The following is a 54619-nucleotide window of genomic DNA, read 5'->3' as shown; positions in this document are numbered from 1 at the left end:
GCGTCGGACAACCTCCGGTGTCGCAGTCCCCCGATCGACCTGCGGCTCCGTCCTGCCCGGTCCGGCCGGAGCGGGCTCAGATCACGTCGAGCACCAGCAGGACGAGCAGGGTGAGCACCGCGGACACCAGCAGGCTGCCCAGGCAGCCGAGCCGGCTGGAGAAGAGGAAGAACACCCGTCACCCCTGCCCGGAGGCCGGTGTCGGGAACCACGTCAGCCGCACACGTCCTCGACCAGCGCCAGCAGCGCGTCCCGCTGCGCCTGGTCCACGGGCAGGTCGACCAGCGCCGGTTCCCCGTCGTCCAGCACGACGGTGAGCGGGAAGACGAACGGCTTCTTCGCCTCCGCGAGGACGTGCGGGGCGCAGCTGGCCACCCGGAAGGACACCGGCATCCGCAGCTCCCCGGCGTCCGGGAGCGCCACGGGCAGGGACCCGTCCAGCTCGGGCGCCAGCAGGACGCTGCTGCCCAGGTCGGTCACCTGCACCGCCGCGTCGGGCACCCGGCGGGAGAGGACCACCACGCCCAGCAGGCGGTCACCCTCCGGGCCCGGGGTGAGGCCCTCCAGCACGACGTCCATGACCTCCCCGACCGCGGCGACGGCGCACTCCAGCTTGTGCACCCGGGCCAGCGTGCTGCCCGTCGCCGGCACCCGCAGCTCCTCCACCGCACCGTCCGGGCTGACGACGGTCAGCCGGGCCACGGCCGGCTCGGGCGACGACGCGCACCGCACGGCGCCGAAGGGGACCGGCAGCGCGATCGTCCGCCCGGGGGTGAAGTCGGCCGACACCGGTGTGGCCGGCAGCCGTTCGAACCCCGGCGACTCCAGCGCCACCCCGGTGACAGAGAACGGCACGTCCCCGGTGTCGGTGAGCAGCACCTGCACCCGGCCACCGGCGGCCTCGTCGGTGCGGTACCGGATGACCTCAGCGGCCATGCCGGGCACCGTGGCCGGCGCCTGCTCCGCGGACGGCTGGGCCGCGGACGGCTGGGCCGCGGACGGCGGGGCCGCGGACGGCGAGCTCGACCCGGGAGCGGACACCGGCGCACGCTCGGCGGCGCAGCCGGACACCAGCAGACAGACCGCGGCCAACGTCGCCGGCGCCGCGCTCCGCATGGCAGCGCAGCGTAGGAGCTCAGCCCTCGATGTGACGGCCCGGCAGGCGCGCGAGGACGCGCCCGCTCTCGTAGCGGACCTCGAGCTTCTCCTGCGGGTTGGCGGCCGGTCCCCGGCGCGGCTGGCCGTTGGACAGGTCGAAGGCCGAGCCGTGCCACGGGCAGACCAGGCAGTCCGAGCCCCGCACCTCCTCGACCGTCCCCTCGGCCAGCGGGCCGGCCAGGTGCGAGCAGGCGCTGAGGAAGGCGTCCACCCGGGGCCCGCGCCGGACGACGGCCAGCGGGACCGGCGGGCCCTGTCCCTCGGAGTCCGCCGTCCGCAGGGTGGGCCGGCCGTCGGCCAGGTCGTCCAGCGGCCCGAGGTCCACCCATTCGCGGGTCATCGCCTGCGCCGCCGGCGCGGCGTGCGAGGCGCCGGAGGACTGCGCGTAGGACATGTGGCCGCCCAGTGCCGCCGAGCCGGTGGCCACGCCCAGGCCGCTGTAGGACAGCACCCGGCCCAGCGTGGCCGCGCCCCGCGCCCGCGCGACCAGCGAGCCGATGTAGAGGCCCAGCGCCAGGGTGTTCCCGACCGCGTGCACCGCGCCGAGCCGCCGGACGCCGATGCCCTGCTCGGACCAGTCCGCGGCTCCGGCCAGCGCGGTGGGGACGGCGGCCGCCACCCCCGTGCCGATCAGCAGGGTGGCCGCGGGGCGGGCGCCCGGGACCAGGTCGAGGAGGCCGGCGGACGTCCACGTGCCCACCGGGACCTGGGCCAGGATCGGGTGCAGCGGGTGCCCGAGCCAGGTGCCGTGCAGGGCGTCCTTGAGCGCCTGCGGCCGCAGCAGGGCGTTGACCGCCTTGTGCGCCGGCTCGATGGCGCCGTCGAGGGTGGGCTTGTCGGCGAGGCGGTCCAGGAAACCCAGCAGGCTCATGCGCCTGCCCCTACCCGCTGGGACGTCGGGGAACCGGCCCCGCCGTGACCGAGGACCAGCGCCGCGGCACCCCCGGCGACGACGGCACCGAGCACGTTGAGGATTGCGTCGACCGGGGAGACGACCCGGCCCAGCGGGAGCAGCCACTGCAGGGTCTCGATCCCCACCGCCACGGTGAGCGACGCGGCCGCCAGCCGGCCCGCCGAGCGAAGTCCCGGCCACCGCGCCACGGCCAGCACGGCGACCGGCGCCAGCAGCGCCAGGTTGCCGACCAGCTGCCCGGCGGTGGCCGGGTCGCCGAGGCCGGTGAGGTACCAGCGCAGCTCGGTCCCGGGGTCGCCCCACGCCCAGCCGCCGGGCCCGGCCGGGGTGAGGGTGAGGACGGCGACCAGCAGGGTCAGGGCGGCCAGCCCCGAGTCCAAGCCGCGACGGACGGCGGGGGTCACCGGGACGCCGCCCAGTCGGTGCTCTCGACCAGGACGGCGAGGGCGGCGGCCCCGAGCGCGTCGACGTCGGCCGCGAGCTCCCGGACCGGTGTCCGGTCCCCAGGTGTCGCCAGCCGGTCGGCCAGCCGCTCCGCCGACCGCTGCAGTCCCCGCCGGGCCGGACCGGTGGTCGTCCGCGCGTCCGGCGCCGTCCAGGGCTCCCCCAGCTCGTCGCACAGCGACGGCAGCCGTCGCAGCAGCGCGGCGGCCGCGGCCGCGGTCCGCCAGGCCGCGCCGGCCCGCAGGTCGTCCGCGCAGACCGACGTCGCCCGCGCCCAGCGGACCAGGGACAGCACGTCGCCCCAGAGGACGTCGGACACCACGCAGGTGGCCGCGCCGCTGGCGGAGGGACGGTGTGCCCGCACCGCCTGCGCACTGCGCACGGGGTCGTACAGCCAGGTGTGCGGTGCCGGGGCGTCCATGACCCCACCGTTCCCCGCACGGCCGGGAGCCGGCTGGACACCGGCTGTGAGCTACCCGGGTGCCGACCCGGATGCCGGGTGAAATCCCGTGGCGCTGGGAACACCTCGGCATGGACACTGGTTGCCCCGATCATCGATCGGTCGACCCTGCTCGTGTCCGACCGCCCCACCCCGATCGTCAGGAGGGCCCCGGTGACCTGCCCCTCCGTGCTCCGCCGCGGCCAGCCGGCGGGCGCCACCGGGGCGCAGGTGGCTGACCTGGCATCACCGTTCGTCCTGCACCGGCTCACCGACGCGCTGTCCCACGCCCGCGAACACCTGCGCGGCGACGACACGATCGGCCAGTTCGCCCGGTTCGTCCTGGTCGGTGGGCTGTCCACCCTGCTCTACGGGCTGGTGTTCCTCGCCGCCCAGGGCCTCGGCGACCAACTGGCCAACGTCATCGGGGCGGTCTGCTCGACCGTGCTGGCCAACGAGCTGCACCGCCGGCTGACCTTCCACGCCGGGGAACGCGTCTCCTGGTTCACGGCCCAGTGGGAGGGCGGCGGCCTGGCCGTGGTCGGGCTGGTCGCGACCTCGCTCGCCCTGGCCGGCTGCGCCGCCCTTTTCGGCGAGGTGCCGGCCCTCGCGCAGATCGCGCTGGTCACCTCGGTCACCGGCGCGATCGGCGCGCTCCGCTTCGTGGCGCTCCGCGCCTGGGTGTTCTCCACCGGGACCCTCACCCGGGAGTGAGACCGGCCCGGCCCGGGTAGCAGGACTCCGTCCGATGGTTGAACGAACAACTGCCGGCGGTGCCCGGCGATCCGGTGCACTGCGGCCAGTGAGTCCCATGACGAAGATCGCTGTCATCTACTACTCGTCCACCGGCAACGTCCACGAGCTGGCCGGCGCGCTGGCCGAGGGTGCCGAGGAGGCAGGCGCGGAGGTCCGGCTGCGCCGGGTCCCCGAGCTGGCCCCGGCGGAGGCCATCGCCTCCAACCCGCTGTGGCAGGCGCACGTCGACGCGACGGCCGACGAGGTCCAGGAGGCCACCCCGGAGGACCTCGAGTGGGCCGACGGGTACGCCTTCGGCACCCCGACCCGCTTCGGCACGCCGGCCGCCCAGATGAAGCAGTTCATCGACACCCTCGGCGGCCTGTGGTTCACCGGCAAGCTGGCGGACAAGGGCGCGACGGCCTTCACCAGCGCGCAGAACGTGCACGGCGGCAACGAGACGACGATCCTCACGATGTTCAACGTGTTCAGCCACTTCGGGGCGGTCATCGTCCCGCCCGGCTACACCGACCCGCTGCTCTTCGAGGCCGGCGGCAACCCCTACGGCGTCTCGAACGCCTCCGGCGGCAAGTCGGCCACGGTCACCGAGGCCGAGCGCGCGGCCGCCCGCTACCAGGGACGCCGGCTGGCCGAGGTCAGCAGCAAGCTCGCCGCCTGAGCACCGCCGCGGCGGCCGGGCTCACTACCCTGACCCGGTGACCGACCCAGCGCCCTCCCCGGTCGACGCCGGGGACCGGCCGCTGCCCCCGGACGCCGACGACCGGACCGGTGGCGCCCCGCTGTGGCGGGGTGCCACTGGCCGGCGCCGGCTCCTGCGCTGGGGAACACGGCTGCTGGTCGCCACGGTCGGAGCGGTGCTCGGGGTGCTCCTGCTGGCCGAGGTCGACGCCCCGATCGGGCCGTTCGACGCCACGGTGGCCTTCCGGCCGGTCGGCGGCGGGGCACAGCTGGAGATCCCCCCGCTCGGCGCACTGGCGGTGGACGCCTACGACGGCCCACTGCGCCTGGAGGTCGAGCTCCGCCGGGTCGACGAGGTCCGCGCCCTGGACCTGGCCCGGGACCCGGCCCAGCTGGACGGCGTGGTCGACACCGTCAGCGCCGACCTCCGCGCCGCCGTCGAGCGGCTGGCCTGGACGACCGGTGCCGCCGCGCTCGGTGGGGCGGCCCTCGCCTCGCTGCTCGTGCTGCGGCGCTGGCGGGAACCGCTGATCGCCCTCGGCGTCGCCACCGGCCTGGTCGCCGGCAGCGCCGGCCTCGGCGCGCTCACCTGGCGCCCCCAGGCCCTGTCCCAGCCGACCTACACCGGGCTGCTGGTCAACGCCAACAGCCTGATCGGCAGCGCCCAGGACATCGTGGCCCGCTTCGACGCCTACCGGGCGTCCCTCGAGGACCTCGTCGTCAACGTCAGCACGCTCTACTCGGCGGTGTCCGCCCTGCCGGTCCCCGCGGGCTCGGGGGACACCGTGGCCCTGCTGCACGTCTCCGACCTGCACCTGTCACCGTCGGGCTTCGACCTGATGGCCCAGGTCGCCGAGCAGTTCGAGGTGGACGCGGTGCTCGACACCGGCGACATCACCGACTGGGGCAGCGTGCCGGAGACCAACCTGCTCTCCGCCGTCGGCGCCCTCGGCGTCCCCTACGTCTACATCCGCGGCAACCACGACTCGGCCGTCACGTCCGCGGCCGTCGCCGCCCAGCCGAACACCACCGTCCTCGACGACTCGGCGGTCACGGTCGCCGGGATCACCGTCGTCGGGGCGGCCGACCCCCGCTTCACCCCGGACAAGGACGCCGAGGGGACCGGGGAGACGCTCGAGGAGAACGGCGAGGAACTGGCCGAGGTGGCCGGCGCGCTGGCCGACCCCCCGGCGGTGGCGCTCGTCCACGACCCGAAGGCCGCCCCGCCACTGGACGGCGTCGTCCCGCTGGTGCTCGCCGGCCACACCCATTCCCGGGACGTCTCGGCGCTCGAGGAGGGCACGCTGCTGATGGTGCAGGGGTCCACCGGCGGCGCCGGGCTGCGGGGCCTGCAGGGCGAGGACCCCACCCCGCTGACCTGCACCCTGCTCTACCTGGACCGGACCACCGGCGAGCTCACCGCCTACGACGACATCACCCTGGGCGGGCTGGGCGAGTCGGAGGTCACCATCGAGCGCAGCTACGTCCGCCCCCTCACCGAGGACGCCGCGGAGCAGACCCGGGACGACGGCACCGGGGAGCCGGGCACGGCGGACGACGGCGGGACCTCGGGCACCCCGGAGCCCCCGCGGGACGGCGTCGCCACGCCCCCCGCGCCCTCGGCCACCCCCACCGGCTGAGCACCTACGCTGGCCGCATGGCCTCCCGTACCGCCCGCCTGACCACCGCCGCCGCCCTCCTGGTCCTGCCGCTGACGGCGTGCAGCGTGAGCTCGGACAACGTGGACTGCTCGGGCAGCCAGTGCACGGCGACGCTGAGCGGCAACGGCGCGGAGGCCAGCATCCTCGGTCAGTCCCTCGCCTTCGGCGGGGTGCAGGACGGCCGGGCCACCCTCTCGGTGGGGGACGCCAGCGTGTCCTGCGCCCAGGGCGAGAGCGTGACCGCCGGACCGCTGTCGCTGACCTGCACCACGGTGACCGAGGACTCGGTGGAGGTCACCGCCAGCCTCGGCTGACCCTCAGCCGGTGGCCACCTCGATCACGACGCGGGTCGGGTCGCTGAGCGCGTAGACCCGGAACGGCTGCTCCCCCGTCGTCCCGACGTAGGCCAGCGCCTGCCCCTCGAAGGTGCCGTCGTACCAGGCGCCGGTGACGGCGGACGTCCCCGGCGCGGCCACCGTCCCCCGGCCGCGTTCCTGCTGACCGGACTCGTACGGGTAGCTGACCCCGGTCAGGGTCACCCGGAGGTAGGCCGGGCCGGCCAGGTCGACCGGGTCCCCGGTCCCCTCGGCGGTCGCGGAGTCGACGTACTGCACGTCCCAGCCCGGGGTGCCCTGCCCGGCCACGTCGAGCACCACCTGGTCGTAGCCCTCGTGCGCGCCGATCCGGACGTTGGTCACCGTGAGCCCCTCGGCCCCCACCGGGTCGGAGGTGTCGGCCGAGGTGTCCCCCGGGAAGGGCTGCCCGTCGCCGGCCGCGTCCTCGGACGCGGCCGGGGACCCCGAGGCGTCGGCCGGGGCGGTGGCGGACGAGGACGCCGGCGCGCTGCTGGGGGCGGTGGACGACGGCGCGGACCCGCTGGCGGCGGCCTCGTCGGTGCCGGTCGGCTGGGCGCACCCGGCGAGGGCTCCGGTCGTGGACAGCAGCAGGGCGCCGGCGAACAGCGCGGCGGCGGGGCGACGACGGTGCATGCCGACAGCGTCGCAGCCGACCGGCCGTCGTCCCGGGCGCGACACGAGGCGGGGCCGTGTCGACGGGGGGTGCGTCGTCGGGGCCGCCGGCGGCCATGTATGGTTCTCCCTGCCTCCGGCGACCACGAGCCCCCATCGTCTAGCGGTCCAGGACGCCGCCCTTTCAAGGCGGTAGCACGGGTTCGAACCCCGTTGGGGGCACGCACCACCCGGACCGGGTCAGACCGGTCCGGCACAGCACCACACGCAAGGCCCTGTAGCGCAGTTGGTTAGCGCGCCGCCCTGTCACGGCGGAGGTCGCGGGTTCGAGTCCCGTCAGGGTCGCCGCCCGGTGTCCGAGGTACCTCGGCTCCGGGAAGGGGCAGGTAGCTCAGTCGGTACGAGCGCTCGCCTGAAAAGCGAGAGGTCGGCGGTTCGACCCCGCCCCTGCCCACTCGAACTCCCCCGCCGCAGCGCGGGCGCCCAGCGCCGGACCACGGCGGCGCCGTCCCACGTGCACGACCCGAGGGTCCGTGGACACGTCGTCCCCCCGGCACCTCGCCCCGGACGCCTCACTCCGGGCACCTGGCCCCCGACACCTGGCCCCCGACATGGTCGGTCCCGGCCGGTGGGCACCGGCCGGGACCGGCCACGACGGATGACACCGCCGGCAGCCGGAGGACCCGGCTGCCGGCGGTGCGGTCACCGGCGCTCGGCGAGCACCCGCTCGTGCTCGACGGTGTCGAGGTCGGTCAGGGACGCGCCCTTGGTCTCCCGGTAGAGCAGGGCGCCGACGACACTGACGGCACCCATGATCGAGACGTAGATCGCGACCTTGGTCCAGTCGTAGTCCGGCTCCGTGCCCAGCAGCGCCACGCCGATGAGCGGGGCCACCGACCCGGTAGCCACGCTGGTCAGCTGGGCGCCGATCGACACCCCCGTGTAGCGCACCGACGTCGGGAACAGCTCGGCGAACATCGCCGGCTGCAGGGCGTACATCAGCCCGTGCACGATCAGTCCGGCGGTGATGGCCAGCACGGTCAGGAAGACGTTCACCTGGCCGCCCATGTTCTCGTCCCACAGCGAGAAGGCGAAGAACGGGTACCCCACCATGAGCAGCGCCCCGGTCAGGTAGATCGGCCGGCGGCCGAACCGGTCGCCCCAGGCACCGACCAGCGGGATCCAGAACATGTGCACGAAGTGCCCGATGAGCACGTAGGCGAGGATCCGGAGCGTGTCGACGCCGATCGTCTTCAGGTAGGTGATCGAGAAGGTGACGACGATGTAGTAGAGGACGTTCTCGCCGGCCCGCAGCATCATCGCGGTCAGCACCTGGCGCGGGTACGCCTTGACGACGGTGACGAGGGCGAGCTTCTCCGGCGGGTCGGTGTCGGCCCGCTCCCGGGCCTGCACGAACACCGGGGCGTCCTCGACGCTGCGCCGGATGTAGTAGCCGACGAACACGATGACCGCGGACAGCCAGAAGGCGACCCGCCAGCCCCAGGACAGGAACGCCTCGTCGTCGAGCAAGGCGTACAGGCTCAGCAGGACGATGGTGGCGATGAAGTTCCCCAGCGGGACGCCGGACTGCGGCCAGGACGACCAGAAGGCGCGCTTGCTGTTCGGGGAGTGCTCGGCGACCAGCAGGACGGCGCCGCCCCACTCACCACCGACGGCGAAGCCCTGGATGAACCGCAGGATGACCAGCAGCAGCGGCGCCATGAACCCGATCTGGGCGTAGCTGGGCAGGCAGCCCATCAGGAAGGTGGCGACGCCGACCAGCAGGATCGACAGCTGCAGCAGCTTCTTGCGGCCGTACTTGTCGCCGAAGTGGCCGAACACCAGGCCGCCCAGCGGCCGGGCGGCGAAGCCGACGGCGTAGGTGGTGAAGGCGTAGATCAGGCCGGTCCGGGCCGTCTCACCCGGGAAGAACACCGCCGGGAAGACCAGCGTCGCCGCCGTCCCATAGATGAAGAACTCGTACCACTCGACCACCGTGCCGGCCATCGAGGCGGTGACGACCTTGCGGAGCTGCGTGTTGTTGCTGGCCTCGTCGGCCTGGGGGTTCGTGACAGCGCCCATCGTGTGCGTCCAATCGTCCAGTGATGGGGTGGGGGCGGAGCGGTCCGCCACGGCTCGGCGGACCGCCTCCGGTCAGTCCTTGCCGGTGCTGTCCAGCGTGCCGTCGACCTTCTTGACCAGCACGCTGCAGTCCTTGTCCGCCAGCCCTGCGTCGATCAGCGCGGACATGGCGTCGCGCGCCTGCACCACGAAGGGCAGCGGCGTGTCGGTCGACTCCCCGGCGTTGACGGCCAGGCCGAGGTCCTTGTGCAGCAGGGCGACGGCGAACCCGCCCTCGAAGTCGCGGTTGACCCCGGCGCTGGGGACGACACCCGCCTCCGGGTACCAGGTGCGCAGCACCCAGGAGTCACCGGAGGAGGTCGACGCGATCGAGTGGAACGTCGCCGGGTCCAGGCCGAGCCGCTTGGACAGCACGGCCGCCTCGCAGGTCACCCCCAGGATGACGCCGCACATCATGTTGTTGACGATCTTGGCGGCCTGACCGTTGCCGGCGGCGCCCGCGTGGACGACCTTCCCGCCGAGCACCTCCAGGAGCGGCCGGGCCTCCTCGAGGTCCTCCTCCTTGCCGCCCACCATGATCGTCAGCGTCCCGGCGGCGGCTCCGGAGACCCCGCCGGACACCGGGGCGTCCAGGAAGCGGGCCCCGGCGGCGGCGACGGTCTCGTGCAGCTCGCGGGCCACCTCGATGTCGATGGTCGACTCGTCGACGATCAGGGTGCCGGGCCGGACGTTCGCCAGCACGCCGTCCGGGGAGGTCAGCACCTCGCGGACGTGCTCGCCCTTGGGGAGCATGGTGAAGACGACGTCGGCGTCGCGGACCGCCTCGGCGACGCTGCCCACGATCTCGACCTTCTTCTCCGCGGCCGCCGCGGTGGCCTTCTCGCTGAGGTCGAACCCCCGCACCGACGACCCCGCAGCCACCAGGTTGCCCGCCATCGGGCCGCCCATGTTGCCCAGGCCGATCCATGCCACGTTCATCCGGACTCCTCGCCTCGTCGCGATCCGTGTGCCACCGAGGTGACCGCTCCCGGTCGCCCGGGGAGGCGGGGAACAGGAGCTCCGCCTCGGTGGAGTACTCGTGCTGTGCGCTGTGGCCGGACTCACTCGTCTCCGGCTGTCGCAGGATTACACAGGCCGGCCGGGTCCGCCGGGTCAGTTCCGGACGGATTCGATCCGCCCGGTACGGGCAGCCTGCGGCGGGCACGCCGCGACGCCGGTGCGGACCGCGCGTCCGCACCGGCGTCGCAGGGACCTCAGGGCGTCGCAGTCGGCTTCTGGGTGGCCGGACCCGAGTTGATCTTCACGTTGACCTGCTTGATGTGGGTGAAGGACTCCAGCATGCCCTCGAGGGAGAACTCCCGGCCGATGCCGGACTCCTTGACCCCGCCGTAGGACTGCCCGACCATCTGGCCGCCCCCCTGGTTGACCTGGATCCAGCCGGACTCGATCCTGTGCGCGGCGTTCAGCGCCCGGCTGAGGTCGTTGCACCACACGTAGGCGGCCAGCCCGTAGTGGCTGTCGTTGGCCATCGCGAGCACCTGCTCCTCGTCCCGCCACGGGATCGCCACCATGACCGGCCCGAAGATCTCCTCGCGGGCCAGCCGCCAGTCGTTGTCGGCGCGGGAGAACACCGTGGGCCCGAGGTAGAGGCCGTCCAGGCCGGAGGGCACCTGGGCGTCGCCGTCGAGGGCGACGGTGACGTCCTCGCGGCCCTTGCCCTCGGCGACGTAGCCGGTGACCCGGTCGAACTGGTCCTGGTTGATCAGCGCGCCCATGTCGGTGGCCTCGTCCAGCGGGTCGCCGACGACCAGCTTCTTCAGCTTGGCCACCGTGCGGTCGAGGAACTCGTCGTAGATGTCCTCGTGCAGGAACAGCCGCGAGCCGGCGGTGCAGCTCTGTCCCTGCCGGGTGAAGCGCATGGCGGTGAGGACGCCGTCGACGGTGGCGTCGTCCAGCGAGTCCGGCCACACGATGCTCGGGCTCTTGCCGCCCAGCTCCAGGGAGACCGGCGCCAGCCGCTGCCCGGCCACGCCGCCGACGATCCGGCCGACCTCGGTCGAGCCGGTGAAGGACACCTTGTCCACCTGCGGGTGGGCGGTCAACGCCGCGCCGCAGTCCTCGCCGTAGCCGGTGAGCACGTTGAGCACGCCCGGCGGGAGGTGCGGCGCGCACAGCTCGGCCAGCCGGAGGATGGTCAGCGGGGCGTCCTCCGCCGCCTTCACCACGATCGTGTTGCCGGCCGCGAGCGACGCCGGGATCTTCATGCCGGCGATCATCAGCGGGGAGTTCCACGGCAGGATCGCGCCGACCACGCCGATGGGCTCGCGGATGCTGTACTGCAACTGCCCCTCGCCGGCGGGCAGCACCACGCCCTTGACCTCGGTCGCCACCCCGCCGAAGTAGCGGAACAGGTTGGCCAGGGTCTGACTCTCCGGCCGGGCCTGGGTGCGCAGCGCGTTGCCGGTGTCGTTGGCGGTGAGCAGCGCCAGCTCCTCGGCGTGGGCGTACAGGTCGTCGGCGATGGCCAGCAGGGCCTTCTGCCGCGCCGTCGCGGGGAGCGCGGCCCAGGCGGGGAAGGCGGCGCGGGCGGCCTTGACGGCACGGTCGACGTCGGCCGCGTCGGCGCGCGGCACCCGGCCCAGGACCTTGCCCCGGCGGGACGGCGACATCACCTCGCTCGTCCGGCCGTCCAGCGCCCCGACCCATTCACCGCCGATGTACATGCCCCAGTCGCGCCCGGCCTCGGGGGCCTGGGCCTGCTGCGTGGTGGGGGGTGCGTCGACCGACATGGAGTCCCTCTCCGTTGGGGGTGTGACCTCGGAAGGGGCGAGAGCCGCCAGGGCGGTCGCCCCCGCGTCCCAGCATGCTCGGGTCCGGCGCCTCCTGCCTCCCGAACTCTCCCGCGAGCGGGCACGTGAGGGCTGGCAGGATGCGGAGCGCCCGGCCCCGGCCGGCGGCGCCGGGCGCACAGCAGGTTCCCGGACAGCACCCAGGGAACGCGGAGGAACGGAGTCCACAGTCGACGTCATGACGACGACGGCCTCCGCCTCCGGCTCCCGCGCCCAGCTCACCCGCCCCGACGGCAGCGCGCTGCGGGTGCTGGTGGTCGACGACGAGCCCTCGATCTGCGAGCTGCTGTCGATGGCGCTGCGCTACGAGGGCTGGGACGTGCGCACGGCCCCCGACGGGACCGAGGCACTCCGGGTCGCCCGCGACTTCCGCCCGGACGCCGTCGTCCTGGACGTGATGCTGCCGGACATGGACGGCCTCGAGGTCCTCCGCCGGCTGCGCGCGGACTCGCCGCTGGTCCCGGTCGTGTTCCTCACCGCCAAGGACGCGCTGGAGGACCGGATCGCCGGGCTCACCGCCGGCGGTGACGACTACGTCACCAAGCCCTTCAGCCTCGAGGAGGTCGCGGCCCGGCTGCGCGGGCTGCTGCGGCGCACCAGCCGGGTGGTCGCCGACGACGGGCTGCTCGTGGTCGGCGACCTCACGCTGGACGAGGAGAGCCACGAGGTGACCCGCGGCGGCACGGACGTCCGGCTCACCGCGACGGAGTTCGAGCTGCTCCGCTACCTGATGCGCAACCCGAGGCGGGTGCTCTCCAAGGCACAGATCCTGGACCGGGTGTGGCAGTACGACTTCGGCGGTCAGGGCAACATCGTCGAGCTCTACATCTCCTACCTGCGCCGGAAGATCGACGCCGGCCGCTCCCCCATGATCCACACGCTGCGCGGCGCCGGGTACGTGATCAAGCCCGCGGCATGACACCGACCCGCGCGCGGTGAGCGCCCGCCCGACCGGCACCCGCCGGCCCGCCCTCCGCGGGCTGCGCCGGCCCTCGCTGCGCACCCGGCTGCTGGTGGCGTTCGTCGTCCCGCTGGTGGTCGTGCTCGCCGTCGTGGGGGTCGCGTCCGTCACGGCCCTGCGGCACGAACTGGTCGGACAGGTCGACTCCCGGCTGGAGGACGTCGCCTTCCGCTCCGCCAACTACGACCCCCGGGCCGCACCAGGGGACGTGGCACCGGCCGGCGGCCCGGAGGACGGCGGGCGCGGCGACGGGCCGGGCGACGGACGCGGTGCCGGGCCGCCCGGTCAGCCGGACTTCCTGTCCGCCCGCGGCCAGGGCGAGGGCACCCTCGGCGCCCGCGTCGTCGACGGGGTGGCCACCGAGGCCGCCGTCCTCGGGGCGCGGTTCCAGGTGGTGGAGCTCGGCGACCGGCAGCGTGCCCGGCTGGCCGCCGTGCCCGCCGACGGCCGGGTCCGCACCGTGGACCTCGGCGGCGACCTCGGGGAGTACCGCGTGGTCGCGGACCGGGCGGACGACGGCGAGGTGCTGGTCAACGGGCTGCCGCTGACCAGCACCCGGGCCGCGGTCGCCAACCTGGTGGTCGTGGAGCTGCTCGTCGGCCTGCTGTCGCTGCTGGCCGCGGGCCTGGTGGCCGCGCTGCTGGTCCGTCGCACGCTGCGGCCGCTCGCCCGGGTGGCGACCACCGCGACCCGGGTGTCGGAGCTGCCGCTGGCCAGCGGCGAGGTGCGGCTGGCCGAGCGCGTGCCGCCGCAGGACACCGACCCGCGCACCGAGGTCGGTCAGGTGGGCACCGCGCTGAACCGGCTGCTCGACCACGTCGAGGGCTCACTGGCCGCCCGCCAGGCCTCGGAGACGCAGGTCCGCCAGTTCGTCGCCGACGCCAGCCACGAGCTGCGCACCCCGCTGTCCTCGATCCGCGGCTACACCGAGCTGGTGCGCCGGCAGGGCGGTGGGCTGCCCGAGCACGTCCGGCACGCGCTGGGCCGGGTGGAGTCCGAGTCGCTGCGGATGAGCGCGCTGGTCGAGGAGCTGCTGCTGCTCGCGCGGCTGGACGCCGGCCGGGAGCTGTCCGTCGCGGAGGTCGACCTGACCGCCCTGGTGGTGGACGCGGTCAGCGACGCGCACGTCGCCGGCCCCGAGCACCGCTGGCAGCTGGAGCTGCCCGACACCCCGGTGCTGGTCAGCGGTGACGCGGACCGGCTGCACCAGGCGCTGGTGAACCTGCTGGCCAACGCCCGAGCGCACACCCCGCCCGGGACGACGGCGACCACCCGGCTGTCCGTCGACGGCGGCAGCGCGCGGCTCGAGGTGGTCGACGACGGCCCCGGCATCCCCGCCGGGCTGCTCGACCACGTCTTCGAGCGGTTCGCGCGGGGCGACTCGTCGCGGTCCCGCGCCGCGGGCAGCACCGGGCTCGGCCTGGCGATCGTGCACGCCGTCGTCACCGCGCACGGCGGCGCCGTGTCGGTGGAGAGCCGGCCGGGCCGCACCGCGTTCACCGTCCGGCTGCCGCACGCCTCGCCGGCCGCCGCCGACCGACCCGCGGCCGACCGACCCGCCGCCGAGTGACCCGCCGCCGCGGGGACCGGCCGCCCGGGGGTCAGGCGGACACGCGGTCGCCGGCCACCTGGGCGTACACCTCGGCGTGCACCCGCCGGACGGCGGCCCGCTGCTGGGCCCGCCACGCCGGGTCGGCCCGGCCCGGCGCCGGGCGGGTGAGCGCGGCGACCACCGCGGAGGACAGCGAGGTCGCGTCCAGCCCGGTCCTCGTGTCGTTGTCGTAGGCGATGACGTCGGACCACTGCTGGTCCAGGTGCCCGCCGCGCGGGACCACCACCCGGGTGCCGGCGTCCCGGCACAGCTCCACCCAGCTGGAGTGGGTGCACGCCCGGTGCGGCAGCACCGAGACGTGCAGCTCCTGCAGGCTGCGCACCCAGGCGGTCGGGTGGTGCGGCCGGCTGCGGCGCAGCTCCAGCTCCCCCGCCTCGGCCAGGGCGGCGAGGTCGGGCAGGACGGCGGGCAGCTCGAGGTCGGGGTGGACGTCGACCCGCAGCCGGCCGCCACCGGAGACCGCCCCGGAGAGGGCGCCGCGGACCAGCTCGGCCGGTTCGGCCACCTCCGGGCCCAGCCGCCCCAGGTAGAGACCGACCAGCCGGGTCTCCCGGCCGACGCCCGGCGTGGGCGCCGCCAGCGACGGGTGGGCGACGACGATGGCCGTGCGGCCGTACCGGTCGGCGATCTCGTCGGCGGCCCCTGGGGTCAGCGTGAGGACGACCTCGGCGGTGTCCATCAGGGTGGCCAGCCGGGCGCGGTGCCGGGCGAGGGAGGCGCCCTCCACCGGCCGCAGCTGGTGCACGGTGACCACCAGCGGCACCCCGGTGCGCCGGACCGCCGCCGTCCACCGGTCCAGGTCCGGGGAGCTCATGCCCTCGAAACCGGAGTGCAGGTGCAGCACGTCGACGTCCGCGGCGGCGGCGGCCAGGTGGTCGGGGTCCAGCCACGGGCTGGTCGGCCCCGCCGGCCCGACCCGCACGGTCGCCGGGGGCAGGACGGCGTCGAGGTACGCGCCGCCGGCGGGCACGCTGGCCACCCGGAGCAGGGGCCGGTCCGGTGGGGCGTCGGTCACGCGGTGGTCAGCCTCCTGGGCGGCCCCCACGACCGGGCGCCCTCCTCGACGGGCGGTGCACAACCAGGTCGGCTGGCACCGGAGCGGTGGTCTACCCGGCGTAGCCGGATCCCAACCCGGCGGAGCCAGAGTCCTCGTCCGACCGGGCCGTCAGGACCCGGCGCGCAGCTCGTCGAGGATCGGCCGGGCCACCGCCAGGGCGTGGTTCGCCGCCGGCACCCCGGCGTAGACCGCGGTGTGCAGGCAGACCTCGGCGATCTCCTCGTCGGTCAGGCCGTTGTGCACCGCCGCCTTCACGTGCAGCGCGAACTCGTCCCAGTGCCGCAGCGCGGCGGTGATCGCCAGGGTCAGCATGCTGCGCTCCCGGCGGGTCAGCCCCGGCCGCTGCCACAGGTCGCCCCAGGCGACCCGGGTGATGAAGTCCTGGAAGTCGGCGGTGAGCGGGGTGACCGCGGCGACCGCCCGGTCGACGTGGGCGTCGCCGAGCACCTCCCGGCGGACCCGCATCCCCGCCGCGCGGCGCTGCTCGTCGGTCTCCAGGGGCTCGGTCACCGGGCGCCTCCCCCGGCGTGCTCGACCAGGGCCTCGGTGACCTGCGCGGCCTGCTCGACGTTGGCCAGGTGGGCCGCGGGGCTCAGCGTGAGCAGGCGGGCGCCGGGGATGCCGTCGGCGAGCTGCTGCTGGTGCGCCGGGGGCAGCGCCGGGTCGTCCGCGCCGGAGACGACGAGCGTCGGTGCGCTGATCCGGGACAGGTCGCCGCGCAGGTCCAGGCCCGCGAGGACGGCGCAGCAGCCGGCGTACCCCTCGTCGGAGGTGGCCGCGATGGTGTCCCGCATCCGGGCCACCAGGTCGGGGTGGGCCGCGGCGAAGCCGGGGGTGAACCAGCGGCCGACGACGGCCTCGGCGAGCGCGCCGGTGCCCTCGGTGCGCGCGGTGTGCGCCCGCTCCCGCCAGCTCGGCTCGTTGCCGGGGTACGCCGAGCTGCACAGCACCGCCAGCGTGGCGACCCGCTGCGGCTCCCGTGCGGCCAGGCGCACGCCGGTCATGCCGCCGATGGACAGCCCCACCACGTGCGCCGTCCCGACGCCCAGCCGGTCGAGCAGCGCGACGACGTCGTCGACGAGGTCGTCGATGGTGGAGTCCCCGTCGGGGACCGGCGACCGGCCGTGCCCCCGGGTGTCGTAGCGGACCACCCGGAAGCGCTCGGCGAGCACGGGGACCTGCGGGTCCCACATGGCCAGGTCCGCGCCCAGGGAGTTGGACAGCAGCAGGACCGGCGCGTCGTCCGGGCCCTCCACCACGGCGTGCACCTCGACGGTGCTCATGGCTCGACTCCCAACTCGTTCCGCTCCTCGGTCGCTGGCGCTCCCTGCGATGCTCGCTCGTCCGTCGTCATCGCGGCGCTCATCGGTTCCCCTCGGTCGGTGGGAGCGGGGTGTTGCCCTGGACGGCGACCAGGTGGCTGGCGAGTGCGGCGTCCACCTGGGCGCCGGCCTCGCCGACGTCCGGAGCGGTCGCGGCCAGCACGGCCGCGGCGTCCGCTCCGGGGTGCGCGGCCAGCACCTCCGGGACGACGTCGGCCAGCCGGCGCCCGGAGGACGCCGCGGCGCGGACCGCGTCGGCGGCGGCCTCGTGCGCGGGGCCGGCACCCAGCGAGGGCACGAGCGCCTCGGCCAGCGCGCCGGCCAGACGCGGGTCCGCGGCGGCGGCGACGGTGGCGGCCATCCGCGCGGTGTCCCAGCGCAGCACCGCGAGCGACTCGGCCAGCCAGGACACCGCCGAGCCGACCGTGGACATCAAGGCCGTGAGGGTGGGCCACTCGGTGTGCCAGGTGCCCGCGCCGCGCTCGTGCTCCTGCTCCATGGCCGCCAGCAGCGTGCCGGCCAGCCCCGGCGCGCGGCGCGCGCAGGCGCGGGCGGAGACGGCCGCCACCGGGTTGACCTTGTGCGGCATCGCCGAGGAGCCGCCCCGGCCCGGGGCCACCTCGGCGACCTCGGCCACCTCGGTCTGCGCCAGCAGCACGACATCCAGGGCGATGGTGGCGACCACGCCGGCGGTCGTCCCGAGCAGCCCGGCGAGATCGGCGACGGGCAGCCGCATGGTGAACCAGGGGACGTCGGTCCGGGCCAGCCCCAGCTCCTCGGCGAGCGCGCGGCGCAGGTCGACCCCGGAGCCGCGGCTGGCCGCCAGCGTCCCGACGGCACCGCCGTACTGGACCGGCAGCGCCGCGGACACCGCGGCCAGCCGCGCCCGGACGCCGTCCAGGCCGGCCAGCCAGGTGGCGACCTTGAGCCCGAGGGTGAGCGGCAGGGCCTGCTGCATCAGCGTCCGGCCGATCAGCACGTCGTCCCGGTGGCCGGCGGCGAGCGCGGCGCAGGACGCGGCGGCGGCGGCCAGGTCGGCGTCCAGCAGCGCCAGCGCCCGCCGGGCCAGCAGCATCGCCGCGGTGTCCACGACGTCCTGGCTGGTCGCGCCGACGTGCACCGCCCGGGCGGCGTGCGGACCCACCGCGTCCTGCAGCGCGCGCACCAGCGGCGGCACCGGGTTCCCGGCGTCGGCGGCCCTCCGGTGCACGGTCGCGAGGTCCAGCCGGGCCGGGTCCGCGCAGACCTCGGTCACCTCCGCCGCCGCCGTCTCGGCCACCAGGCCGGTGCGGGCGGCGGCGCGGGCCAGCGCCGCCTCGACGTCGAGCAGCGCGCGCAGCCAGGCGTCGCCGGAGACGGCCGCCGCGGCGTCCCCGCGCGCGAAGGTGCCGTCGAACAGGCCGGTCATGGCTGCAGTCTGTCCTGTCCGGTCAGACAGCGAAGAACACCGTCTCGCGGTCGCCCTGCAGGTGGACGTCCAGGACGTAGCCGTCCGCCGACGGCTGGGCGATCAGGGTCTGCCGCGACGCGTCGTCGGGGAGGCCCTGCAGCACGTCGTCCGAGGCGTTGGCCTCGGCCTCGTCGGCGAAGTAAATCCGCGTGACGACCCGGTCCAGGATGCCCCGGGCGAACACCGAGACGTCGACGTGCGGCGCCTGCAGCCCGCCCTTGCCGTCGTCCACCCGGCCGGGCTTCAGGGTGAGGATGCCGTACTCACCGGGCGGCTCGACGGTCTGCGAGCGGCCGAACCCGCGGAAGCCCGGGTGGCGGCGCTCGCCGGCCGGGGCGTCGGGGTGGTCGAAGCGGCCGTCGGGGTCGGCCTGCCAGGTCTCGACCATCGCGTCGGGCACCAGGTCCCCGGCGCCGTCGAACACCCGGCCGCGCAGCCAGATCGCGCCCTCGGTGCCCTCGGCCACGGCGTACGGGCCGTCGTCCCAGGTCAGGCCGATCGCCAGGTAGGGCCCGACCGTGGCGCTGGGCGTGAGGCCCAGCCGCAGGGGCTCGGTGAGGAAGCCGGTGCCGCGCCTGCTCATGCGCTCGTTCACGCGATGTCCCCGTCGTCGTCGGTCTCGAAGGGCGTCTGGTCCCGTCCGCGGAGCACGATGTCCCACCGGTAGGCCAGCGCCCAGTCCGGCTGGGTGCGCTCCAGGTCGAACGCGCTGATCGCCCGGTGCCGGGCCGACGGCGGGATGGCGTTGAAGATCGGGTCCTGGCCGAACAGCGGGTCGTCCGGGAAGTACATCTGGGTGACCAGCCGCTGGGTGAAGGCCTGGCCGAAGAGGCTGAAGTGGATGTGCGCCGGCCGCCAGGCGTTGTGGTGGTTGCCCCACGGGTAGGCGCCGGGCTTGATCGTGGTGAACTCGTAGCGGCCCAGGCCGTCGGTCACCACCCGGCCGAGCCCGTCGAAGTGCGGGTCCAGCGGCGCCGGCCAGTTGTCGACCACGTGCCGGTACCGGCCGCCCGCGTTGGCCTGCCAGACCTCCACCAGCGCGTGCGGCACCGGCCGGCCGTCGCTGTCGAGCACCCGGCCGAAGACGATGATCCGCTGCCCCTGCGCCTCCCCGCCCAGCCGCAGGGTGAGGTCGGCGTCCGCGGCGGTCACCCGGTCCTCGCCCAGCACCGGCCCGGTGACCTCGGTGAGCCGCTGGGGCAGGTCGACCGGGGTGCGCAGCGGCGCCCGCAGGGCGGTGCTGCGGTACCCGGGAGAGCCCAGCGGCGTCCGCCGGTCCTCGTCCTCGCGCAGGTAGCGCGGCAGGACGAGCGCGCTGTCCGATGAGGGGCGCTGTTCCCGCGATGCAGTCCCGGTCATGCCCGGACCGTACGGCCCGTAGCCTGGCCGCGACCAGCACCCACTTCCACTGGGCAGAAGGGGCTCGCGTGGCCGGCGGATCCGACGCGACCGGGAGGTCGGTGACCTCCCGGGCACTGGGCGTGCTCGACGCGTTCGACGGTGACCATCCCCGGCTGACCCTCTCCGAGGTCGCCGCCCGCTCCGGGACGCCGCTGACCACCACGCACCGGCTGCTGGCCGAGCTGGTCGCGTGGGGAGCGCTGTCCCGCCGCCCGGACGGCCGCTACGAGATCGGCCGCAAGCTGTGGGACCTCGGGCTGCTGGCGCCGGTGCAGCTCGAGCTGCGCCAGGTCGCCGCGCCGTTCCTGCTCGACGTGCACACCGCCACCCGCGACACCGTCCACCTCGCGGTCCGCGACGGGCTGAAGGCGCTCTACGTGGAGCGCATCTCCGGCCGGCACTCCGCGCCGGTGGTCAGCCAGGTCGGCAGCCGGCTGCCACTGCACGCCACCGGGGTGGGCAAGGTGCTGCTGGCCGCCGCACCCGACGACGTGGTCGAGCAGGCGCTCCGCTCGCTGACCCGGGAGACCCGGCACAGCGTGGTGGACCCCCGGCGGCTCACCCGGGAGCTCACGGAGGTCCGGCGACGCGGATCGGCGCGGACGTCGGAGGAGATGTCGCTGGGCGCGGCGTCGGTGGCCGTCCCGGTGACGGTGGAACGCCCCGGCGGCCCGGTGGTCGTCGCCGCGCTCGGCATCGTCGTCCCGTCGACCCGCCGGGACACCGCCCGCTCGGTCCCGGCCCTGCAGGTCGCCGCCCGCGGCATCGGCCGCGCGCTGTCCCGGACGGCGGAGTTCCGCTGACGGCACGCTTCCGTCCAGCGGGAGGAAGGTCTCGCTTCCACGGGTAGCCCGGGTCACACTCGGGCCGTGCGCACTCAGGTCGGGATCATCGGCGCGGGACCCGCGGGACTGCTTCTCTCCCGGTTGCTCCAGCTGCAGGGCATCGACACCGTGGTGCTGGAGAACCGCTCGCGGGACTACGTCGAGGCACGCATCCGGGCCGGCATCCTCGAGGAGCACACGGTGCGGACGCTGCGCGACGCCGGGGTGGGCCAGCGGCTGGACCGGCAGGGCCTGCCACACGACGGCGTCTACCTGCAGTACCCCGGCGTCCGGCACCACCTGGACTTCCCGGCGCTGTGCGGCCGCCGGGTGTGGGTCTACGGGCAGACCGAGGTCACCAAGGACCTGATCGCCGCCCAGCTCGACGGCGGGCCGCCGCTGCTGTTCGGGGTCTCCGACGTCTCCCCCGAGGACGTCGACGGCGACTCGCCGCGGATCAGGTTCACCGACGCCGACGGGGTCCCGCAGGTGCTCGAGTGCGACGTCGTCGCCGGCACCGACGGCTTCCACGGCGTCTCCCGGCCGCTGGTCACCGCCGGCACGTCCGGGCGGGTGTGGGAGCGCACCTATCCCTTCGCCTGGCTGGGCATCCTGGCCGACGTCGCCCCCTCGGCCGACGAGCTGGTCTACGCCTGGCACCCCGACGGCTTCGCGCTGCTGTCGATGCGCTCCCCGTCGGTGTCCCGGCTCTACGTCCAGGTCGACCCCACCGAGAAGATCGAGGACTGGTCCGACGACCGGATCTGGGACGCCCTGTCCACCCGGCTCGCCCTGGACGGCTGGTCGTTGCGGACCGGCCCGGTGACGGAGAAGTCCATCCTGCCGATGCGGTCCTTCGTCAGCGCGCCGATGCGCCGCGGCCGGCTGTTCCTGGCCGGCGACGCCGCCCACATCGTGCCGCCGACCGGCGCCAAGGGCCTCAACCTGGCCGTCGCCGACGTCACCCTGCTCGCCCGGGCCCTGGTCCGGCTGCTCGCGGAGAAGCAGACCGACCTGGTCGACGCCTACTCCGACTCGGCGCTGGCCCGGGTCTGGCGGTGCACCCACTTCTCGTGGTGGATGACCTCGATGCTGCACCGCTCCGGGGACGACTTCGACGCCGAGCTCCAGCTCTCCCAGCTGCGCCGGGTCTGCTCGTCGGAGACCGCCGCCCGCGAGCTGGCGGAGAACTACACCGGCCTGCCGGTGGACTCCTGACCGACGGACGGTTCCCCGGAGCGGCGTCAACTGGCAAACTGGCCCCAGTCCGTCCCCGAAGTCGGGCCAGTTCTGCCCGCTGGCGTCGCTGACACGGACCGGTCCTCCCCGTTAGCTTGGCTGTCATGTTGTCGACGTTCCTGGTCATCGCTGGTGTGCTCGTCGGGCTCTTCGTGCTCCTCGCCCTGATCGTGAGCCTCAGCGCCCGACCGACGGAGCGCGGCGCCACCACGGCCACCCGGACGCCGTCGTGGGTGGTGGACGCCGGTCAGGCCCATCCGGACGCCTGGTCACCGCTGTCGCAGACCAGCACCCAGATCCGCGCCCTCCGTTGACGAAGGACCCTCCTGCCCCCCACCCCTCGCAAGCTCGGGGCGGGCCCCTGCAGGAGGGCCGACCACGGGGCCTAACGGGCCCCGGTCAAGTGTCGGTCATGAGCTCGGCGGCGCGTTCGCCGATCATCACCGCGGTGGCCGCCGGCCCGCGTGAGGTGACCCGGGGCATCACCGAGGTGTCCACCACCCGCAGGCCCTCGACGCCGCGCACCCGCAGCTCCTGGTCCACGACCGCCCCGGGGTCGCCGTCGGGGCCCATCCGCGCGGTGCCGGCCAGGTGGATCGCGGTGGCCAGGTGCCGGCGGGTCCAGCGGTCCAGCTCCCGGTCGTCGGCGAGCACGTCGTCGGGCAGGCCGGTGCGCTCGGCGACCAGCGGCTCGAACGCCGCCGTCCGCAGCAGCTCCGCGGCCAGCCGCACCACCTGCCGCATCCGCCGGCGGTCGGACTCCACCGACAGGTAGCGGTAGTCCAGCCGCGGCTGGACGGACGGGTCGGCGCTGGTCAGGGTGAGGCTGCCGCGGCTGTCCTCCTGCTGCAGCGCCACCGCCAGGTACAGGTCGTCGCGGCGCCGGGCCTGGTCCAGCAGCCGGTGCAGCGAGGCGCCGCGCAGCGCGCGCAGCGTGGCCGCCGGCCGGCGGAGCACCTCGGCCGCCCCGGCGAGCGCGGACCTGCCGGGGTCGAGCAGCACCGAGCTGAACGGCTTGAGCCACGGCATGACCTCCAGGTCGCCGTGCGCCGGCGACCCCTCGGCCGTGGTGTTGAGGGCGGTGGCCAGCGGGGGCATGCCCCGGGGTGCGGGCAGCCGGCGGCTGGGCTGCCAGGTGACGTAGATGTCGGGGTGGTCGCTGAACTCGGCGCCGACCCCGGGGAGGTCGACCAGCACCGGCACGCCGGCGGCCCGCAGCTGCCTGGCCGGCCCGATCCCCGACAGCAGCAGCAGGTGCGGCGAGGCCACCGCGCCGGCGGCGAGCACCACCTCGTCGGCACGCACCACCCCGCCCGATGTCTGCACGCCCACCGCGCGGCCGCCCTCGACGACCACCTGGGTGACCCGGATGTCGCCCCGCACCGTCAGCCCGGGGGCGTCCCGGCGCGGGGAGAGGTAGGCGATCGCGGTGTTGACCCGGACGCCGTCCCGGGTGTTGGCCGGGATCGGGCCGTGCCCGGGCTCCCCGTCGGCGTTCTTGTCCGGCTCGGGAGGGAACCCCAGCTCGGCACAGGCCGCCGCGAAGGCGTCCACCACCGGGTGGTCGGGCACCGACCGGTTGACCGGCATCGGCCCGCCGGTCCCGTGCCCGGGCCGGTCGCCGAAGTCGGCGTCGGTCTCCGACCGCCGGAACGCGGGGAGCACGGCGTCGTAGGACCACAGCGGGTTGCCCTCGGCCGCCCAGCCGTCGAAGTCGGCCCGGGTGCCGCGGACGAAGTAGGTGCCGTTGATCGCGCTGGAGCCGCCGACCCCGCGCCCGCGGACCACTGGGTAGCGGACGTCCTCGGCGAGCAGGCCGGTGTAGGTCCAGTTGGCCGGGTGCCCGGGGACGGCGGCGCCCAGCGTCGCCGCGTCGCGGAGGACGGCGGGGAAGTCGGCCTCGGCGCGGTGGTCGGCGCCGGCCTCCAGCAGCAGCACGCGGCGGCCGGCGTCCACCAGCCGGGCAGCCAGCGCGCACCCGGCCGAGCCCGCGCCGACCACGACGACGTCCCAGTGCTCCACGGCCCCGACGCTAGGCGCCGGTCCGGTCCCGCCGCCGCCCGGCGGTCAGGCCGGCCGGAAGGACCCGTCCGGGCCCGGCAGCACGCGCTCCTCCGCGACCAGCTTGTCCAGCGTCGCGCGGGTCGACTGGGCCGCCGCGGGCCACACCTGCCGGGGGACGTCGGCGTACACCGCGGCCACCAGCTCGTCGACGGTGCGCGGGCCGCCGGACAGCAGGTCCAGCAGCTGGGCCTCGCGGTGGGCGCGGTGGGCCAGGTAGAAGTCCAGCACCGCCAGCGGGTCCTCGGTCAGCTCCGGTCCGTGCCCGCAGTACAGCGCCGACGGCCCGAGGTCGTGCACCCGGCGCAGCGACTCCAGGTAGGCGAGCACGTCCCCCTCGGGGTGGGTGACCACCGAGGTGCCCCGGCCCAGCACGTGGTCGCCGACCAGGACGGCGCCGGACTCCAGCCGGAAGGCGACGTGGTCGGCGGTGTGCCCGGGGGTGGGGACGACGCCCAGCGCGGTGCCGGCCAGCGCCAGGCGCTCCCCGGGCTCCAGCACCCGGCCGCCGGGGCCGGCCACCGACGGGTCCGCGGCGGCGACCGGAGCGCCGAAGCGGCGGCTCCACGGCGCGGCCGCCTCCGCGTGGTCCCCGTGGTGGTGGGTGACCAGCAGGGCCACCACCTCCGCGTCGCGGGCGGACAGCGCCGCCTCGACCGCCGCCAGGTGGGCCTCGTCGGCCGGGCCCGGGTCCACGACCACCGCCTGCCCGCTGCCCGGCGCCCCCACCAGGTAGGTGTTGGTGCCGTCCAGCGTCATGCCGGACGGGTTGGGCGCCAGCACCCGGGTGACCAGGGGCTCCAGCTCGGCGGTGCGCGGCAGGGTGCCCAGCGCGGGCAGGGCCCAGCCGCTGCGCGGGTCCACGGGAGCGCTCACCCCCGCACGCTAGCCGCTCCGGCCGTGGGCGCTCCGGCCAGCCGATAGCGTGGGTCCATGCGCCTTCCCGCCTCCGTCCTGAGGGGCGGCCTGTCGGCGGCCGCCGCCGTCCTCCTGCTGACCGCCTGCGGCGGCTCCGAGGAGCCGGAGGCCGGGACGACGGGCGGGACGGCGACCGGCTCGGCGCCGGCCGAGGCGACGGCGACCACCTCCGAGGAGGACGTGCAGGCGTTCTGCACCGAGGCGGAGACGGTGTTCACCGAGCTGACCGCGGCCTTCGGCTCGGTCACCGACCCGGCCAACTACACCGCCGTCCTCGACCAGAGCGTCGCGGCCTTCGACCAGGTCCAGCCGCCGGCGGAGATCAGCGCGGACTGGTCGGCCCTGCAGGACGGCCTGGTCGGGCTGCGCGACGCCGTCGCCGGCACGGACGTGGGGACGCCGGAGGGGCAGGCGGCGCTGCAGGACGCCGTCACCACCTTCCAGACCGACGTCGCCGAGCCGCAGCAGAACCTGGAGGGCTTCGTCACGGCCAACTGCGCCAACGCCGCCGATGGGGCCCCGAGCTCGACGCCGACCGGCTGACCTCCCGGGGTCAGCCGCAGCGGTCCATGGGCACCCCGCGGGACCGCAGCCACGGCACCGGGTTGACCTGGCCGCTGTACATCTGACCGCCGGGGTGCACCTCGAAGTGCAGGTGCGGGCCGGTCGACTGGCCACGGTTGCCGACCTCGGCGATCTGCTCCCCCGCCGACACCCGCTCGCCAGGGGACACGTAGTACTCGTTGACGTGCCCGTAGACGGTGATCGCGCCGTCGTCGCCCCGGACGTAGACCGCCAGACCGAACCCGGTGGCCGCGCCGGCACGTGCCACGACCCCGGAGGTCGCCGCGTACACGGGGGTGCCGATCGGCGCGGCGATGTCCACCCCGAAGTGCGTGACCCCCCAGCGGGCGCCGAAGCAGCTGGTGATCGTGCCGCTAGTCGGCCGGACGTAGCCCGCCGACGAGGCCGCCACCGAGCCGCCGCCGCCCGCGACCGCCCGCCCGGCCGCCGCGGCCGCCTCGGCGTCCGCCCGGCGCTGCCGCTCGGCCGCCGCCGCCTCCTCGGCCCGCTTCTGCGCCAGCCACTGCTCGTAGGCGTTGCGGGCCCCCTGCAGCTCGAGCAGCCGCACCTGGGCGTCCTGCAGCTGCTGGTCGTAGGCCGCCTTCTGCTCGGCCACCTGGGCGACCGCCACCTGCTGGGCGGCCAGCTGGGCGTCGGCGGCCTGGCGGGCGGCAGCGGCCCGCTCCTCGGCGGCCGCCTTCTCGTCGCGGGTGGCCCGGGCGGTCGCCTCCGCCTCGGCCTGCCGCTGCTGCGCGGCCTCGAGCTGGCCCAGCACGTCGAGCTGGTGCGCGGCGACGTACTCGAGCATCGCGGCCTTCCGCACCAGCTCGGCGGGCCCGTCGGCGTCCAGCAGGGCCAGCTCGCTGGTCAGCTCGCCGCCGTTCATGTAGCTGTCGCGGGAGAAGTCCCGGATCCGGGCGTGCGAGGCGGTGACCGCCTCGACCGCGAGCCGCAGCTCCTCGGCCGCGGCGGCGGCCGCCGCGTCGGCGAGCTGCCGCTCCTCCTCGGCCGCCAGGTAGGCGGTGCCCGCTGCCTCGGCCAGCACCTGGGCCTGCTCCAGCCGGGACTCCGCGTCGGCGACCAGGGCGGCGATCCGGCCCACCTCAGCCTCCGCGGCCTGCTTGGCGGTGGCGGCCTGGTCCAGCTCGCCGTCCGTGGGGTTCACCGGGTCCGGCTCGGCCGACGCGGGGCCGGCGCCCACGGTCAGCACCGCCGCCGTCATCAGCGTCGCGAGGACGCCGGCGAGGCGGCGGGCGGGTCGCCGACCGCGGGCCGGCGGTGCCGGGGACAGGCGCAGCGGGCGCTGCGACATGGTCGCTCCCTGGGGAAGAGGGGCGGACGGATGAGCCCGTCGACTCTCGCATTCTCACCTTCAGTCACAAAGGCAACACGCGGCGCATTCCCCGACGTCCTCAGCTGTCCGGCTCGCGCTCCAGCTCGCGGGTCAGCTCGGCCAGCTCCCGGCCGCCGGCCATCATGGTGGTGAGCTCGTCCCGGCTGACCTCGCCCTTTGCGAAGTCGCCCATGCTGCGGCCACGGTTCAGCAGCAGGAAGCGGTCGCCCACCGGATGGGCGTGGTGCGGGTTGTGCGTGATGAAGACGACGCCCAGCCCGCGGTCCCGCGCCTGGGTGATGTAGCGCAGCACGACGCCGGCCTGCCGGACGCCCAGGGCCGACGTCGGCTCGTCCAGGATCAGCACCCGCGCCCCCAGGTGCACGGCGCGGGCGATGGCCACCGACTGGCGCTCGCCGCCGGACAGGGTCCCGACCGGCTGGTCCGGGTCGCGGATGTCGATCCCCATCGCGGCCAGCTCCCGGCGGGTGACCTCCTTGGCCGTGGCGCTGTCGAACCGGCGGAACGGTCCCCAGCCGGTGGTCGGCTCCGAGCCGAGGAAGAAGTTCCGCCAGATCGCCATCAGCGGGATCATCGCCAGGTCCTGGTAGACCGTCGCGATGCCGGCGTCGAGCGCGTCCCGGGGCGCCGCGAAGTCCACCGGCTGGCCGTCGAGCAGCAGCTGCCCGGAGGTCGGGCGGTGCACCCCGGCCAGCACCTTGATCAGCGTGGACTTCCCGGCTCCGTTGTCGCCCAGCACGCAGGTGACCTCGCCGGCCCGGACGCTGGTGGAGATGCCGTCCAGGGCGATGACCGAGCCGTAGGTCTTGCCGATGCCGCGCAGCTCGAGCAGTGGCGTCGCGGCCGCGCTCACCGCCGGGCCGCCTCGGCGTAGCGCCGCACCAGCCGGTTGGCCAGCACCGCGAGCAGCAGCATCGCGCCGAGGAAGAAGTAGAACCAGTCGGCGTCCCAGTCCAGGTACGGGATGCCCAGCTGGGTCATGCCGAAGATCAGCGCCCCCAGGGAGGCGCCGATCGCCGAGCCGAAGCCACCGGTGAGCAGGCACCCGCCGATCACCGCGGCGACGATGTAGATCAGCTCGTTGCCGGTCCCGGTGTTCGCCTGCACCGACGTCAGCCGGACGGCGAGGATGGTGCCCACCAGCCAGGCCGCCCCGGCCGTGGTCATGAACAGCACGATCGTCGTCCGCCGGGCCGGCACGCCGACGTTCCGGCTGGCCACCGGGTCGCCCCCGGTGGCGAAGACCCAGTTGCCGAAGCGGGTCCGCAGCAGCACGTACGTGGCCACCACGGTGGCCAGCACCCACCACAGCACCGCGATGCGGAACTGCGCGCCGGCGATGGTGAACCGGGAGGCGAAGACGGCCTCCGCGGCCTCGTAGCCGGGCGCCGAGGCGATCCCGCCGGCGACGACCGTGCCGGTGAAGGCCTTCGTCAGCCCCAGGTTGAGGCCCTGCAGCATGAGGAAGGTGCCCAGCGTGATGATGAAGCTGGGCAGGCCGGTGCGGGTGACCAGCCAGCCGTTCAGGAAGCCGATCGCCAGGGCCAGCGCCAGGGCGGCCGCGATCGCCGTCCAGACGTCGGTGCCCAGCTCGCCGGTCAGGATGCCCACGGTCAGCGCCGCCGTCCCGGTCAGCACCCCGGCGGACAGGTCGAAGTGCCCGCCGATCATCAGCAGCGCCACCGCGACCGCCATGATGCCCAGCGTCGAGGCCGGGTCCAGCCAGTTCGCCACCCCGCCCGGGGACCGGAAGTCCTCGGACAGCACGGCGAAGAACGCGAAGACGACGACGGCGCCGATCAGCGAGCCGAGCTCGGGCTTGACCAGCAGCCGCCGTCCCAGCCCGGTGGCCGCCAGCCGCTCGTCGGGCCGGGGCGGCGCCTCGGCGGCGGCGCTCAGCGGGTACCCGCCGAGGACAGTTCGGCGATCTCGTCGACGTTGTCCGCGTCCACGATGCCCGGGCCGGTGAGCACCGGACGGCCGCCGCCCACGGTGTTCAGGTTCTCCGCGTAGAGCTTGAGCATCACGATCGGCAGGTAGCCCTGCTCGTACTGCTGCTGGTCCACGGCGAAGGAGATCGTGCCGTCCTGGATGCCGGCGATCACGTCGTTGTTGAGGTCGAAGGTGGCCACCGCGGCGTCGGAGCCGGCGTCCGAGACCGCCGCGGCCGCCACCGTGGCCACCGCGGAGTTCAGCGTCAGCACGGCGTCGACCTGGGCGTCGCCCTGCAGTTGCGAGGTGATCGTCGACTGCGCGCCCGGCAGGTCGTTGACGTCCACCTGCACCAGCCGGACGTCGGCGCCCAGGCCCTGCGAGGCGCCGTCGCAGCGCTGCTCCAGCCCGATGTTGCCGGCCTCGTGCACCACGCACAGCACGGTCCGCGCGCCGTCGGCGGCCAGCCGCTGGCCGGCTCCCTGGCCGGCGACGGCCTCGTCCTGGCCGACGTGGCCGATGGCCCCGAACTCCGCCGAGCGCTCACCGCCGGAGTTGATCGTGACCACCGGGATGCCCGCCGACACCGCCGCGGCGATCGAGTCCTGCACCGCGTCGGGGTTGGCCATGGACACCACCAGGCCGTCGACCTGCTCGTTGACCGCGGCGTCGATGAGCTGCGACTGCCGCTGCGGGTCCCCGTCGCTCTGGTAGTCCACCTCGATGCCGAGGTCCTCGCCCGCGGCCTCGGCGCCGTTCTGGACGACGTCCCAGAACGCGTCGCCGGCCGACCCGTGCGTGACCACCGCGAAGCTGAGGTCGCCTCCGCTGCCGCCGCCGGCACCGTCGCCGTCGGCGGTCTGCTCGCTGCCGGAGCAGGCGGAGAGCAGCAGCGGCGCGGCGAGCGCCAGCGCGAGCAGTCGCTGGGTTGCAGCCATCGTGTGGTGTCCTCCTGTGTCGGCGGCCCGAGCCGCCTCTGCTCCCCCCGGGAACCGCCGTCTTCGGCCCCAGGAGAGTGTGCGGCACCGGCTCCCGCCGGGCAGCGTGCGTCCGCCCGATCATGCCCGCCCCGCCCGGCGGCACCGGCAGCCGGGACCTGGTCGCGCGACAGCCGCGGCCCCCGCCGCACGCCCGCCGTGAGCCGCCCGGGCCGGGCGCCCGCCTAGGCTCGGGCTGTGGACGTGATGGGCTCCGGGCACGAACAGGTCGTCTTCTGCTCCGATCCGGCCTCCGGGTTGCGGGCGGTGATCGCGGTCTACTCGACCGCGCTGGGCCCGGCGCTGGGCGGGACGCGGTTCTTCCCCTACCCCTCGGAGGAGGCCGCGGTCGCCGATGCGCTGGCCCTCTCCACGGCGATGGCCTACAAGAACAGCCTCGCCGGCCTCGACCTCGGCGGCGGCAAGGCCGTCATCATCGGCGACCCGCGGACGGACAAGACCGAGGCCCTGCTGCGCGCCTACGGCCGCTTCGTGGAGGCCCTCGGCGGCCGGTACCTCACCGCCTGCGACGTGGGCACCTACAACGCCGACCTGGACGTGGTCGCCCGGGAGACCCGGTTCGCGCACGGCCGGTCGGAGGCGTTCGGGGGCTGCGGGGACTCCTCGGTGCTCACCGCCTTCGGCGTGTTCCAGGGCATGCGCGCCGCGGCCCAGCACCGCTGGGGGGAGCCGACCCTGGCCGGGCGCACGGTGGCCGTGGCCGGGGTGGGCAAGGTGGGCAGCTGGCTGGTCGACCGGCTGGTCGCCGACGGCGCGTCGGTCGTGGTGACCGACGTCGACCCGGCAGCTGTCGCCCGGGTCCGCTCCCGGCACCCCGGCGTGGCGGCGGTGGCCGACACCGCGACGCTGGTCCGGACGCCGCACGACGTCTACGCGCCGTGCGCGCTCGGGGGCGCCCTGGACGACGAGACGGTGGCGGTGCTGCCGGCCGAGATCGTGTGCGGCGGCGCCAACAACCAGCTCGCGCACGCCGGCACCGCGGCCGCGCTCGCCGGCCGCGGGATCCTCTACGCACCCGACTACCTGGTCAACGCGGGCGGGGTGATCCAGGTGGAGGACGAGCGGCACGGCTTCTCCTTCGCCCGGGCGGAGTCCAAGGCGACGACGATCTTCGACGTCGCGCTGCGGGTGTTCGCCGCCGCGGACGCCGACGGGGTGTCCCCGGCCGTGGCCGCCGACCGCCTCGCCGAGGAACGGATGAGCTCGGTGGGCCGGCTGGCCACCATCCGACTGCCCCGCTGAGCACCGGTCCGGCGCCCGCGGAGCGGGCCCGGGGTGAGACCCAGGTCACCCTCGTCACTCCTGACGGGGGACCGCGCGCCGGGACGCGTGCTCGTGACCGATACGTGTCGTAAGCTCGCCCCAGGACACAGTCACTCAGTCGGGGTCGCCGCACGGGCCGTCCAGCCCGGAGCTGGGCGCCCTACTCCGGTCACCGAGGGGGTCGAGCCGATGGGGCGCGGCCGAGCGAAGGCCAAGCAGACACGCGTGGCCCGTGAGCTCAAGTACAGCTCACCCAACACCGACCTCACGGCTCTGCAGCGTGAGCTCGCTGGTCAGCCGTCGTCGTTCCCCGCTCGCGGGGGCACCACCGACGACGACGATGACGACGCGATCGACGACCGGTGGTCGTCGGACGACGACGCGGACGACGACTGGGCAGCCAGTCGCTGAACCGCTGAGCCCCCGGGCCCAGCTCGAGGACACCGCCGCTCCCCTGGGGGCGGCGGTGTCCTCGTGCATCCCGACCCCTCCGGCCGAGCTCAAAGGCTCACTCGAACTCGTGAGCGGCCCCCCTGCAGGGTCCCGCCGCGAGCTTGCGAGCGGTGGGGGGGCAGGGGGGTCCTTAACGGTAGGAGCCGACCAGCGAGGCGCCGGACCGCCCGTCCGCCGCGGCCTCGACCGTGCCGGCGACCCAGGCCGGCACGCCGCGGGCGGTGAGCAGCTCCACCGTGCGGTCGGCGACCTCCGGGGCCACGGCGGCGACCATGCCCACGCCGCAGTTGAACGCCCGCTCGGACTCCGCCCGGGGCACCCCGTGCTCCTCGAGCAGGCGCACCACCGCGGGCAGCTCCCAGGTCTCCCGGTCGAGCACCGCGGAGAGCTCCGGCGGGACCACCCGGGCGGTGTTGCCGGCCAGTCCACCGCCGGTGATGTGCGCGTAGGCGTGCACCTGGTCGACGCCGAGCTCCGCGACGAGCGCCAGGCAGTGCAGCGCGTAGACCCGCGTGGGCTCCAGCAGCTCCTCCCCCAGCGGCCGGGCCAGCCCGGCGGGGGTGGCGGTCAGGTCCAGGCCGGCCCGGTCGACGACCCGGCGCACCAGCGAGTAGCCGTTGGAGTGCAGCCCGGAGGACGCCATGGCGACCACCACGTCGCCGGCCCGCACCCGCTCGGGCCCGAGGACGGCGTCGGCCTCGACCACGCCGACCGCGGTGGCAGCCAGGTCGTACTCGTCGGCGTCCATCAGGTCGCCGTGCTCGGCGGTCTCGCCACCCACCAGCGCGGCGCCGGCCTGGGTGCAGCCGTCCGCGATCCCGGTGACGATCGCGGCGATCCGTTCGGGCACCACGCGGCCGCAGGCGACGTAGTCCTGCAGGAAGAGCGGCTCCGCGCCGCAGGCGACCAGGTCGTCGACGACCATGGCCACCAGGTCGATGCCGACCGTGTCGTGCCGGTCCAGCGCCCGGGCCAGGGCGATCTTCGTGCCCACGCCGTCGGTGGAGGAGGCCAGCAGCGGCCGGCGGTACCGCGCGGTGTCCAGGGCGAACAGGCCGGCGAAGCCGCCGAGCCCCCCGACCACCTCCGGCCGGTTGGTCCGCTCCACCGCCGAGCGCATCAGGGTGACCGCGCGCTCGCCGGCGTCGATGTCGACCCCGGCGGCGGCGTAGGTCAGCCCGCCGTCCCCGCCCCGGGACGCCGGGTCGCTCACGGCCGGGAGAGGGCGTCGTCGGCGCCGCCGGGCACCGCCGGGCTGCCGGCCTGCTGACCGGTCCACCCGCTCACCGCGCGGGCGGCTCCCTCGTCGGACAGCGCCCGCCGTCCGATCCCCTCGAGCACGTGCTTGCCGAGCACCTCCGGCTCGCCGAGCGGGATCGGGTACTGACCGGTGAAGCAGGCGGTGCACAGCCGGTTGACCGGCTGCTCGGTGGCCGCGATGAGCCCCTGCTCGGAGACGTAGCCCAGCGAGTCGGCGTTGATGGAGGCGCGCACGCCGTCCACGTCCAGGCCGTTGGCGACCAGCTCGGCGCGGCTGGCGAAGTCGATGCCGTAGAAGCACGGCCACTTGACCGGCGGGGAGGAGATCCGCACGTGCACCTCGACCGCGCCGGCCTCGCGGAGCATCCGGATGAGCGCGCGCTGGGTGTTGCCCCGGACGATCGAGTCGTCCACGACCACCAGGCGCTTGCCGCGGATGACGTCGCGCAGCGGGTTGAGCTTCAGCCGGATGCCCAGCTGCCGGATGGTCTGGCTGGGCTGGATGAACGTGCGCCCGACGTAGGAGTTCTTCACCAGCCCGAGGCCGTAGGGGATGCCGGAGGCCTCCGCGTAGCCGACGGCGGCCGGCGTCCCGGACTCGGGGACCGGGATGACCAGGTCGGCGTCGGCCGGGTGCTCCCGGGCCAGCCGCCGGCCGATCTCCACCCGGGCCGCGTGCACGCCGCGGCCGGAGATGGTGGTGTCCGGCCGGGCCAGGTACACGTACTCGAAGACGCAGCCCTTGGGCGAGGCGGGCGCGAAGTGCTGGGACCGCAGTCCGTCCTCGTCGAGCGCGATGAGCTCGCCGGGTTCCACCTCTCGGACGAACGAGGCGCCGCAGATGTCCAGCGCCGCGGTCTCGCTGGCGATCACCCAGCCGCGCTCCAGCCGGCCGAGCACCAGCGGGCGCACGCCCTGCGGGTCGCGGGCCGCGTAGAGGGTGTTCTCGTCCATGAACGTCAGGCTGAAGGCGCCGCGCAGCATGGGCAGCACCTCCATCGCGGCGGCCTCGACGCTCATGTCGGGGCGCGCGGCGATCAGCGAGGTGATCAGGTCCGAGTCGGTGGTGGCGGCGAACGCCCCGGCCACGCCGTCGTCCGCGGCGGCGCTGGCCAGCTCCGGGGTGTTCACCAGGTTGCCGTTGTGGCACAGCGCGAGCCCGGTGCCGGCCCCCGTGGTGCGGAACGTCGGCTGGGCGTTCTCCCAGGTGGACGCCCCGGTCGTGGAGTACCGGGTGTGGCCGACGGCGATGTGCCCGCGCAGGCTGCCCAGCGTCGGTTCGTCGAAGACCTGGCTGACCAGCCCCAGGTCCTTGTAGACCACCACCGAGGAGCCGTCGGACACCGCGATGCCGGCCGCCTCCTGACCGCGGTGCTGGAGGGCGTACAGGCCGAAGTAGCTCAGCTTCGCGACCTCCTCCCCCGGCGCCCACACCCCGAAGACGCCGCAGGCGTCCTGGGGACCGGGAGCAGAGGGATCGAGGTCGTGCGTCAGCCGTCCATCACCGCGAGGCACCCGTCGAGGGTACCGGGGCGGGGAGGCCCGCTCCCCGGGCGACCTGTGACGTCGCCCGGGGAGCGGGCCTCGCTCAGGAGATGTTGCCCATCTCCGCGGCGATGGTGGTGTCGTCGCCGTGCCCGGTGCGGACGACGGTGTCCCCGTGCAGCGAGAGCAGCCGGCTCCTGATCGAGGTCAGGATGGTCGGCTTGTCGCTGAACGACCGTCCGGTGGCGCCCGGGCCGCCGCAGAAGAGCGTGTCGCCGGTGAAGACGGTGCCCAGGTCCGGCGCGTGCAGGCAGGTGCTGCCCGGCGAGTGGCCGGGGGTGTGCAGTGCGTGCAGCGTCGTCCCGGCCACCAGGAAGCGGGTGCCGTCGGTGATCTCGGCGTCCGGGGCGGTGTCGGGGTGCACCACGTCCCAGAGCATCCGGTCGGCCGGGTGGAACCAGATCGGGGCGTCCACGGCGTCGCGGAGCGCGACCGCGGCGGTGATGTGGTCGTTGTGCCCGTGGGTCAGCACGATGCCGGCGACCGACCGGCCGCCGATCGCCTCGATGATCGGCTCCGCCCGGTGCGGGGCGTCGATGACGAGCACCTCGTCGTCGTCCCCGACCAGCCAGACGTTGTTGTCGACGTCGAAGTCCTGCCCGTCCAGGCTGAAGACCCCGCTGATCACGGTCTTGTCGACGCGGGGGTTGCTCACTTGTCGAACACCACGACCGAGCGGAGCACGTCGCCGGCGTGCATCTTGTCGAACGCGGCCTCCACGTCGTCGATGCCGATCGTCTCGGACACGAACGCGTCGAGGTCGAACCGGCCCTGCAGGTACAGGTCGATGAGCATCGGGAAGTCGCGGCTGGGCAGGCAGTCGCCGTACCAGGAGGACTTCAGCGCGCCACCGCGGCCGAACACCTCGATCAGCGGCAGCTCGATGGTCATGGTGGGGTTCGGGACGCCGACCAGGACGACGGTGCCGGCCAGGTCACGGGCGTTGAACGCCTGCTCGTAGACGGCCGGGTGACCGACCGCGTCGATCGCCACGTCGACGCCGAAGCCGCCGGTGAGCTCCTTGACGGCCTCGACGGCGTCGACCTGCTTCGAGTTCACGGTGTGGGTGGCGCCCATGCCCTTCGCCCACTCGAGCTTCCGGTCGTCGATGTCCACCGCGATGATCGTGCCCGCGCCGGCGAGCCGGGAGCCGGCGATCGCCGCGTCACCCACCCCGCCGCAGCCGAAGACGGCCACGCTGTCGCCGCGACCGACGCCGCCGGTGTTGATCGCGGCACCCACGCCGGCCATCACCCCGCATCCGAGCAGCCCGGCCGCTTCAGGCTTGGCCGCCGGGTCGACCTTGGTGCACTGCCCGGAGTGCACCAGCGTCTTCTCCGCGAACGCGCCGATGCCCAGCGCCGGGGAGAGCTCGGTGCCGTCGGCCAGGGTCATCTTCTGCGCGGCGTTGTGCGTGTTGAAGCAGTACCAGGGCTTGCCCTTGGCGCAGGCGCGGCACTGGCCGCACACCGCCCGCCAGTTGAGGACGACGTAGTCGCCCACGGCGACGTTGGTGACGCCGTCACCCACCGCGGAGACGACCCCGGCGGCCTCGTGGCCGAGCAGGAAGGGGAACTCGTCGTTGATCCCGCCTTCCCGGTAGTGCAGGTCGGTGTGGCAGACACCGCAGGCCTGCACGTCCACGACCGCCTCGCCCGGACCGGGGTCCGGCACGATGATCGTCTCGACGGAGACCGGGGCTCCCTTGCTGCGGGCGACGACGCCCTTCACCTCGTATGGCATGCGGAGAGCTTAGGGAGCCGCCCTGCCCGGGCAGAGTTCGGCTTGCGCCCGATGGAACCGCGCACAACGATCTGGTATCGCCGTCCCTCGGATCGGGCAACCCGACGCGCCGACACGCCGGCGAGCACGTAACGTGCCCACGGCTCACGACCTGGAACCCAGGTCTGCCGTGGCTGCGTCCGACCGGCGCCGCTGTTCTCGTTCCCGGAGGTCGATCCGTGGCAGTACCCAGCTTCCTGGCCCGCGAGCGCATCGTCGCCCGCCCGGGCTTCAACCGGTGGCTCATCCCGCCGGCGGCCCTGGCCGTGCACCTGTGCATCGGTCAGGCCTACGCCACCAGCGTCTACAAGGCCGCGCTCGTGGCGCACTTCGAGGCCAGCCTCACCGCCATCGGGATCATCTTCTCGATCGCCATCGTGATGCTCGGCCTCTCCGCCGCCTTCTTCGGCACCTGGGTGGACCGCAACGGCCCCCGCGCCGCCATGTTCACCTCGGCCTGCTTCTGGGTCACCGGCTTCCTCGTCGGCGGCCTGGGCATCGAGACCCGCCAGCTGTGGCTGGTCTACCTCGGCTACGGCGTCATCGGCGGCATCGGCCTGGGCATCGGCTACATCTCGCCGGTCTCCACGCTGATCAAGTGGTTCCCGGACCGTCCGGGCCTGGCCACCGGCATGGCCATCATGGGCTTCGGTGGCGGCGCGCTGGTCGCCTCCCCGCTCTCCCGCCAGCTCATGAGCTGGTACGACCCGGCCTACGACCCGGCCGTCGCGGGTACCACGCCCAACGGCGAGGCCGTCGCGGCGCTGTTCTTCACCCTCGCCGCCGTGTACGCGGTCTTCATGATGTTCGGCGCCTTCATCGTCCGGGTGCCGGCCGACGACTGGAAGCCGACCGGCTTCGACCCGTCCTCGGTGAAGAAGAAGTCCCTCGTCACCACCGAGAACGTCTCGGCGAACAACGCCATCAAGACCCCGCAGTTCTGGCTGCTGTGGACGGTGCTCTTCTGCAACGTCACCGCGGGCATCGGCATCCTCGAGCAGGCCGCGCCGATGATCCAGGACTTCTTCCGGAACGGCGAGACCTCCACGGTCGCCGCCGCCACGGCCGCCGGCTTCGTCGGCCTGCTGTCGCTGTTCAACATGGCCGGCCGCTTCGTGTGGTCCTCGACCTCGGACTTCATCGGCCGCAAGCCGATCTACATGGTGTACCTGGGCGTCGGGATCATCCTGTACGTCATCCTCGCCCTGTTCGGCAGCACCGCGACCTGGATCTTCGTGCTGACCGCCGCCGTGATCATCAGCTTCTACGGCGGTGGCTTCGCCACGGTCCCGGCCTACCTCCGCGACCTGTTCGGCACCTACCAGGTGGGCGCCATCCACGGCCGGCTGCTGACCGCCTGGGCGGCCGCCGGTGTGGCCGGGCCGCTGATCGTCAACGGCGTCCTGGACACCCAGGGCACCCCCGGCCAGCTGGTCGCGGCGAACTACCGTCCGGCGCTGTTCATCATGGTCGGCCTGCTGGCCATCGGCTTCGTCGCCAACCTGCTGATCAAGCCGGTCGCGGAGAAGTACTGGGAGCCCAAGGCCACCAACCCCGCCACCGCCCGCGCCAACCCCGAACGGAGCGCCGCCCGATGAGCCACACCGCGAGCAACGACAGCCGGCCGACGAAGACCCCGGCGGCCCTGATCGCCTTCGCCTGGACCCTCGTCGGCATCCCGCTGGCGTACGGGCTCTACAACACGGTGAAGGCCGCCAGCGCCCTGTTCGGCGGCTGACCGACCCCTCTGCACCACCCACTGCCCCCGGCCGCTCCCGCGGCCGGGGGCAGTGCGCGTTCCCGGGAGTTGATCATCGGGTCGTTGTCGCCGACACGGGCCGCCACGCCGCCGGACCGGACACGACGCCGATGATCAACGACGCAGCGGGGCCAGTGGGAGCAGCGCCGACAGGTCCGCGCGGTTGCCACTGGCGCTGACCCGCCCCTCGGCCACCGCCGCGGCCCAGCTCATGGCCCCGGTGGCGAGCCGCAGCCAGGTCGCCGGGTCGGTCTCCACGACGTTGGGCGGGGTGCCCCGGGTGTGCCGCGGTCCCGGCACGCACTGGACGGCGACGAACGGCGGCACCCGCAGCTCCACCGAGCGGCCGGGCACCTGCTGGGCCAGCCAGCGCGCCGAGGTCTTGACCGCCGCTCCCAGCTCCCGGCGCGACGGCTGCTCCGCCTCCCCCGCCAGCCAGGCGGCCGCGGGCGCCAGCGCGGCGCGCAGCTCGTCGGCCGGGATCGGCTGGACGCCGGCCATCAGCTGGTCGGGACGGTGCCCGCCGGGACGGTGCCGACGGCGACCTCGGGAGATCCGAACAGCGCCGGCAGCGTGGCCGACCAGGCGGCGCGCAGCTCGTCCAGGGAGAGCTCGAGGTCCCCGAGGGACAGCGCGGCGCCGCCCGTGGCGCCCAGCTCGGTGACCGGCACACCGGCCCGCCCGGCCGCGGCGCGCACGGCGCCGGGGTCCGCCGTGGTGACGACGGCGCGGGCGACGGACTCGCTGAACAGCGCCGGGAACGGGTCGCCGGGCAGCGTCAGCTCGGCGCCCACGCCGTACCGCAGCGCCGACTCGGTGAGCGCCTGCGCCAGGCCGCCGTCGGCCAGGTCGTGCGCGGAGCTGACCAGCCCGTCGGCGGACAGCCCGGCCAGCAGCCCGGCCAGCGCACGCTCGGCGGGCAGGTCGAGCACCGGCGGGCGGCCGCCCAGGTGCCCGTGCACGACGGCGGCCCAGGCCGAGCCGCCGAGCTCCGGTCGGGTGTCCCCCAGCAGCAGCACCGTCTCCCCGGCGGCCCGCCAGCCGGTGGACACCCGGCGCCGGACGTCGGCGTGCACCCCGAGCACCCCGATGACCGGGGTGGGGTTGATCGGCACGTCGCCGGTCTGGTTGTAGAGGCTGACGTTGCCGCCGGTGACCGGCAGGCCGAGCTCCCGGCAGCCGTCGGCCAGCCCGCGGACGGCCTCGGCGAACTGCCACATCACCTCGGGCTCCTCGGGGGAGCCGAAGTTCAGGCAGTTGGTCACCGCCAGCGGTACGGCACCGGACACGGCGACGTTTCGGTAGGCCTCGGCCAGGTTGAGCTGCGCACCGGTGTAGGGGTCGAGCCGGGCGAAGCGGGCGTTCCCGTCCAGCGACAGCGCGATGCCCCGGTGCGACTCCTCGTCGATCCGCACCACGCCGGCGTCCTCGGGCTGGGCCAGCACGGTGTTGCCCCGCACGTAGCGGTCGTACTGCTCGGTCACCCAGGACTTGTCCGCGCCGTCCGGGCTGCCGACCACCGCCAGCCATGCGGCGCGCAGCTCGTCGGGGCCGGCCGGGGCGGGGAGCCGGGCCGGGTCGTCGGCCTGCAGCGCGTCCAGGTCGGCCGGGCGGCGCATCGGCCGCTCGTAGACCGGGCCCTCGTGGGCGACGGTGCGCGGCGGGACGTCGACGATCCGCTCGCCGTGCCAGTCGACGGTCAGGCGGTCGCCGTCGGTGACCTCACCGATGACGGTGGCCAGGACGTCCCACTTCCGGCAGACGGCGAGGAAGGCGTCGACCTTGCCCGGCTCGACGATCGCGCACATCCGCTCCTGCGACTCGCTCATCAGGATCTCGGCGGGCGTGAGGGTGCTGTCCCGCAGCGGGACGGCGTCCAGGTCGACGTGCATGCCACCGGTGCCGGCGCTGGCCAGCTCGCTGGTGGCGCAGGACAGCCCGGCGCCACCGAGGTCCTGGATCCCGGTCACCAGGTCGGCGGCGAAGATCTCCAGGCACGCCTCGATGAGCAGCTTCTCGGTGAACGGGTCGCCGACCTGCACCGCGGGGCGCTTGGCCGGCCCCTCGGCATCGAAGGTCTCGCTGGCCAGCACCGACACCCCGCCGATGCCGTCCCCGCCGGTGCGGGCACCGAACAGCACGACCTTGTTGCCCACGCCCTCGGCCTTGGCCAGCCGGACGTCCTCGTGCCGCATGACGCCCACGCACAGGGCGTTGACCAGGGGGTTGCCGGCGTAGCAGTCGTCGAAGAGCAGCTCGCCGCCGATGTTGGGCAGGCCCAGGCAGTTGCCGTAGCCGCCGACGCCGGCGACCACCCCGGGGAGCACCCGTGCGGTGTCGGGGGCGTCGGCCCGGCCGAACCGCAGCGAGTCCATGACGGCGACCGGCCGGGCACCCATGGTCAGGATGTCCCGGACGATGCCCCCCACCCCGGTCGCTGCGCCCTGGTAGGGCTCGACGTAGCTGGGGTGGTTGTGCGACTCGACCTTGAAGGTCACCGCGTAGCCGTCCCCGACGTCGACCACGCCGGCGTTCTCGCCGATGCCGACGAGCAGCGCGTCGGACGGCGGCAGGTCGCCGAAGCGGCGCAGGTGCACCTTGGAGGACTTGTACGAGCAGTGCTCGCTCCACATCACCGAGTACATCGCCAGCTCGGCGGTGGTGGGCCGGCGGCCGAGGATGCCGGTGATCCGGGCGTACTCCTCCTCGCGCAGCCCCAGCTCGGCGTAGGGCTGCTCGTCGTCCGGCGTGGACGCGGCCAGCTCGACGGTGTCCAGCCGGTTCGCCAGCCGCCCCGGGCCGGTGTCCAGGTCGGACAGGCCCGCGGTCGCCGACTCGGTCATGCCGACACCACGCCGGTCAGGACCGACGTGAAGAAGCCCAGCCCGTCGGTGGACGGGCCGGTGAGGTCCTCGACCGCGTGCTCGGGGTGCGGCATCAGCCCGACCACCCGGCCGTCCGCGCTGGCCACGCCGGCGATGTCCCGGGAGCTGCCGTTCGGGTTGCCGCCGGTGTAGCGGACGACGACCCGGCCCTCCCCCTCGATCCGGTCCAGGTCGGCGGGGGCGGCGACGTAGCGGCCCTCCCCGTTCTTCACCGGGACGACGATCTGCTGACCGGCCGTGTACGCCGACGTCCAGGCGGTGTCCGCGCGCTCGACCCGCAGCGCCTGGTCGCGGTTGCGGAAGTGCAGGTGGCCGTTGCGGGTGAGCGCGCCGGGCAGCAGCCCGGCCTCGCAGAGCACCTGGAAGCCGTTGCAGATGCCGAGCACCGGCAGGCCGCCCTGTGCCGCGGCCACGACGTCCCGCATCAGCGGCGAGCGGGCCGCGATGGCGCCGGCCCGCAGGTAGTCGCCGTAGGAGAAGCCGCCGGGGAGCACGACGGCGTCGACGTCCCGCAGGTCGTGGTCGGCGTGCCAGAGGGAGACCGGTTCACCGCCGGCCAGCCGCACCGCGCGGGCGGCGTCGACGTCGTCCAGGGAGCCCGGGAAGGTGATGACACCGATGCGCACAGCTCAGTCCTTCAGCAGCAGGAGGGCCTCAGTCGGTCGACAGGTGCAGCTCGACGTCCTCGATGACCGGGTTGGCCAGCAGTGTCTCGGCGATCTGCCGGAGCTCGGCCTCGTCGGGGTCGCCGTCGACCTCCAGCACGAAGTGCTTGCCCTGGCGGACGCTGCGCACCCCGCCGTGGCCCAGCCGGCCGAGCGCGCCCAACACCGCCTGCCCTTGGGGATCGGAGATCTCGGGCTTCAGGACGACGTCGACCACCACAGCGGGCACACGGCCGAGCGTACCGGGTGGCCCGTGGGGCCCGACCGCCTCCGGACGGCACGACGGCCGGCGCGCGGCCGCGCTGCCGCGGTCACCCGGACGGGTGCCCCCCGTGACGGCTTCCGCTCAACCCGGGGGCACGACTGCCGATGTTGGACCGAGCAGCTCGCCCCACCGTGCGAGCCCAACGGGAGGTGACATGGTGAAGGAGCGGCCGAACCCGCATCAGCCCGGCCCGTCCACTGCCCTGAGCGTCCTGCGACTGGGACAGGACGAGGCGCTGACCAGCCGCGTCCGCCGGGTGAGCGGCGACCGCCTCCACATCACGGCTCCGCGCGACGGCGCCGGCAAGTCCGTGGTGCTCGTCGACCGCGACCTGCTGGAGCTGTCCTGGCAGGCAGACGACGGACTGCGCTCGGTGTCGACCGAGGTGGTCGCCCTGTCGCCGGACTCGCTGTGGGAGGTCGAGGTCCGTGGCCGGGTCAGCCGGCTCCAGCGTCGGGACTGGGTCCGGGCCCCCATCGGCCTCGCGGTCAGGCTGTCCTGGGGCACGCTCGAGCTCGTCGGGAGCACGGTGGACCTCAGTGAGAACGGGTGCTCCTGCGTCCTCCGACCGCACGGGGACCTCGGCGCCCGGGTCCCACTGCCGAGGAAGGGCGAGCGGATGGACATGACTCTGGACCTGCACTCCCGCGTGGTGGACGTCGGGGCGGAACTGCTCCGGCGCGTCCCACGCGAGGACGTCCTGCACGAGTGGTCACTGACCTTCGTCGAGCTGCCCGAGCAGACCTGCGACCTCATCCGGTCGCACGTCTTCACCGCCCTGCGTAATGCCCGCGCGCGCGACCTGAGCACCTTGTACTGAGCAGGCCACGACCTTCCCCGGGGCACGCCCGACGGCGGTCGTCGCCAAGCCGAACCCGGCGGCCCGGCAGGACCCCAGACAGCAGGTGGACATGCCCGCTGACACCCTGGGGACCCACAGGCAGGACGGGCGTCCCCTCCAGGGGGGCCGGGACCAGAGACCGTGACACGAGCACAGCGGAGAGACAGATGGCGATGACGGGTGTGCCGGGACACGACTTCCCGGAGGAGCGGGCGATCCTCGACCTGCTCGTGCCCAGCCGCGGCGACGCACTGGTCAGCTGGGTCGAGGAGGTCGGCGACGGGGACCTGCTCGTGACGGCCGGCCAGGACCGGTCCCAGCGGCGGGTGCCCCTGGACCCCGGCGAGCACGTCGAGCTGGTGTGGAAGTCCTCGTCGGAGCTGCGGGCGATGCCGACCGAACTCGTCGGCGTCGAGACCCGGGAGCAGCACTGCTGGCGGCTCCGCCCGACCGGGCCTGCGTCACGCGGTCAGCGGCGTGCAGCCGTGCGGGCTCCGCTCGACCTCCAGGTGCGGGCGACCGTCGGCATGACGGAATTGTCGGGAGTCACCGTCGACATCAGTGAGGGCGGGTTCCGGGGCGTCTTCCGACCGCCGGCCAGCCAAGAGGGCAGCGCGGCCGTGGCCCCTCCTGCCGACGTGGACCGGTCGCGGGAGGACGAGGCGTCCTCCCGCGACCAGTTCGGCGTCGGGGCGGTCCTGGACGTGATCGTGGAACTCGACACCGAGCGGATCCGCACCAAGGCCGAGGTCGTGCGGCGCCATCAACGCGACGACGGGCTGCGGGAACTGTCCATCCGGTTCATCGGGATGACCGAGCACATGGAGGACACGGTCCGCGCCCGCGTGTTCGCAGGGCTGCGGGAGCTCCGTTCGCGTGGCGTGATCTGAGCAATCAGGCCCAGAGGCGTCGTGCGGACCTGCGGCCGGGCCACGAGTCGATCGTGCGCCCGACCCCGCCTCCGGGTGCGCTTCAGCGGAAGGTCGAGCCGGTCAGCTGCTCGTAGGCGGTGACGTAGCGCTCCCGCGTCGCCGCGACGACGTCCTCGGGCAGCTCCGGCGGCGGGGACACCCGGTCCCATCCCGATCCGGTGAGCCAGTCGCGGACGTACTGCTTGTCGTAGGAGGGCTGCGCGGCCCCCGGCGACCAGGTGGCGGCCGGCCAGAACCGCGACGAGTCCGGGGTCAGCACCTCGTCGCCGAGCACCAGCCCCGGTCCTCCGCCGACTCCGAACTCGAACTTCGTGTCGGCGAGCACGATCCCCGCCCCCTCGGCGATCTCGGCGGCCCGCCGGTACAGCGCCAGGGTGAGCTCCCGCAGCGCCCCGGCCCGCGCCTCCCCGACGGTGTCGACGACCTGCGCGAAGGTGATGGCCTCGTCGTGCTCCCCGACGTCGGCCTTGGTGGACGGCGTGAACACCGGCTCCGGCAGCCGCGACCCCTCGACCAGGCCGGCCGGCAGGACGACGTCCCGGATCGCGCCGGTGCGTCGGTACTCCACGGTCCCCGACCCGGACAGGTACCCGCGCGCCACGCACTCCACCGGCAGCATCTCCAGCCGGCGCACCAGCATCGCCCGCCCGGCCACCTCGTCGGGCACCTCGTCGGCGCTGAGCAGGTGGTGGCCGGCGCCGTGCGCCTCGAGCACCGGGGTGAGCTGGTCGAACCACCAGACCGACAGCGCGGTGAGCACCCGCCCCTTGTCCGGGATCGGCGTGGGCAGGACGACGTCGTAGGCGGAGATCCGGTCGCTGGCCACCAGGAGCAGCCGGTCGTCGTCGACCGCGTACACCTCGCGCACCTTGCCGCGGGCGACCAGGGGCAGGGTCGCCAGCTCACGCTCCTGTCCGCTCACGACAGCGCGGCCAGCCGCTCGAACAGCGGGCTCAGGTTCTGCACGTAGCGCTCGGGCCGGCAGATCTCGTCCAGCCGCGCCTCGTCGAGGGCCACGCCGTCCTCGGCCGCCCGGGCCCGGAGCGTCTCCCGGAACGGCGTGCCGCCCTGCCAGGTCGCCATCGCCGCGGACTGCACCAGTGCATACGCCTGCTCCCGGCCCATCCCCGCCTCGACCAGCTCCAGCAGCACCGACGAGGTGTAGATCAGGCCGCCGGTCGAGTCCAGGTTGGCGCGCATCCGGTCCACGTCGACCACCAGGTCCTCGACCAGCCCCGCGGTCAGGTCCAGCAGGTAGTCGGTGGTGATCGCGGCGTCGGGCAGGAACACCCGCTCGGTCGAGGAGTGCGAGATGTCGCGCTCGTGCCAGAGGGGGATGCCCTCCATGACCGGCACGACCGCCGCCCGCACCACCCGGGCCAGCCCGGCGATCCGCTCGGACCGGATCGGGTTCTTCTTGTGCGGCATCGCGCTCGAGCCCTTCTGGCCCGAGCCGAACGCCTCGGACAGCTCCCGCACCTCGGTGCGCTGACCGTGCCGGACCTCCAGCGCGACCGCCTCGCACACGGTGGCCAGGATCGCCAGCGAGGACACCCACTCGCTGATGCCGTCCCGGAGGACGACCTGGGTGGACGCGTCGGCCGGGCGCAGGCCCAGCGCCTCGGCGACGGTGACCTCCACCGACGGGTCGATCAGCGAGTAGGTGCCGACCGCCCCGGAGATGGCGACGACCCCGACCGAGGAGCGGGCCGCCCGCAGCCGGTCCCGGGACCGGGCGGCGGCGAAGGCCAGGTCGGCGACCCGGTGGCCCCAGACGTCGGGCTCGGCGTGCACGCCGTGGGTGCGGCCGACCTTGAGCGTGTGCCGGTGCGCCAGCCCGTGGTCGCGCAACGCCGCGACCAGCCGGTCGGCCTTGGCCAGCAGCACGTCCGTCGCGTCGGTGAGCTGCACGGCCAGCGCGGTGTCCAGCAGGTCCGAGGAGGTCATCCCGTGGTGCACGTAGGCCGCGGCCGACCGCGGCTCGGTGTTGTCGGCCCAGGCGGTCAGGAAGGCGATGACGTCGTGCTGGGTCGTCTCCTCGATCTCGGCCACCCGCTCCGGCGTGGGCGGCGGAGCGTCGCGCACCGGGTCGACAACGTCGGCGGGGACCCGGCCCGCCGCGGCGTGCGCCTCCAGGACCAGCGTCTCCACCCGGCACCACAGCGCGTACTTGTGCGCGTCGCTCCAGACCCGGCCCATCTCCGGGAGGGTGTAGCGGTCGATCATGCGGGTACACCCTGGAACTGGTCAGCGAATCGCTTCACGGGGTCATCCTCCCGCATCGCCTGCACCCGGCTCCCATCCCCTCGACCGAGCAGCGGAGGACGTCGATGTGGCAGCGCGCCGGTCGGGTGCTGGATCGGGCCCGCGCCCGCATCCGGGCCGCGGAGCAGCACGACCCGCACGCCTGGCCGGACAACTGGTCCGACACCCGCGTGGTCCTGGTGATGGACGACGAGCGGCACGGCCACCTCGAGCCCGACCCCGGCCCACCGGACGGCCCGGGGTCGGACGGCTCCGGCCCGGTCCTCACCCGGGTGACCGGGGCCCCGGCCGACCGCACCGCCGGGTCCGGCGCCCCGCCCGACAGCAGCACCCCGCCCAACAGCAGCGCCCCGCCCGACGGCAGCGCCCCGCCCGACGGCAGCGCCCCCCAGGACCACCCGCCGGGCTCACCGGCCGCGCACGCCCCCGACGTCGACGTCCGCGGCGGGATTAGCGGGCCACCGAAGCCCGGCGGCCCACCGCCGGCCCCCGGTCGGGACCGCAGCCGGGGCAGCCTCCTCGCGCCCGAGCGACCCCGGCCGGCCGAGGACGACGTGCCCGTGGGGCTGCGGGTGGCGGCGGCCTGGTCGTGGCGGGCCGTCGTCGTCGTGGTCGCCCTCTACCTGCTGCTGCGGGCTGCCGGGTACGTCGCCGTGGTCATCGTCCCGGTGATCGTGGCGCTGCTGCTCGCCGCGCTGCTGCAGCCCGGCGCCGCCTGGCTGCGGCGGCGGGGATGGCCGTCGTCCCTCGCCGCGCTGACGATGCTCGTCGTCGGGGTCGGGGTCGTCGCCGGCATCATCACGCTGGTCGTCGAGGAGTTCATCAACGGCTACGCCGACCTGGCCGACCAGGTGGGGCAGGGGCTGACCCAGATCCGGGACCTCGCCGTCCGAACCTTCCCCATCTCCCAGGCCCAGATCGACGACGGCCTGGAGAGTGCGCAGACCGCCATCGTGGACAACCAGGAGGCGCTGACCAGCGGCGCGGTCACGACCGCGGCCACGGTCGGCGAGGTGCTCACCGGCCTGGTGCTGACGCTGTTCACGCTGTTCTTCTTCCTGCTCGACGGCCGGCAGATCTGGCTGTGGCTGGTCGGGCTGGCGCCGACGAACTCCCAGGCCTACCTGGACGAAGCGGCTCGCCGCTCGTGGCGCACGCTCATCTCCTACGTGCGGGCGACGATCGCCGTGGCCGCCTTCGACGCGGTGTTCATCGGGGTCGGGCTGCTGTTCCTCGGCACGCCGCTGGTGGTGCCGCTGGCCGCGCTGGTCTTCCTGGGCGCGTTCGTCCCGATCATCGGGTCGTTCCTGGCCGGCACGGTGTCCGTGCTGGTCACCCTGGTGGCGGTGGGCCCGGTGCGGGCGCTGATCGCGCTGGGGATCATCGTCGTGGTCATGCAGCTGGAGGGCCACGTGCTGCAGCCGCTGCTGCTGGGCCGGGCGGTGTCGGTGCACCCGCTGGCGGTCGTCCTCGGCATCGCCGCCGGGCTGCTGGTCGGCGGCATCTTCGGCGCGCTGATCGCCGTCCCGGTGATCGCCTGCGGCAACGTGGCCGGGACCTACCTGTCCCGGCGCAACGAGGGCCCGCGCCCACCGCAACCGGACACCCGCCGGGCGCGCCGGCTGGTCGACACCCGCTGAGGAAGGACCCCCTCGCCCCCCAGCCCTCGCTCCGCTCGGGCCGGGGCCTTGCGAGGGGGCCCCCGCGGGCCCCTTCAGGGAGGCCGCTCCATCACGTCACCAGATGCGGCCCTCGACGGCGGCCAGGGCGATGTCGGTGCGCCAGTGCGCGTCGGCGAGCCGGACGGCGGCGACCCGCTCGTAGGCGGCCTGCCGGGCGGCGGCCAGGTCCGGGCCGGTGGCGGTGACCGCGAGGACCCGCCCGCCGGAGGACCGGACCTCGCCGTCCGGACCGACCGTGGTGCCGGCGTGCAGCACACCGGGGGCGTCGGCGCCGGTGACCGGGTCGCCGGTGCGGGGGCGCTCGGGGTAGCCGGGCGCGGCGACGACGACGGTCACCGCGGCGCCGTCCCGCCAGCGCAACGGCGGCTGGTCGGCGAGGGTCCCGGTGGCGGCGGCGTGCAGCAGCCCGGCCAGCGGCGTCTCCAGCAGCGGCAGCACGACCTCGGTCTCCGGGTCGCCGAAGCGGGCGTTGAACTCCACGACCCGCACCCCACGCGAGGTGAGCGCCAGGCCGGCGTAGAGCAGCCCGGCGAACGGCTCGCCGCGGCGCGCCATCTCGCTCACGGTGGGCTGCAGGACGCCGGCCAGGACCTCGTCGACCAGCCCGGCCGGCGCCCAGGGCAGCGGCGCGTAGGCGCCCATGCCGCCGGTGTTGGGGCCCCCGTCGCCGTCGTCGCGGCGCTTGGCGTCCTGGGCGGGAATCAGCGGCACGACCGTCGTCCCGTCCGACAGGGCGAACAGCGACACCTCGGGACCGTCGAGGAACTCCTCGACCAGCACCGAGTGGCCGGCGTCCAGCACCGCGTGCCCGTGCGCGACGGCGGCGGCCCGGTCGGGGGTGACCACCACCCCCTTGCCGGCGGCCAGGCCGTCGTCCTTCACCACGTAGGGCGCGCCGCCGGTCAGCGCGGCCACCTCGTCCAGCGCGGTCTCCAGCTCCGCGGGGCCGCCCACCGGCCAGGCGCGGGCGGTCGGCACCCCGGCCGCGGTCATGACGTGCTTGGCGAAGGCCTTGGACCCCTCGAGCTGGGCGGCCTGCGCCGAGGGGCCGAAGCAGGCGATCCCGGCGTCCCGGACGGCGTCGGCGGCCCCGGCGACCAGCGGCAGCTCCGGGCCGACCACCACCAGGTCGGCCGACCAGTCCACGGCCAGGGCGGCCACCGCGACCGGGTCGGCGACGTCGAGCGGCCGGGCCTCGGCGAGCGCGGCGGTGCCGGCGTTCCCGGGCGCACAGGCCAGCGCGGTGACCGCGGGGTCGGACTGGAGCGCCACGCACAGGGCGTGCTCCCGGGCACCGGAGCCGATCACGAGCACGCGCACCCGCTGAACCTACCGTCGGAGGACCCCGTCCTCCCCGGGAAGGACCCCCCTGCCCCCGGCCACTCGCCCGCTCGCGGCGGTGCCCTGGACGGGGCTGGTCAGCGGCGGGGGCGGCTGGGCTGGTCGCGCAACTGCCGGCTGCGGGCCCGGAGGCGGGCGTGCTCCAGCGACCGGGCGCGGGCGTCGGCCCGCAGCTCCTGCCGGTGCGCCTCGGCCTGCAGCTTGCGCCAGGCCAGCAGCCGGGCCGGGTCGAGCACGCCGTCGTCGATGGCGGCGGCGACCGCGCAGCCGGGCTCGGTGCGGTGCGCGCAGTCGCGGAACCGGCAGTCCGCGGCCAGCCCGGCGACGTCGGCGTAGGCGGCGTCCAGCCCGTCCCCGCCGGTCAGCGCCAGCTCCCGCATCCCCGGGGTGTCGACCAGCAGGGCCCCGCCGGGCAGCGCGATCAGCTGCCGGGCGGTCGTGGTGTGCCGCCCTCGGCCGTCGCCCCGGATGGCCGCGGTGGCCGCGACCGGCGTGCCGGCCAGTGCGTTGGCCAGGCTGGACTTGCCCACCCCGGAGGGCCCGACCATGGCGGCGGTGCAGCCCGGGGCGAGCCGGGCGGACAGGTCGGCCAGCCCCTCCCCGGTCAGCGCGCTCACCGCCAGCACGTCGGCGCCGATCGCGTCCTCGGCGACCTGGGCGACAGCCGCCGGCACGTCGCCGCACAGGTCGGCCTTGGTGAGCACCACGACCGGCGTGGCGCCGCTGGCCCAGGCCACCGCCAGATAGCGCTCCACCCGGCGCAGCCGCGCCTCCCCCACCAGCGAGTCCACCACCAGGACGACGTCCACGTTGGCGGCGACCACCTGGGCCGCCGACCCGCGCCCGGCGGCGGTCCGCACGAACGCCGTCCGCCGGGGCAGCACGGCGACCACCCGCTCGCCCCGGACCGCCACCCAGTCACCGACCGCCGGCGCGCCCATCCCGGAGTCGTCGTGCAGGGCCGCCGACCGGCGGACCCAGCGTTCCCCGTCGCCGTCCAGCACGGTCAACCGGTCCCGGTCGACCCGGGTCACCCGGGCCGCCACGCACCCGCTGGGCACGGCCTCCGGGACGCCGCCGCGCGGGCCTGCCGCTGAGAGATCTGTCACACCTGGCATGATGAGGTGCAGGTGAGGCGGTTGTCCTCTGCATTGTCAGTTCCACGTCGGCGCGCGTTCGCCCGTCGGTCATCCACCTGAGTTGGACTGGACCCATGCACCAGACCGGCCTGCAGGCCGTGCATCCCTCCCGTTCCGATCAGCGCCAGGTGGTCATCGGCCACCGCGGTGCACCCAGCTACCGACCTGAGCACACCGTGGCCAGCTACGAGCTGGCCCTCGACCTCGGTGCCGAGCGCATCGAGCCGGACATCGTCCTCAGCAGGGACGGCGTCCTGATCGCACGGCACGAGAACGAGCTGTCGCTGAGCACCGACGTCGCTGACCGTCCCGAGTTCGCCGCACGCCGGCGCACGCAGGAGGTCGACGACAAGGAGATGACCGGCTGGTTCACCGAGGACTTCACCCTCGCCGAGCTGCGCACCCTGCGGGCGGTCGAGCGGATGCCCGCGCTGCGCCCGCTGAACACCGCCTACGACGGGCGCTACGGGATCCTGACCCTCGGCGAGGTGGTCTCGCTGGCGCGCCGCCGGTCGACCCGCACCCGGCAGGTGCGGGTGCAGGCGGAGCTGAAGTACCCGAGCTGGTGGGCCGCCCAGGGGCTGCCGATGACCGAGCTGGTCGCGGCGGAGCTGCGCCGGCTCGGTGCGGCCGGGCCGGACGGGCCCGTCGTCGTGCAGACCTTCGACTCGGCGGCGCTGCGGGCGCTGCGGGCCGACCTCGGCCCGCGCGGCCCCGAGCAGGTCCAGCTGATCAGCGACAAGCCGCGGCACGACGGCCTGGTCACCCCGGCCGGGCTCCGGGAGGTCTCCACCTACGCCGAGGCGATCGGCCCCGGCAAGCGCCGGATCCTGCTGCGCGGCGAGGACGACTCCCTGACCGGTGTCTCCGAGCTCATCGGCCAGGCGCACCGGGCGGGGCTGGCGGTCTACTCGTGGACGCTGCGCCCGGAGAACGCGTTCCTGCCGCTGCACCTGCGGCGTGGGACCGACCCGGCGGCGCACGGCGACCTGCAGACCGAGTCCCGGCTGCTGTTCGCCCTGGGCATCGACGGGGTCATCACCGACGCCCCGGAGGTCGCCGTCCGCGCCCGCTCGGAGCTGGCCGCCGCCGCAGCCCTGGTCCCCTCCCGCCGCTAGCCGGTAGGCCGACGCCCGAGGTGACCACGGCAGGAGCCGACCCCCCGAGGTGACCACGGCAGGAGCCGACCTCCCGAGGTGACCCGGGCCGTCGTCCGGAGGACGACTGTGGTCCGACGGCGCGGGGGCCGGAGGCTCCCCGGCGTCGGACCACGAAGCGGCTCCACGCCGGCCGGGACGGCACCTGGCCGCGGTGACGTCCGAAGGACGTCAAATGAGGGAGCGGACCACGACGTTCTCGTCGCGGCCGGGGCCGACGCCGATGACGCTGACCCGCGCGCCGGAGAGCTCCTCCACCCGGCGCACGTAGGCCTGCGCGTTGGCCGGCAGCTCCTCGAACCGCCGGCAGCCGGTGATGTCCTCGGACCAGCCCGGCATCTCCTCGTACACCGGGGTGGCGTGGTGGAACTCGGTCTGGGTCATCGGCATCTCGTCGTGCCGCACGCCGTCGACCTCGTAGGCGACGCAGATCGGCACGGTGGCCAGCCCGGAGAGCACGTCGAGCTTGGTGAGGAAGTAGTCGGTGATGCCGTTGACCCGGCTGGCGTAGCGGGCGACGACGGCGTCGAACCAGCCGCAGCGCCGGTCCCGGCCGGTGGTCACGCCGACCTCGCCGCCGTGCTTGCGCAGGTACTCGCCCCACTGGTCGTGCAGCTCGGTGGGGAACGGCCCGGACCCGACCCGGGTCGTGTAGGCCTTGAGGATCCCGACCACCCGCTCGATCCGGGTGGGCCCGACCCCGGCGCCGACGGCGGCCCCGCCGGCGGTCGGGTTGGACGACGTCACGAACGGATAGGTGCCGTGGTCGACGTCGAGCAGGGTGCCCTGCGAGCCCTCCAGCAGCACCCACTCGCCGGCGTCCAGGGCCTTGCCGAGCAGCAGCCGGGTGTCCACGATCCGGTGCTTGAGCGCCTCGGCGTAGCCGGCGTACTCCTCCACCACCTCGTCGACGTCGATCGCCTTGCGGTTGTAGACCTTGACCAGGACCTGGTTCTTCTCCTGGAGGGTCCCCTCCAGCTTCTGCCGGAGGATCGACAGGTCGAGCAGGTCCTGGGCGCGGATGCCGACCCGGGCGACCTTGTCGCCGTAGGCCGGGCCGATGCCGCGGCCGGTGGTGCCGATCTTGCGCTTGCCGAGGAACCGCTCGGACACCCGGTCCAGCGCCCGGTGGTGCGGCATGATCAGGTGCGCGTCGGAGGAGATCACCAGCCGCGAGGTGTCCACGCCGCGCTCCTCGAGCCCGGCGAGCTCCCCGATCAGCACCTGCGGGTCGACGACGACGCCGTTGCCGATGACCGGGGTGCAGCCCGGCGTGAGGATCCCCGAGGGGATGAGGTGCAGCGCGTACCGCTCCCCGTCCGGGGTGATCACCGTGTGTCCGGCGTTGTTGCCGCCCTGGTAGCGCACCACGTACGGCACCCGGCCACCGAGCAGGTCTGTGGCCTTGCCCTTGCCCTCGTCGCCCCACTGGGCACCGATCAGCACGACTGCCGGCATCGGGGTGCTCTCCTCGCTTCGCTGGTGTGCTCCGCACGGCAGGGCACCGGACAGGCCAGATGGCAGGGTATCGGCATGCCCGCACGACGGTTCGACCTGCGCGGCCTCGCCCCGGGCCAGGGCCCCTCGAAGCGGCACGTCGCCTCGGTGGTGGACGAGGCCGGTGAGCTGGTCGTCCAGGGGCCGGTGCAGGCGCTGGCCGCCGTCCTGGCCCGGTTGTGGCGCACCGACCGGCTGCCCGCGGTACCGGTCGGCTGGGAGCCCGCGGACGACGCCGCCTCGACCGGGCTCGCCCGGTCGCTGGGCCTCGGCGAGGGCGTCGAGCGAGAGCTGCCCCTGGTCCGGGACGACCACGGAGGGGTGCTGCTGCACGCCGGCCGCGTCGAGGCCGCGCAGACCCCGTCCGGACGGCGGCTGGTGCCGGCGCTGGGCCGGCGGTTCGGCGCGCAGGCCCACCACGACGCCGTCCGGGTGGCCGACGGCCCGGTGACCCGGATCGACGTCCGCCCGGACTGGACCCGGGTCGACACCATCTCGGTGGCGGTGCTGCTCCAGCCCCTGCGGCCGGTGCGGCGCACCAGCGGCCGGGCGCTGCAGGTGGCGTGCGCCCCGGCGCGGGTGCTCCGCGACGGCGTGCCCTTCGACCGGGAGGTCACCCGGTGGACCTGGTACGCCGACGACCGGGTCCGCTGGCGCCTGCGCCCTTGACGAAGTCGAAGGACCCCGCTGCCCCCCATGACACGGCCCACCACCGGCTGCTGTCGCGTCACCGGTGTCGTGGACACTGGGGCACCCGTCTGAGACCGAGGAGGCCCCTGCTGCCCTCGTCCCGTCGCCCGGCCGATCCCCTCCGGTGAAGGCCGCGCCGCTGTCCCGCGCCTCGGCGCCGCCCGTCGGCGTGCGACCGGGTGACCGCCGTCTGCTGGACCGGCTGCTGGCGCGACCCAGCGCCGGGGCCCTGGTGGGCCTGGTCGTCGTCGTCGTGGTGTTCGGGGTGCGCGCGCCGGACCTGCTGACGTCCGGCGGGCTGGCCACGGTGCTCGACGTCGCCGCACCGCTGGGGATCGGCGCCGTGGCGGTGGCGATGCTGCTGGTCGGCGGCCAGTTCGACCTGTCGATCGGGGTGGTCTCGGTCGGCAGCAGCCTGGTCACCGCCGTCCTGGTCACCCGTGCCGGCCTGCCGATCTGGGCGGCGCTGGCGCTGTCCCTGGTCGCCGCGCTGGCCGTCGGCGCGGTCAACGGCCTGCTGGTGGTGGCCACCGGTCTGCCCAGCTTCCTGGTCACCCTGGCCACCTTCCTGGTGCTGCAGGGCGGGTCGCTGGCGCTGGCCTCCGCCGCTGCCGGCTCCTCGCGGGTCAGCGGCCTGGCCTACTCGACCGGGTGGCGGTCGGCCGAGTGGCTGTTCGACGCCACCGTCGTGCTCGGTGACGGACGGTTCCGCGTCTCCCTGCTCTGGTGGCTGGCAGCCGCGGCACTGACCACCTGGCAGCTGTGGCGCACCCGGTTCGGCAACGCGGTCTTCGCCAGCGGCGGCGCCGGGCAGGCCGCCCGGGAGCTGGGCGTGCCGGTCGCGCGGACGACGGTGCTGCTGTTCCTCGGCACCGCGGCCGCCGGGTGGCTCATCGGCACCCTCGGCCTGGTCCGGCTGGGCGGCGTGCAGGTCAGCCCGGACCTGGGCAGCGAGATCGACTTCCTGGTGGTCGCCGTGATCGGCGGCTGCCTGCTGACCGGCGGGTACGGGTCGACGATCGGCGCGTCGCTCGGCGCACTGGTCTACGCGGTGGCGCGCGAGGGGATCGCGCGGTCGGGGTGGGAGAGCTGGTGGTTCCAGGCGTTCCTGGGCGTGCTGCTGCTGGTCGCGCTGCTCGCCAACGGCGTGGTCCGGCGCCGGCTGCGGGCGGTGCCACGCTCGTGACCACCGCACCCCCGGCGGGACAGCCGCTGCTGGTCCTGCGGGACCTGACCGTCGCCTTCGGCAGCGTCCCGGCGCTGTCCCGGGTGTCCCTCCGGCTCGACGCCGGCGAGGTGTGCTGCGTGCTGGGCGAGAACGGGTCGGGCAAGTCGACCCTGGTCGCGGTGCTGTCCGGGCTGCAGCGGCACAGCGAGGGGGAGCTGTCCGTGGCCGGCCGGCCCGTGCGGTTCCGCTCCCCGGGCCAGGCGCGGGCCCAGGGCATCGCCACGCTCTGGCAGGACCTGGCCATCGCCCCGCTGATGTCGGTGTGGCGGAACTTCTTCCTGGGCGCCGAGCCCACCCGCGGGGTGTGGCCGCTGCGCCGGCTCGACGTG

General features: G+C 74.8%; 54 protein-coding genes and 3 tRNA genes (1 of these 57 running past the window's edge). 24 read left to right on the top strand and 33 right to left on the bottom strand.

All coding sequences use genetic code 11. From position 1 onward, the window contains the following. Positions 1-213: 213 nt before the first annotated feature. Genes ACWIX6_RS02925 through ACWIX6_RS02910 form a run of 4 tightly spaced genes read right to left on the bottom strand, consistent with a single transcriptional unit; the run spans position 214 to position 2936 of the window. Positions 214-1116 carry a hypothetical protein gene (locus ACWIX6_RS02925; RefSeq protein ID WP_448615354.1) on the bottom strand — a complete coding sequence of 301 codons (903 nt, stop codon included), beginning with the start codon at positions 1114-1116 and terminating at the stop codon, positions 214-216. 19 nt (positions 1117-1135) lie between these two features. Continuing rightward, positions 1136-2029 carry a Rieske 2Fe-2S domain-containing protein gene (locus ACWIX6_RS02920; RefSeq protein ID WP_448615353.1) on the bottom strand — a complete coding sequence of 298 codons (894 nt, stop codon included), beginning with the start codon at positions 2027-2029 and terminating at the stop codon, positions 1136-1138. After that, on the bottom strand, positions 2026-2475 hold the full coding sequence (locus tag ACWIX6_RS02915; protein WP_448615352.1) for a VanZ family protein: 450 nt from the start codon (positions 2473-2475) through the stop codon (positions 2026-2028). The genes ACWIX6_RS02920 and ACWIX6_RS02915 overlap by 4 nt, the downstream gene beginning before the upstream one ends. Then, on the bottom strand, positions 2472-2936 hold the full coding sequence (locus ACWIX6_RS02910; protein WP_448615351.1) for a hypothetical protein: 465 nt from the start codon (positions 2934-2936) through the stop codon (positions 2472-2474). The genes ACWIX6_RS02915 and ACWIX6_RS02910 overlap by 4 nt, the downstream gene beginning before the upstream one ends. A gap of 192 nt (positions 2937-3128) precedes the next feature. Between ACWIX6_RS02910 and ACWIX6_RS02905 the strand changes: the two genes are divergently transcribed. The 4 genes from ACWIX6_RS02905 (at position 3129) to ACWIX6_RS02890 (ending at position 6363) form a co-directional block, all read left to right on the top strand. Next, positions 3129-3668, top strand: coding sequence for a GtrA family protein (locus tag ACWIX6_RS02905; RefSeq protein WP_448615350.1), 540 nt, complete (start codon positions 3129-3131; stop codon positions 3666-3668). Between the two features lie 97 nt (positions 3669-3765). Beyond that, positions 3766-4368 (top strand): NAD(P)H:quinone oxidoreductase, encoded by a 603-nt coding sequence (wrbA, locus tag ACWIX6_RS02900; protein WP_448615349.1) that lies wholly within the window; start codon positions 3766-3768, stop codon positions 4366-4368. Positions 4369-4405: 37 nt separating this feature from the next. After that, a complete protein-coding gene (locus ACWIX6_RS02895; protein WP_448615348.1) occupies positions 4406-6028 on the top strand; it encodes a metallophosphoesterase family protein in 1623 nt (540 codons plus the stop codon). A 17-nt stretch (positions 6029-6045) separates the two neighbouring features. Then, a complete protein-coding gene (locus tag ACWIX6_RS02890; protein WP_448615347.1) occupies positions 6046-6363 on the top strand; it encodes a hypothetical protein in 318 nt (105 codons plus the stop codon). Between the two features lie 3 nt (positions 6364-6366). Here ACWIX6_RS02890 and ACWIX6_RS02885 read toward each other — a convergent pair whose 3' ends face one another. Continuing rightward, positions 6367-7038 carry an AMIN-like domain-containing (lipo)protein gene (locus ACWIX6_RS02885; RefSeq protein WP_448615346.1) on the bottom strand — a complete coding sequence of 224 codons (672 nt, stop codon included), beginning with the start codon at positions 7036-7038 and terminating at the stop codon, positions 6367-6369. 128 nt (positions 7039-7166) lie between these two features. On the opposite strand from ACWIX6_RS02885, the gene ACWIX6_RS02880 reads away from it, so the two are divergent. The 3 genes from ACWIX6_RS02880 (at position 7167) to ACWIX6_RS02870 (ending at position 7471) form a co-directional block, all read left to right on the top strand. Beyond that, positions 7167-7239 (top strand) — tRNA-Glu (locus ACWIX6_RS02880). A 49-nt stretch (positions 7240-7288) separates the two neighbouring features. After that, positions 7289-7362, top strand: a tRNA-Asp gene (locus ACWIX6_RS02875). A gap of 35 nt (positions 7363-7397) precedes the next feature. Next, a tRNA-Phe gene (locus ACWIX6_RS02870) sits at positions 7398-7471 on the top strand. 248 nt (positions 7472-7719) lie between these two features. Here the strand turns inward: ACWIX6_RS02870 and ACWIX6_RS02865 are convergent. From ACWIX6_RS02865 to ACWIX6_RS02855, 3 genes are all read right to left on the bottom strand, one after another. After that, positions 7720-9099, bottom strand: a complete 1380-nt coding sequence (locus tag ACWIX6_RS02865; protein ID WP_448615345.1) for an MFS transporter — start codon at positions 9097-9099, stop codon at positions 7720-7722. 72 nt (positions 9100-9171) lie between these two features. Beyond that, on the bottom strand, positions 9172-10077 hold the full coding sequence (gene mmsB / locus ACWIX6_RS02860; protein ID WP_448615344.1) for a 3-hydroxyisobutyrate dehydrogenase: 906 nt from the start codon (positions 10075-10077) through the stop codon (positions 9172-9174). A 275-nt stretch (positions 10078-10352) separates the two neighbouring features. Next, on the bottom strand, positions 10353-11888 hold the full coding sequence (locus tag ACWIX6_RS02855) for an aldehyde dehydrogenase family protein (RefSeq protein ID WP_448615343.1): 1536 nt from the start codon (positions 11886-11888) through the stop codon (positions 10353-10355). A gap of 238 nt (positions 11889-12126) precedes the next feature. On the opposite strand from ACWIX6_RS02855, the gene ACWIX6_RS02850 reads away from it, so the two are divergent. Together ACWIX6_RS02850 and ACWIX6_RS02845 are read left to right on the top strand one after the other, a co-directional pair. Next, the gene (locus ACWIX6_RS02850; protein ID WP_448615342.1) at positions 12127-12867 is read left to right on the top strand and encodes a response regulator transcription factor; all 741 of its coding nucleotides are present in this window, start codon (positions 12127-12129) and stop codon (positions 12865-12867) included. 16 nt (positions 12868-12883) lie between these two features. Next, on the top strand, positions 12884-14479 hold the full coding sequence (locus tag ACWIX6_RS02845) for a sensor histidine kinase (RefSeq protein WP_448615341.1): 1596 nt from the start codon (positions 12884-12886) through the stop codon (positions 14477-14479). A gap of 31 nt (positions 14480-14510) precedes the next feature. Here ACWIX6_RS02845 and ACWIX6_RS02840 read toward each other — a convergent pair whose 3' ends face one another. From ACWIX6_RS02840 to pcaH, 6 genes are all read right to left on the bottom strand, one after another. Further along, positions 14511-15536: a glycosyltransferase gene (locus ACWIX6_RS02840; protein ID WP_448615340.1), complete on the bottom strand. Its 1026-nt coding sequence runs from the start codon at positions 15534-15536 to the stop codon at positions 14511-14513. A gap of 150 nt (positions 15537-15686) precedes the next feature. Next, positions 15687-16088 carry a 4-carboxymuconolactone decarboxylase gene (pcaC, locus tag ACWIX6_RS02835; protein WP_448615339.1) on the bottom strand — a complete coding sequence of 134 codons (402 nt, stop codon included), beginning with the start codon at positions 16086-16088 and terminating at the stop codon, positions 15687-15689. Further along, a complete protein-coding gene (gene pcaD / locus ACWIX6_RS02830) occupies positions 16085-16861 on the bottom strand; it encodes a 3-oxoadipate enol-lactonase (RefSeq protein ID WP_448615338.1) in 777 nt (258 codons plus the stop codon). The genes pcaC and pcaD overlap by 4 nt, the downstream gene beginning before the upstream one ends. Positions 16862-16940: 79 nt before the next feature. Then, positions 16941-18308, bottom strand: a complete 1368-nt coding sequence (pcaB, locus tag ACWIX6_RS02825; RefSeq protein WP_448615337.1) for a 3-carboxy-cis,cis-muconate cycloisomerase — start codon at positions 18306-18308, stop codon at positions 16941-16943. 22 nt (positions 18309-18330) lie between these two features. After that, positions 18331-18945: a protocatechuate 3,4-dioxygenase subunit alpha gene (pcaG, locus tag ACWIX6_RS02820; protein WP_448615336.1), complete on the bottom strand. Its 615-nt coding sequence runs from the start codon at positions 18943-18945 to the stop codon at positions 18331-18333. Further along, entirely contained in the window at positions 18942-19709 is a 768-nt protein-coding gene (gene pcaH, locus ACWIX6_RS02815) for a protocatechuate 3,4-dioxygenase subunit beta (protein WP_448615335.1), read from the bottom strand. The genes pcaG and pcaH overlap by 4 nt, the downstream gene beginning before the upstream one ends. Positions 19710-19777: 68 nt before the next feature. On the opposite strand from pcaH, the gene ACWIX6_RS02810 reads away from it, so the two are divergent. The 3 genes from ACWIX6_RS02810 to ACWIX6_RS02800 all read left to right on the top strand — a co-directional run bounded on the left by ACWIX6_RS02810 (position 19778) and on the right by ACWIX6_RS02800 (position 22128). Beyond that, positions 19778-20554: an IclR family transcriptional regulator gene (locus ACWIX6_RS02810; protein ID WP_448615334.1), complete on the top strand. Its 777-nt coding sequence runs from the start codon at positions 19778-19780 to the stop codon at positions 20552-20554. A gap of 66 nt (positions 20555-20620) precedes the next feature. Further along, complete coding sequence (locus tag ACWIX6_RS02805; protein ID WP_448615333.1) at positions 20621-21793, top strand: 4-hydroxybenzoate 3-monooxygenase; 1173 nt, start codon at positions 20621-20623, stop codon at positions 21791-21793. 125 nt (positions 21794-21918) lie between these two features. Further along, entirely contained in the window at positions 21919-22128 is a 210-nt protein-coding gene (locus ACWIX6_RS02800; RefSeq protein WP_448615332.1) for a hypothetical protein, read from the top strand. 85 nt (positions 22129-22213) lie between these two features. Here the strand turns inward: ACWIX6_RS02800 and mftG are convergent, their stop codons facing one another. Both mftG and ACWIX6_RS02790 read right to left on the bottom strand, forming a co-directional pair. Continuing rightward, on the bottom strand, positions 22214-23836 hold the full coding sequence (gene mftG, locus ACWIX6_RS02795; RefSeq protein ID WP_448615331.1) for a mycofactocin dehydrogenase MftG: 1623 nt from the start codon (positions 23834-23836) through the stop codon (positions 22214-22216). Between the two features lie 45 nt (positions 23837-23881). Further along, positions 23882-24751, bottom strand: coding sequence for an MBL fold metallo-hydrolase (locus ACWIX6_RS02790; RefSeq protein WP_448615330.1), 870 nt, complete (start codon positions 24749-24751; stop codon positions 23882-23884). Between the two features lie 57 nt (positions 24752-24808). On the opposite strand from ACWIX6_RS02790, the gene ACWIX6_RS02785 reads away from it, so the two are divergent. Further along, positions 24809-25336: a hypothetical protein gene (locus tag ACWIX6_RS02785; protein WP_448615329.1), complete on the top strand. Its 528-nt coding sequence runs from the start codon at positions 24809-24811 to the stop codon at positions 25334-25336. Positions 25337-25346: 10 nt separating this feature from the next. On the opposite strand, the gene ACWIX6_RS02780 is transcribed toward ACWIX6_RS02785, so the two are convergent. From ACWIX6_RS02780 to ACWIX6_RS02765, 4 genes are all read right to left on the bottom strand, one after another. Next, positions 25347-26669, bottom strand: a complete 1323-nt coding sequence (locus ACWIX6_RS02780) for a M23 family metallopeptidase (protein WP_448615328.1) — start codon at positions 26667-26669, stop codon at positions 25347-25349. 100 nt (positions 26670-26769) lie between these two features. Then, positions 26770-27564, bottom strand: a complete 795-nt coding sequence (locus ACWIX6_RS02775) for an ATP-binding cassette domain-containing protein (protein ID WP_448615327.1) — start codon at positions 27562-27564, stop codon at positions 26770-26772. Next, on the bottom strand, positions 27561-28478 hold the full coding sequence (locus ACWIX6_RS02770) for an ABC transporter permease (RefSeq protein WP_448615326.1): 918 nt from the start codon (positions 28476-28478) through the stop codon (positions 27561-27563). Before ACWIX6_RS02770 ends, ACWIX6_RS02775 begins: the two co-directional genes overlap by 4 nt. Positions 28479-28606: 128 nt before the next feature. Further along, complete coding sequence (locus ACWIX6_RS02765; RefSeq protein WP_448615325.1) at positions 28607-29581, bottom strand: sugar ABC transporter substrate-binding protein; 975 nt, start codon at positions 29579-29581, stop codon at positions 28607-28609. A gap of 246 nt (positions 29582-29827) precedes the next feature. Between ACWIX6_RS02765 and ACWIX6_RS02760 the strand changes: the two genes are divergently transcribed. Together ACWIX6_RS02760 and ACWIX6_RS02755 are read left to right on the top strand one after the other, a co-directional pair. Continuing rightward, on the top strand, positions 29828-30883 hold the full coding sequence (locus tag ACWIX6_RS02760; protein ID WP_448616970.1) for a Glu/Leu/Phe/Val family dehydrogenase: 1056 nt from the start codon (positions 29828-29830) through the stop codon (positions 30881-30883). Positions 30884-31093: 210 nt separating this feature from the next. Next, entirely contained in the window at positions 31094-31315 is a 222-nt protein-coding gene (locus tag ACWIX6_RS02755; protein WP_448615324.1) for a DUF3073 domain-containing protein, read from the top strand. A 172-nt stretch (positions 31316-31487) separates the two neighbouring features. Here ACWIX6_RS02755 and purM read toward each other — a convergent pair whose 3' ends face one another. The 4 genes from purM to ACWIX6_RS02735 form a co-directional block, all read right to left on the bottom strand. After that, positions 31488-32570, bottom strand: coding sequence for a phosphoribosylformylglycinamidine cyclo-ligase (gene purM / locus ACWIX6_RS02750; protein WP_448615323.1), 1083 nt, complete (start codon positions 32568-32570; stop codon positions 31488-31490). Continuing rightward, positions 32567-34132 (bottom strand): amidophosphoribosyltransferase, encoded by a 1566-nt coding sequence (gene purF, locus ACWIX6_RS02745; RefSeq protein ID WP_448615322.1) that lies wholly within the window; start codon positions 34130-34132, stop codon positions 32567-32569. The genes purM and purF overlap by 4 nt, the downstream gene beginning before the upstream one ends. 73 nt (positions 34133-34205) lie before the next feature. Continuing rightward, on the bottom strand, positions 34206-34817 hold the full coding sequence (locus ACWIX6_RS02740; RefSeq protein ID WP_448615321.1) for an MBL fold metallo-hydrolase: 612 nt from the start codon (positions 34815-34817) through the stop codon (positions 34206-34208). Continuing rightward, a complete protein-coding gene (locus tag ACWIX6_RS02735; protein ID WP_448615320.1) occupies positions 34814-35905 on the bottom strand; it encodes an S-(hydroxymethyl)mycothiol dehydrogenase in 1092 nt (363 codons plus the stop codon). Before ACWIX6_RS02735 ends, ACWIX6_RS02740 begins: the two co-directional genes overlap by 4 nt. Positions 35906-36123: 218 nt before the next feature. Between ACWIX6_RS02735 and ACWIX6_RS02730 the strand changes: the two genes are divergently transcribed. Continuing rightward, positions 36124-37542, top strand: coding sequence for an OFA family MFS transporter (locus ACWIX6_RS02730; protein ID WP_448615319.1), 1419 nt, complete (start codon positions 36124-36126; stop codon positions 37540-37542). After that, on the top strand, positions 37539-37682 hold the full coding sequence (locus ACWIX6_RS02725) for an MFS transporter small subunit (protein ID WP_448615318.1): 144 nt from the start codon (positions 37539-37541) through the stop codon (positions 37680-37682). Before ACWIX6_RS02730 ends, ACWIX6_RS02725 begins: the two co-directional genes overlap by 4 nt. A gap of 135 nt (positions 37683-37817) precedes the next feature. Here ACWIX6_RS02725 and ACWIX6_RS02720 read toward each other — a convergent pair whose 3' ends face one another. The 4 genes from ACWIX6_RS02720 to purS are packed head-to-tail and all read right to left on the bottom strand — an operon-like array spanning position 37818 to position 41482. Further along, positions 37818-38204 (bottom strand): sterol carrier family protein, encoded by a 387-nt coding sequence (locus ACWIX6_RS02720; protein WP_448615317.1) that lies wholly within the window; start codon positions 38202-38204, stop codon positions 37818-37820. Beyond that, positions 38204-40546, bottom strand: a complete 2343-nt coding sequence (gene purL / locus ACWIX6_RS02715; protein ID WP_448615316.1) for a phosphoribosylformylglycinamidine synthase subunit PurL — start codon at positions 40544-40546, stop codon at positions 38204-38206. Before purL ends, ACWIX6_RS02720 begins: the two co-directional genes overlap by 1 nt. Then, positions 40543-41214: a phosphoribosylformylglycinamidine synthase subunit PurQ gene (gene purQ, locus ACWIX6_RS02710; RefSeq protein ID WP_448615315.1), complete on the bottom strand. Its 672-nt coding sequence runs from the start codon at positions 41212-41214 to the stop codon at positions 40543-40545. The genes purL and purQ overlap by 4 nt, the downstream gene beginning before the upstream one ends. Positions 41215-41242: 28 nt before the next feature. Next, on the bottom strand, positions 41243-41482 hold the full coding sequence (gene purS, locus ACWIX6_RS02705; RefSeq protein WP_448615314.1) for a phosphoribosylformylglycinamidine synthase subunit PurS: 240 nt from the start codon (positions 41480-41482) through the stop codon (positions 41243-41245). Between the two features lie 292 nt (positions 41483-41774). Here purS and ACWIX6_RS02700 point away from each other — a divergent pair, with 292 nt between their 5' ends. Both ACWIX6_RS02700 and ACWIX6_RS02695 read left to right on the top strand, forming a co-directional pair. Next, complete coding sequence (locus ACWIX6_RS02700; protein ID WP_448615313.1) at positions 41775-42338, top strand: PilZ domain-containing protein; 564 nt, start codon at positions 41775-41777, stop codon at positions 42336-42338. A gap of 188 nt (positions 42339-42526) precedes the next feature. Then, positions 42527-43249: a hypothetical protein gene (locus tag ACWIX6_RS02695; RefSeq protein WP_448615312.1), complete on the top strand. Its 723-nt coding sequence runs from the start codon at positions 42527-42529 to the stop codon at positions 43247-43249. Between the two features lie 82 nt (positions 43250-43331). On the opposite strand, the gene ACWIX6_RS02690 is transcribed toward ACWIX6_RS02695, so the two are convergent. Both ACWIX6_RS02690 and purB read right to left on the bottom strand, forming a co-directional pair. Further along, the gene (locus tag ACWIX6_RS02690; protein WP_448615311.1) at positions 43332-44213 is read right to left on the bottom strand and encodes a phosphoribosylaminoimidazolesuccinocarboxamide synthase; all 882 of its coding nucleotides are present in this window, start codon (positions 44211-44213) and stop codon (positions 43332-43334) included. Then, the gene (gene purB, locus ACWIX6_RS02685) at positions 44210-45517 is read right to left on the bottom strand and encodes an adenylosuccinate lyase (RefSeq protein ID WP_448615310.1); all 1308 of its coding nucleotides are present in this window, start codon (positions 45515-45517) and stop codon (positions 44210-44212) included. Before purB ends, ACWIX6_RS02690 begins: the two co-directional genes overlap by 4 nt. A 104-nt stretch (positions 45518-45621) precedes the next feature. Between purB and ACWIX6_RS02680 the strand changes: the two genes are divergently transcribed. Further along, positions 45622-47196: an AI-2E family transporter gene (locus ACWIX6_RS02680; protein WP_448615309.1), complete on the top strand. Its 1575-nt coding sequence runs from the start codon at positions 45622-45624 to the stop codon at positions 47194-47196. Positions 47197-47292: 96 nt separating this feature from the next. On the opposite strand, the gene purD is transcribed toward ACWIX6_RS02680, so the two are convergent. Together purD and rsgA are read right to left on the bottom strand one after the other, a co-directional pair. Further along, complete coding sequence (gene purD, locus ACWIX6_RS02675) at positions 47293-48558, bottom strand: phosphoribosylamine--glycine ligase (RefSeq protein ID WP_448615308.1); 1266 nt, start codon at positions 48556-48558, stop codon at positions 47293-47295. Positions 48559-48656: 98 nt separating this feature from the next. Then, complete coding sequence (rsgA, locus tag ACWIX6_RS02670) at positions 48657-49697, bottom strand: ribosome small subunit-dependent GTPase A (RefSeq protein WP_448615307.1); 1041 nt, start codon at positions 49695-49697, stop codon at positions 48657-48659. Positions 49698-49792: 95 nt separating this feature from the next. On the opposite strand from rsgA, the gene ACWIX6_RS02665 reads away from it, so the two are divergent. After that, the gene (locus tag ACWIX6_RS02665; protein WP_448615306.1) at positions 49793-50836 is read left to right on the top strand and encodes a glycerophosphodiester phosphodiesterase family protein; all 1044 of its coding nucleotides are present in this window, start codon (positions 49793-49795) and stop codon (positions 50834-50836) included. Positions 50837-51046: 210 nt separating this feature from the next. Here ACWIX6_RS02665 and ACWIX6_RS02660 read toward each other — a convergent pair whose 3' ends face one another. After that, a complete protein-coding gene (locus ACWIX6_RS02660) occupies positions 51047-52333 on the bottom strand; it encodes an adenylosuccinate synthase (RefSeq protein WP_448615305.1) in 1287 nt (428 codons plus the stop codon). 75 nt (positions 52334-52408) lie between these two features. Here ACWIX6_RS02660 and ACWIX6_RS02655 point away from each other — a divergent pair, with 75 nt between their 5' ends. The 3 genes from ACWIX6_RS02655 to ACWIX6_RS02645 form a co-directional block, all read left to right on the top strand. After that, positions 52409-53041, top strand: coding sequence for a hypothetical protein (locus tag ACWIX6_RS02655; protein ID WP_448615304.1), 633 nt, complete (start codon positions 52409-52411; stop codon positions 53039-53041). Between the two features lie 145 nt (positions 53042-53186). Further along, positions 53187-54248 (top strand): ABC transporter permease, encoded by a 1062-nt coding sequence (locus tag ACWIX6_RS02650; protein WP_448615303.1) that lies wholly within the window; start codon positions 53187-53189, stop codon positions 54246-54248. After that, positions 54245-54619: the beginning of an ATP-binding cassette domain-containing protein gene (locus ACWIX6_RS02645; RefSeq protein ID WP_448615302.1), read on the top strand. Its footprint extends 432 nt past the window's final position; the window shows 375 of its 807 coding nt (coding positions 1-375); it begins with the start codon at positions 54245-54247; its stop codon lies off the right edge, out of view. The genes ACWIX6_RS02650 and ACWIX6_RS02645 overlap by 4 nt, the downstream gene beginning before the upstream one ends.

It is taken from the genome of Modestobacter sp. URMC 112 (assembly GCF_053502575.1).
Note: the sequence above shows the minus strand (reverse complement) of the source record. Positions and strands in the feature narration are given on the sequence as shown.

What these genes read in the sequence shown, in the direction of transcription:
- ACWIX6_RS02925 (WP_448615354.1), bottom strand. Translation starts at nt 1,116, where the DNA reads ATGCGGAGCGCGGCGCCGGCGACGTTGGCCGCGGTCTGTCTGCTGGTG.
- ACWIX6_RS02920 (WP_448615353.1), bottom strand. Translation starts at nt 2,029, where the DNA reads ATGAGCCTGCTGGGTTTCCTGGACCGCCTCGCCGACAAGCCCACCCTC.
- ACWIX6_RS02910 (WP_448615351.1), bottom strand. Translation starts at nt 2,936, where the DNA reads ATGGACGCCCCGGCACCGCACACCTGGCTGTACGACCCCGTGCGCAGT.
- wrbA (WP_448615349.1), top strand. Translation starts at nt 3,766, where the DNA reads ATGACGAAGATCGCTGTCATCTACTACTCGTCCACCGGCAACGTCCAC.
- ACWIX6_RS02890 (WP_448615347.1), top strand. Translation starts at nt 6,046, where the DNA reads ATGGCCTCCCGTACCGCCCGCCTGACCACCGCCGCCGCCCTCCTGGTC.
- ACWIX6_RS02885 (WP_448615346.1), bottom strand. Translation starts at nt 7,038, where the DNA reads ATGCACCGTCGTCGCCCCGCCGCCGCGCTGTTCGCCGGCGCCCTGCTG.
- ACWIX6_RS02865 (WP_448615345.1), bottom strand. Translation starts at nt 9,099, where the DNA reads ATGGGCGCTGTCACGAACCCCCAGGCCGACGAGGCCAGCAACAACACG.
- mmsB (WP_448615344.1), bottom strand. Translation starts at nt 10,077, where the DNA reads ATGAACGTGGCATGGATCGGCCTGGGCAACATGGGCGGCCCGATGGCG.
- ACWIX6_RS02855 (WP_448615343.1), bottom strand. Translation starts at nt 11,888, where the DNA reads ATGTCGGTCGACGCACCCCCCACCACGCAGCAGGCCCAGGCCCCCGAG.
- ACWIX6_RS02850 (WP_448615342.1), top strand. Translation starts at nt 12,127, where the DNA reads ATGACGACGACGGCCTCCGCCTCCGGCTCCCGCGCCCAGCTCACCCGC.
- pcaD (WP_448615338.1), bottom strand. Translation starts at nt 16,861, where the DNA reads ATGAGCACCGTCGAGGTGCACGCCGTGGTGGAGGGCCCGGACGACGCG.
- pcaB (WP_448615337.1), bottom strand. Translation starts at nt 18,308, where the DNA reads ATGACCGGCCTGTTCGACGGCACCTTCGCGCGCGGGGACGCCGCGGCG.
- pcaH (WP_448615335.1), bottom strand. Translation starts at nt 19,709, where the DNA reads ATGACCGGGACTGCATCGCGGGAACAGCGCCCCTCATCGGACAGCGCG.
- ACWIX6_RS02800 (WP_448615332.1), top strand. Translation starts at nt 21,919, where the DNA reads ATGTTGTCGACGTTCCTGGTCATCGCTGGTGTGCTCGTCGGGCTCTTC.
- ACWIX6_RS02785 (WP_448615329.1), top strand. Translation starts at nt 24,809, where the DNA reads ATGCGCCTTCCCGCCTCCGTCCTGAGGGGCGGCCTGTCGGCGGCCGCC.
- ACWIX6_RS02780 (WP_448615328.1), bottom strand. Translation starts at nt 26,669, where the DNA reads ATGTCGCAGCGCCCGCTGCGCCTGTCCCCGGCACCGCCGGCCCGCGGT.
- ACWIX6_RS02765 (WP_448615325.1), bottom strand. Translation starts at nt 29,581, where the DNA reads ATGGCTGCAACCCAGCGACTGCTCGCGCTGGCGCTCGCCGCGCCGCTG.
- ACWIX6_RS02760 (WP_448616970.1), top strand. Translation starts at nt 29,828, where the DNA reads ATGGGCTCCGGGCACGAACAGGTCGTCTTCTGCTCCGATCCGGCCTCC.
- ACWIX6_RS02755 (WP_448615324.1), top strand. Translation starts at nt 31,094, where the DNA reads ATGGGGCGCGGCCGAGCGAAGGCCAAGCAGACACGCGTGGCCCGTGAG.
- ACWIX6_RS02735 (WP_448615320.1), bottom strand. Translation starts at nt 35,905, where the DNA reads ATGCCATACGAGGTGAAGGGCGTCGTCGCCCGCAGCAAGGGAGCCCCG.
- ACWIX6_RS02725 (WP_448615318.1), top strand. Translation starts at nt 37,539, where the DNA reads ATGAGCCACACCGCGAGCAACGACAGCCGGCCGACGAAGACCCCGGCG.
- ACWIX6_RS02720 (WP_448615317.1), bottom strand. Translation starts at nt 38,204, where the DNA reads ATGGCCGGCGTCCAGCCGATCCCGGCCGACGAGCTGCGCGCCGCGCTG.
- purL (WP_448615316.1), bottom strand. Translation starts at nt 40,546, where the DNA reads ATGACCGAGTCGGCGACCGCGGGCCTGTCCGACCTGGACACCGGCCCG.
- ACWIX6_RS02695 (WP_448615312.1), top strand. Translation starts at nt 42,527, where the DNA reads ATGGCGATGACGGGTGTGCCGGGACACGACTTCCCGGAGGAGCGGGCG.
- purB (WP_448615310.1), bottom strand. Translation starts at nt 45,517, where the DNA reads ATGATCGACCGCTACACCCTCCCGGAGATGGGCCGGGTCTGGAGCGAC.
- ACWIX6_RS02680 (WP_448615309.1), top strand. Translation starts at nt 45,622, where the DNA reads ATGTGGCAGCGCGCCGGTCGGGTGCTGGATCGGGCCCGCGCCCGCATC.
- rsgA (WP_448615307.1), bottom strand. Translation starts at nt 49,697, where the DNA reads ATGCCAGGTGTGACAGATCTCTCAGCGGCAGGCCCGCGCGGCGGCGTC.
- ACWIX6_RS02665 (WP_448615306.1), top strand. Translation starts at nt 49,793, where the DNA reads ATGCACCAGACCGGCCTGCAGGCCGTGCATCCCTCCCGTTCCGATCAG.
- ACWIX6_RS02660 (WP_448615305.1), bottom strand. Translation starts at nt 52,333, where the DNA reads ATGCCGGCAGTCGTGCTGATCGGTGCCCAGTGGGGCGACGAGGGCAAG.
- ACWIX6_RS02655 (WP_448615304.1), top strand. Translation starts at nt 52,409, where the DNA reads ATGCCCGCACGACGGTTCGACCTGCGCGGCCTCGCCCCGGGCCAGGGC.